This is a genomic window from Marinobacter sp. (genome assembly GCF_040904845.1).
Classification (GTDB): Bacteria; Pseudomonadota; Gammaproteobacteria; order Pseudomonadales; family Oleiphilaceae; genus Marinobacter.
On sequence record NZ_JBBDSR010000044.1, the window covers coordinates 1 to 41174 of the forward strand.

A 41174-nucleotide genomic window follows, 5' to 3' on the forward strand; every position below is an offset into this window, starting at 1 on the left:
GGCAGCAACCAGAAACTCCAGTTGTTCATCCGCGGCAGAGCCATGTCCGGTGCGCCAACCATCAGCGGCAGCATCCAGTTGGCCAGCCCCACAAAGGCTGGCATGACCGCGCCGAAGACCATGATCAGGCCGTGCATGGTGGTCATCTGGTTAAAGAATTCCGGCTCAACAATCTGCAAACCGGGCTGGAACAGCTCCGCTCGGATGACCATGGCCATGGTCCCCCCGAGCAGGAACATGGCAAAACTAAAGATCAGGTACATGGACCCGATGTCTTTATGGTTGGTCGTCAGCAACCACCGGCTAAAGCCTTTGGCCGGGCCGTGGTGATGATGATCCTGGGCGTGGGTATCTGCAACCGCACTCATGAAAAAACCCCCGTTACCGCCTTGTTATTCTGGCTGGTGATGTCGTTTGGCGAATCATTCCTGATTCTTGTACTCGAAGACTTCTTTCGGTGTAATCATTTCGCCGGTGTCATTACCCCAGGCGTTACGCTCATAGGTAATCACCGCGGCCAGGTCCACCTCGTTCAACTGGTCACCGAATGCCTGCATGGCGGTACCCGAGACACCGTTTACGACAACATCCAGGTGAGCATCGATATCCTCAAGCACCATCTGACTGCCTTTCAGAGCCGGGAACGCCGGGGGCGCACCGCTGCCGTCGGCCTGGTGACAGGCCGCACAAGCGCTGGCATAGGCTTTTTCACCACGCACCATCAGCTCGTCCAAAGTCCAGTCTTTCTGAGTCAACTCGCGCTCACGCTCGGCGGCTTCACGTTGCTCAGCCACCCATTCATCGTATTCTTCCTGGGGTACGGCCTTGACCACCACCGGCATGAAGCCGTGATCCTTGCCGCATAACTCGGTGCACTGACCACGGTAAATACCGGGCTCATCCACGCGGGTCCAGGTTTCGTTGATAAAACCAGGAATGGCGTCTTTCTTGACGCCGAACGCCGGCACCCACCAGGAGTGGATGACATCGTTGGCGGTCACCAGCAGGCGCACTTTCTTATCCACCGGAATCACCAGCGGGTTGTCGACATCCAACAGGTAATTTTCGGTCTTGGCAGTACGATTGTAAATTTCATCCTGACTGGTGGTCATATTGGAGAAGAAGCCAAAATCCTCCTCAATATAGTCATACTTCCACCGCCACTGGTAACCGGTCACCTTGATGTCGATGTCCGCCTCCGTAGTGTCGTACATATCGACAAGTGTTGCGGTGGCGGGAATCGCCATCACTATCAGGATGACAAACGGTATGATGGTCCAGAGGATCTCGACCAGGGTGTTCTCATGAAAATTCGCAGGCTTGGCACCCTGGGATTTTCGATGAGCGAAGATAGACCAGAACATAATCCCGAATACGACGATGCCAATGACAACGCATATCCACAGGATAGTCATGTGAAGGTCAAATATTTCGTTACTGGTGCCGGTTACCCCCGGGGCCATGTTCAACGTCCAGTCCGCCATGGACCAGGTGGGGAACAGAAGACCGCCCAAAAGGGCACCTGTCCGCTTTGCGTGCACGCGCATACTGTGTCTCCACAGAGTGTAATTCTTGTCGGATTTTGCGTCCAAACCCTTCAAACTGACTGCGGTCGCACACGCTGCCAGCCCAAAGTGGAAGTCGGCTATGGATAATTCACTGAATAGTATAAACATACATGGGCCAAATTAGAAACATTCGCCAAATCTAAAAGTGATAAATAGAGGTTATCAATAATCAGATTGAATAAGACATTCCATCTCCCAATCACCGACCGACGGCTCTGGGCGCTGGCCTGGCCGCTCATGCTGACCAACCTGACCGTACCCCTTCTCGGCCTGGTGGATACCGCGGTGCTCGGCCACCTGGAAAGCCCGGAGTATCTGGGCGCAGTGGCAGTTGGTGCCAACCTGTTCAGCATCCTGTACTGGACCTTTGGCTTCATGCGCATGGGCACCACCGGCCTGGCGGCCCAGGCCTGGGGCCAGCGTGACGAATTTGCACAAGTGGCGCTGCTGCTGCGCTCGCTGCTGCTTGCCGTGGCTATTGGCCTGTTGCTTATTCTCTTTCATCAGCCCCTGGTGCACCTCGGCCTGACCCTGATGAACCCCAGCGAACGGGTCACCGAACTGGCGGCAGGCTACGCCGCCATCAGGATCTGGAGTGCCCCTGCGGTGTTGTGCCAATACACGCTGGTGGGCTGGCTGATTGGCACCCAGTTTGCGCGTGCACCGATGATCATGCTGATTGTCGCCAATGGCCTGAACATTGTGCTCGATGTGCTGTTCGTCCATTATTTCGGCTGGAACAGCCGGGGCGTCGCGCTCGCCACCGTGATTGCGGAATACTCAGCGGTCGCCATCGGGTTTCGGCTGGTGCTGTTGCGCATGCCGGCAGGGCAGGCTTTCAGCCGCGCACTGCTGGGCCAGCTTTCGGACTATCTGCGCATCCTGCAAGTTAACCGCTACATCATGGTCCGAACCATCGCACTGTTACTGGTTCTGGCATTTTTCACCGCACAGGGCGCACGGCAAGGCGACACCATCCTGGCCGCCAATGCGGTTCTGATTACTTTTCTGCTGGTGATTTCCAATGGCCTGGACGGATTTGCCAATGCCGCCGAGGCCCTGATCGGCGAAGCCGTCGGCCGCGGCAACCGACGGCGGTTCTATGCCGTTTTCCGCTCGGCACTGCGCTGGTCGCTGTATGGCTCTCTGATCCTCACCGTGGCGTTCGTAGTGGGCGGGCGCTGGCTGATCGCCCTGTTGACCGGCATCGACGAAGTCCGGCTAACCGCCTGGCAATATCTGCCCTGGCTGTGGGCCCTGCCGCTCGCGGCGGTGTGGGGTTTTCTGCTCGACGGCGTATTTATTGGTGCCACCCGCACCCGAGACATGCAGAACACCATGTTGTTCTCAGCGCTGGGGGTTTTTCTGCCGGTCTGGTGGCTGACCACCGCCTGGGGCAATCACGGGCTCTGGTTCTCACTGATTTGCCTGATGCTGGCGCGAGCATTGACTATGGGCTGGCTGTTCCGCTCCCACACCCGGCACAACCGCTGGCTTACGCCACAATAAGCAGGCTGAAAAATCTGGACTACAATTGATCTGTAACGGCAGGCTTGTTGTGGTAGCCAGCCCCTGCTTACCTGCCCCAAGTGACCCACTAGTGAACAGCGGGAGGCGCCTTGCGACCTCATTTCGTTCAGACACCGGCATCCCCTGAAATGACACCACAGGCAGTCCTAGACATTATTAACAAGGCAAGGCGGCAGGAGGCCCGCTCAGGCGCATTTCTTCGTCAATTGAGAGAAAAAGCCGCCAGCTTGCCGGGCACCATCACCATCGAGGGCTATCAGCCCGCGACCTGCCTGTTCCAGTTTGCCGTGGAATACATTGAGATGGCACCACGGCTGATAGAATACGTGTCAGCCTGTGCCCGCGAAGCCGACAAGGCTGCGCTTTTCGCCCCGTTCATCCAGGCTGCGACACGCTACTTCACCCAGCCTTCCGTTCTTCTGGTACGCTACGACGGACTCGATGGCCTGCTGATTCGCGCCTACCTCTGCCACCGACTGATGGAAGAGATGTATGAAAACAACCGCTCTATTCGCTCCAGCGACCTGGTCGACATCGAAGCAACACAGGCCAACCTGTTAGTCCATGAGATCATCGGCGAGCCATTTGCCAATGAACTGGACGATTCGATTACGCTAACGGTATTGCAGATAGCGGGCACACCGGATTATTACGAACTGAACCTGGACCCGTTCGTCGAACATGCAAAAAATGCCGCGTGGGACTGGATGCGGCATTACTGGGAAAACCTGCTGGTAAGGAATCACATTCGTTTCGCTCTGGGAAATCAACTGGACTGACATAAACCAGAACAATACTCCGGACGAGAACAGGTCGTCGCCCAGGCTCAATTGAGTCGAGCTCGACTTTGAGCGCACACCAAAAACGGGTAAGCTTCCTGCCCTTAACCATCCGCCATCACTGAATTCCGGAGGCTCCCCTTGCTGGACAACGCAGACCTTGGAAAACTGATTATCCGCCTGACCCTCGGCGGCCTCATGCTGTTTCACGGCATTGCCAAGCTGTTCCATGGCGTCGGGTTCATAGAGGGCCAGTTGGTCAGCCTTGGCATTCCTGCGTTCTTTGCCTACGGCGTGTTCATCGGTGAGCTGCTGGCACCGCTGATGGTCATACTGGGGTATCAGACCCGCATCGGTGCATTGCTGATCGCGTTCAACATGCTGGTGGCGATTGCCCTGGTGCATGGCCATGAGTTGATGGCACTGGGCAACAGTGGTGGCTGGGCGCTGGAATTGCAGGGTTTCTTCCTGTTTACCGCGATTGCCCTGATCTTCCTTGGTCCGGGCCGTTATAAGCTGAAGAACTGAGCCACTGCCTGACCCGGTTACGGCCGGCGGATTTGGCACCATAGAGCGCTTCATCCGCCCGCCGGATCAACTCAGCGGGCTCGCTGTCCTGCTCCGGGATCATGGTGGCGACACCAATGCTTACCGTCAGCCTGACCGGCTGAGCCCCGCCGTTGGGATACACGGGCGCGCGGGCGATGGCCTGGCGCAGCCGTTCCGCCACACGGTCGGCACCCTGCTCGTCGGTGGCCGGTAACAGCACACTGAACTCTTCGCCGCCATAGCGGGCCAGCAGGTCGCCCGAACGTTGGATTTCGTCAGCACACTGGCGGGCGATGCTAACCAAACAGTCGTCTCCCACCAGGTGGCCCAGCTCATCGTTGACCTGTTTGAAATGATCAACATCCAGCAGTAGCAGTGACAAGGGCGTATTCTGCCGGTGCGCCCGCTGCCACTCGACGCCCAGCTTCTCATCAAAGCGACGGCGATTGGCAACCTGAGTCAGCCCGTCGGTGAGCGCAATGGCCTTGAGCCGGTCGTTCGCCCGTTCCAGTTCCTCGGTCCGCTCCTGCACTCTGGTTTCCAGCGTCTGGGTGGCCTGGCGCTGCACATCCAACGCATGTTCCTGGGCCTGGACCCGGCCTCGACGTTCCAGACTGATGCGATACGCCAGCGCAAAAGACAGCAGGATCACCTCCAGTGCAACGCCCAGCTGCGGCGCAAGCTCGGTCATAAAGCTGCGCGGCAGATACCCCAGCTTGCTGAGCGCAAGCACCAGATGGCCCAGCAGCAGGGGCGTCCAGGCCAGGGTATAGAACCCGGCCAGCACCTGGCCACGCCACCACACCAGCAAACCGGTCGCCCAGACCAGCAGGGTGATAATCGCCCCGAAGGTGCCAACCACCATGATTCCAGTCTGATAGTCACCCAAAAAACCATAGAAAAACGTCAGCGCTGCCAGCGCGACCACCACTCGAAACAGTCGGTAAATCGCCGGAGCGTACCGCTTCAGGCTCAGGAAACTCATGGCAAACAGGGTGGCAAAGGCAATATTGAGCGCAATCACCGAGGTGGTAAAAAAGCGATTCACCTGCGGAACATCCGGCCACAGCCACTGAAACAACAACCCGTTGAGGTTCAGTTGGAGCAGGGCGGAGGCCACCACAGTCAGCACATACCAGAGGTAGGTGGGGTGACGGACAATGACATACACAAACAGGTTGTACAGCGCCATCGCCAGCATGATGCCGAGGAACACGGCCTGCCAGCCGTAAGACACCTGCTCTTCGGCCAGGAAGTCCCCGGAATAGACGACGCGCACCGGGATCTGCACCGACCCCTGGGTCTGAACCCGGACAAACGCGGTGACCGGCTCGGTGTTCGAGGGCACCAGGAACACAAAATTGCGGTGCACAATCGGTCGGCTATCAAAGGGCCGATGATCACCGGTGTGGTGCTCCTCCACCAGGCGGTCCTGGCGCTCCCAGAAAACAGCTACGTCGTCGAGCATTGGGTAACGGATGTCCAGCACCCGGTTCACCGGGTCCGGTGGCACCTCGACTTTCAGCCAGAAGGTGCCACTGCTGAGCCCCAGGTTCAGTACGTTCTGCGGATCAAACGCCTGCCATTGCGCCTCCGGCAGCGTTCGGACCTCATCAACCGACAGCGATGAGCCGGCACCCTCCAGCCACGCAAACTCTGCGGTGGCAGCCTTCACACCGGTGCCGCCCCATAGCATCAGCAGGGCAATCATAAACTGGCTGCAGCGCAGCGCAAGATGGGTCATAAGTGGGTATCCGGCACCCGATATTATTGGTTTTGGTGGTCGAGAAAGTGCACAACGCACTCATGCATCCCTGCCAGAATGGTGTTAAGTTTAAACCCATACCGGTTCAACTTCTCGTGCCGGTAACAATAACCGCACAAAAACGCCGGAGACACCGATGACCGACAAAAAACCGGAGTTGCGCCCGGGACGTTACCGCCATTACAAAGGCAAGGATTATCAGGTTATTGGAGTGGCCCGCCACAGCGAAACCGAGGAAAAACTAGTGGTGTACCGGTGCCTCTACGGGGACTACAGCCTCTGGGTTCGCCCACTTTCCATGTTCCAGGAAATCGTCGAGGTGGCCGGAGAACAGATTCCCCGCTTTTGCTGGGTCAGTGACGACTGATGACCCCCGTTTTTGACTGAAACGATGATTTCCTGCACATTATCGCGCTTTTCATGATCCGGCCTTCATAAGGGGCTGGATAAACCTGTCATTCCTACCCGGAGTTTTGCCATGAATGCCGTTGTCGCTGCGGTCGCCATCATGCTCGTGCTGAGTTTGTGCCGCATCCACGTTGTTGTTGCCCTGATCATCGGTGCCGTTGCCGGCGGCCTGATCGCCGGGCTGCCCCTGGACGCCACCATCGAAGCCTTCAATAACGGCCTGGGCGGCGGAGCCACGGTCGCACTGTCCTACGCGACACTGGGTGCGTTTGCCGTCGCCATCGGCAAATCCGGCCTCGCTCACGCCTTGGCCGACAGAGCCCTGGCGCTGGTGGGCAAGCAGGATCAGGGCAGAGCCATCGGCGGCATCCGCTTCCTCATTGTGGGCCTGCTGCTGGCCATTGCCATCTCCTCCCAGAACATCCTGCCGATCCACATTGCGTTCATCCCGCTGGTGGTTCCGCCGCTGCTGTATGTGATGGCCAAACTGAACATGGACCGCCGCCTGGTTGCCTGCGTGCTGACCTTCGGCCTGATCACTCCGTATATGTTCCTGCCGGTGGGTTTTGGCGGCATTTACCTGAACGAAATCCTGCTGGCCAACGTAGGTGACAACGGCGTCGATGCCACCGACCTGAACGTCATGTCGGCGATGGCGCTGCCGGCCCTGGGAATGCTCTGCGGCCTGTTGGTGGCGGTGTTCTTCAGCTATCGGGGAGATCGCCAGTACAACATGGAGGCCATCGAAAAAACCGAGCGGGTGAACGTCGAGTACAACGGCCGCACCCTGGTCATGGCGCTGGTCGCCATCCTCACGGCGTTCGTGGTGCAACTCTGGCTAGGCTCGATGATCCTCGGCGCTTTGGCGGGCTTCGTGCTGTTTAACGTGTCCGGGGTGGTCAAATGGAAGGAAGCCGACGACTTGTTCACCGAGGGCATGAAGATGCTGGCGATGATCGGTTTCATCATGATCGCGGCGTCGGGCTTTGCCGAGGTGATGCGGGAGACCGGCGAGATCAGGACTCTGGTGGAAAGCTCGGTGGCCACCATCGGTGACAACAAGGCGATGGCGGCATTCCTGATGCTGGTGGTCGGCCTGCTGATTACCATGGGTATTGGCTCATCTTTCTCCACCATCCCCATCATCGCCGCGTTGTACGTGCCCCTGGCTCTGCAAATGGGCTTTAGTCCCCTGGCCATCGTGGCCCTGGTCGGCACGGCCGGTGCCCTGGGCGACGCCGGTTCTCCGGCTTCCGATTCCACCCTTGGCCCCACCGCAGGTCTCAATGTCGATGGGCAGCACAATCACATCTGGGACACGGTGGTGCCTACGTTCCTGCACTATAACTTGCCGTTGCTTGGGTTTGGATGGTTGGCGGCTATGGTGCTTTGATTTGGTTCTTTGGCTTTGGTGATTGTTTTCTTTTTGTAGCCTGCCTGGCTGGGGGGGGGGGTATGAGGATGGGGGACAAAGGGGCAAAACATTCAAAGAAGCCACGCTTCTCCGTTTTGGAACGTTTCCCCAGACCCTCTAGCCCCAAAGCCCAAAGGCTACAAGGCCAACCACCAGACAAACGTCAGTCCTCAGACCCAGCCTTAAAGAACACCACCTGCTTAACCGTATGATCGTCCTCATTGCTGCGCGTGTTCACCCGCGTTTCAAGTTCGGGGTTGGCGGGTTGTTCGGCATCGGATACCGCGTCCGTGAAACCGCAGGCCACGCATTCCCGCACCTGATCGTCATCGTCGGTGGTGAACATCATGATTTTGTCCATCTCCGCGCAGCGGGGGCAGACGGCACCGGCGATAAAGCGTTTGGGGCTCGCCATAAATTTTCTCCAGGATATTCGGGTACTGGCTGTCGGGTTACGGCCTTTGGCCTAACCCGACCTACGGTTTCGTAGGATCATGCCAATACTGTAGGTCGGATTAGGCCACAGGCCGTAACCCGATACCGTTTCTCATCAGGCCGCTTCGCCGGTGATGCCGTTCTGCTTCAGCAGCGCATCCACTTGCGGTTCGCGGCCCCGGAAGGCCTTGAACAGTTCCATGGGCTCCTGGGAGCCGCCTTTTTCCAGGATGTTGTGCAGGAACGCGTTGCCGGTTTCCGGGTCGAAGATGCCTTTTTCCTCGAACAGTGAGAAGGCATCCGCCGCCAGCACTTCCGCCCACTTGTAGCTGTAGTAGCCCGCCGCGTAGCCGCCGGCGAAGATGTGGGAGAAACTGTTGGGGAAGCGGTTGAAGGCCGGTGCCTGCACCACAGCGATTTCTTCCCGCACTTTGCGGTGCATGTCGAGAGGGTTGGTGGGGGCCTCGCTGGTGCATTCCGCGTGCAGACGGAAGTCGAACAGAGAGAACTCCAGTTGCCGCACCATGGCCATGCCGGACTGGAAGTTTTTCGCCGCCAGCAGTTTCTGCAGCAGATCCTCAGGCAGTGGCTCGCCAGTTTCGTGGTGCGAGGCGATGAGCGCCAGGGAGTCCGGGTTCCAGCACCAGTTTTCCAGGAACTGGCTGGGCAACTCCACCGCGTCCCAGGCCACGCCGTTGATGCCGGATACGTCGATGACGTCCACTTGGGTCAGCATGTGATGCAGACCGTGGCCGAATTCGTGGAACAGGGTGGTGACCTCGTCGTGGGTCAACAGCGACGGCTTGCCGTTCACCGGCGGGGTGAAGTTGCAGGTCAGGAACGCCACCGGCAGTTGCAGCTGCCCACGCAGGTTACGCCAGCGTACCCGGCAGTCCGCCATCCAGGCACCGCCACGTTTGCCCTGGCGGGAAAACAGATCGAGATAGAACCACGCCAGTGGTTCACCGTTGCGGCTGATGCAGTAGGCGGTGGCGTCTTCGTGCCAGGTTTCCACTTCGGGTTTGGCTTCGATCTGTACATCGAACAGTTTTTCAGCCACCGCAAACAGGCCCGGTATCACCTTATTCACCGGGAACCAGGGGCGCAGGGTTTCGGGGGAAATGTCGTAGCGTTCCTGGCGCAGCTTTTCGCTGTAATAACCGATGTCCCAGGCTTCCAGTTCTTCCACGCCGTGGCTTTCCTGCGCGAAGGCTGTCAGTTCGGCAAATTCTTTCTCGGCCACCGGCTTGGACTTGGCCGCCAGCTGGTTCAGGAAATCCAGCACTTCGTCGGTGCTGCGGGCCATTTTGGTGGCCAAGGAGCGCTCGGCGTAGTTGTCAAAGCCCAGCAGTTGGGCAAGGGCATGGCGACGTTTGAGGATTTCCGCCATCACCTGAGTGTTATCCCAGGTGCCGGCATCCGGCCCCATGTCTGACGCTCGCGTTACAAAGGCTTCGTAGACTTCGCGGCGCAGTTCGCGATTATCGCCATAGGTCATCACCGGAAAGAAACTGGGGAAGTCGAGGGTGATCAAGTAGCCGTCGAGGTCTTTCTGCTTCGCCGCCTGTTTGGCACCGTCGATGGCGCTTTCCGGCAACCCGGCCAGCTCGTCCACGTCGGTGATGTGCTTGTACCAGTGCTGAGTCGCGTCCAGCACGTTTTCGCTGAAGCGGTTGGAGAGCTCGGCAAGCTCGCGGGACAGGTCGGCATACTGCTTCTTCTGGTCCGCTGGCAGGTCAACGCCTCCAAGGTGGAAATCCCGCAGGGTGTTGTCCACGGACTTGCGTTGGGCTTCGCTCAGCTCACTGAAATCGTCACGCGCCGCCAGCATTTTGTAGGCGTTGCACAGGGCTTCGTTCTGACTCAGCTCGGTGCTGTATTCCGTCAACTTTTCCAGGCAGTTCTTGTAGACTTTGCGCAGATCGTCGTTGTTCATCACCCCGTTGAGGTGTGAAATCACCGACCAGGCATTACTTAGCTGATCTTCCAGCGCTTGCATGGGCTGCGCCAGGGTATCCCAGGTGGGCTCTTCGTTCTGGGCCAGGCTCGCAATTTTCACGCGGTTTTCGCTGAGAATCTGGTCAATCGCCGTTTCCATGTGTTCGGTGCGGACATGGTCAAATTTCGGCAACAGGTCGTCGGTCAGTAATGGGTTATTCATAGGTCCCCTTCTCAGCTGTCAATTTGTAGGGTAGCTTCGGTGTATCAGATCTCGGGGAAAGGTATCTGTGGGAGGGGCTGTTCCAAAACACGCTCCTTGCGGCACATCCATGTGGCGCTTGGGCTCCGCCATCCATGGCTCCGCACAGTTTTGGAACAGCCCCTCCCACAGATACCCCGAGCCTCCGGGTCAACGCTACACAGGTATTATGTAATGACGAATGTACGTTCCTACAAGGGTACCACGCCACAATTTGGTGAGCGCGCATGGATTGACCCCAGCGCCGTGGTCATCGGCGACGTCGAAACCGGCGATGATGTTTCTATCTGGCCGATGACCGTGGTGCGCGGCGATATGCACAAAATCCGCATCGGCGTGCGCTGCAGCATTCAGGACGGCTCGGTGCTGCACATTACGCACGCCAGTGACTATAACCCCGGTGGTTACCCGTTGACCCTCGGTGACGACGTCACTGTCGGCCACAAGGCGCTGCTGCATGGCTGCACCATCGGTAGCCGGGTGCTGGTGGGCATGGGTTGTATTATAATGGATGGAGCGGTCGTTGAAGATGACGTCATCGTGGCGGCGGGGTGTCTGGTACCACCGGGTAAGACACTGGAGTCGGGGTATTTGTATGTGGGCTCGCCCTGCAAACAGGCGCGGCCATTGACCGACAAGGAACGGACTTTTTTCCGCTACACCGCTGCAAACTACGTCAAGTTGAAAGACGAGTACCTGAATGATCGGTAACCCGGCGGTCTGAATTCCCGGCTTTCGCCGTATGTTCCCCTGCGATGACAATGTTGCAGGGTGGTGCTGTTGTCGTCGCTTTCCAGTTCGCGAACAAGGACCTTTCGGAAGGAAGCGAGGCGGCTCGCTATTACGGAGAACGGCCATGGATAGACGCACACTGATTAAAGTCGGCCTGATGCTCGGCGCGTCACTGCCGTTTGTCGGCATAAGAGCCGCCACAACAGCCAGCCGCACAGCAGAGCAGGGCCGCCAGGAAAACCAGGGGAAACCGTTCAGTTACGATTGGCTGTGCCACCATGCTCGCGCCCTGGCGGCGCGCGCCTATCAGCCTGGGCCATCCGGTCATGCCACACTGCCGGAGGCGCTGGAAAACCTGACCTGGGACGATTACCAGTCCATACGCTTCAGGCCGGAACAGGCCCTGTGGCGCGACACACCAAGCCCGTTTCAGGTTCAGTTTTTTCACCTCGGCCTGTACTTCCGCAAACCGGTTCGATTTTTTGAGGTGTCCGACGGCGTTGCCACCCCCCTTTTGTACCACGCCGATCAATTCGAACATGGGGAATCGGTTCAGACCGACAACCTGCCAGAGGACCTGGGGTACGCCGGGTTCCGGCTTCATGCCCATCACGATTTCAGCCGCGATCTGGCCGCGTTTCTGGGGGCCAGTTATTTCCGCGCAGTGGGAGAATCCCGGCAGTACGGGTTGTCCGCCAGAGGCCTAGCCATTGATACCGGATTGCCGCGGGACGAAGAATTTCCGGATTTCACCGCGTTCTGGCTGGAAGCCCCGGGCCCAGATGCCACTGAGGTAATGGTGTATGCCCTGCTGGATTCTCCCAGCGTGGCCGGTGCCTACCGTTTTCGACTACAGCCCGGAAAGAACATGGTGATGGACATAAGTGCCACACTGTACCCCCGCAAAACGATCGAACGCATTGGGATTGCACCACTGACCAGTATGTACCAGACCGGCGAAAATGACCGCCGCAAAGCCAACGACTGGCGACCGGAAATCCACGATTCCGACGGCCTGGCACTCTGGACCGGTACCGGTGAACGGCTCTGGCGGCCGCTGGTCAATCCGCGCGCGTTGCAGGTCAGCCACTTCCGGGATGAGAACCCCCGTGGCTTCGGGCTGATGCAGCGCGACCGTGACTTCGACCATTACCAGGACGACGGCGTGTTCTACGAGCGTCGCCCGAGCCTGTGGGTGGAACCCCTGGACCCGTGGGGGGCGGGGGAGGTGATGCTGGTGGAAATTCCCACTGAAGATGAAACCTTCGACAACATCGTCGCTTTCTGGCATCCGGATCAGCCCCTGAAACCCGGCAATGAGCACCGCCTGGACTATCGCCTGACGTGGGGCGAAAACCATCCGCAACCCGTAACCGAGCTGGCCACCACCCGCGCCACCCGCACCGGGATTGGCGGCGTCGTTGGCCAGCCACGGACCCGGTTTTCACGCCGCTTTGCCGTCGATTTTGCCGGCGGCCAGCTCACCATGCTGGCGGCTGATGCCGACGTGGAAGCGGTGGTGAGCGCCAGCCGAGGCTCGCTTGAACTCGTCTCTGCCCGCCCGTTGCATGCCATCAACGGCTACCGGGCACTGTTTGATCTGGTGCCGGACGACACCACGGATCCTGTCGAGCTGCGGCTGTTCCTGCGCCTGGGCGATCAGGCGCTCACGGAAACCTGGCTGTACCAGTATTCGCCGCCGCCACCGGCAGACCGCACTTTCTGACAGGACCATGCCCATGATGAAGTCGTCGCTGTTCCTGGCGCTAGCCCTAAACCTGATGCTGGTGGCTCTTACGTTACCCGGCACCGCCTACACACCCTGGCTGGCGCTGGAAACGCTGTTTCTCTGGGGGATTTTTACAGCGCTGCCACCCGGCACCGGGCAACGCAAACTGGTCCTGGCGGCGGGCGTAACCTACGCCTTGCTAGCGGCACTGACGGCGGTGGATATTCTGGTTCAACAAAGCCTTGGCCGGCCCCTCAATCTGTACCTGGAGCTGGGGGTTGCGGGCGCGGCGTACCATTTGCTGGAAACCAACCTGGGCGTGGTGCTCGCTGTGGCTGTGCTGGTATTACTGCTGACGACACTGATGGCTATGGGGACGTTGTTCGCTTTTCTGCTGCAACGGTTGGCCCGTCACTCAACCAGCCATGCCCCTAAAGTACTGTTATCGGCGGCCATTGTAGTCACCGGGGTCACCCTTGCATTACCCACGCCCATCGCTGCCACTGGCGCTGCCATGCTGGGCAGGCAGGTCGCCCTGGCGGCCGATACCCACACCGCCACCCGAGCGTTTCAGGCGGCCATAAAGAACGACCAAAGCGCGGGCACAACGGCCCTCAAAGGGCTCACCGGAAAAGATGTGATTCTGGGGTTTGTGGAGTCCTACGGCATCTCTTCCATTACCGACCCCCGCTACAGCCAGCTGATTCGTTCGTGCCTCAATGAGATGGAAAACACATTGGCTGAACGCGGCCTGCACCTGGTGAGCGGCCGGCTGACATCACCGGTGCAAGGTGGGCAATCCTGGCTCGCGCACATGACCCTGCTCAGCGGGCAGTGGGTGGACAGCCAGCTGGACTACGACATCCTGCTCAGCAGTCGCCACACCACGCTGATTGACGACATGAAACAGACCGGCCATAAAACCGTGGCGGTGATGCCCGCCATTACCCGGGCCTGGCCGGAAGGCCGACGCTTCGGTTATGACCGCATCTACGACGCCAGCACCATGGGCTATCAAGGCCCGCCCTTCAATTGGGTAACCATGCCGGACCAGTACACCTGGTCCTGGTTCGAGCAGGAGCTCAGGGCAAACGCCCAGCAGCCGCTGTTTGCGGAAATGGCGCTGATCAGCAGCCATGCACCCTGGGTACCGATTTTGCCAGTGCTGTCAGACTGGGACCAGATTGGCAACGGCGAGGTATTCAAGGCCTGGAGTGACAGCGGCGAAGCCCCCGCCAGCCTGTGGCGTGATCCAGACCGTGTGCGCGAGCATTATGGCCGGGCGATAAACTACGCCCTGGAAGTGATCACCGGCTATGCCGCCCGACATGTTGACTCCAACACGCTGCTGATCATTGTCGGCGACCACCAACCTGCGCCCCTGATTACCGGTGATAACGCCAGCCGCGACGCAATCGTTCACATCATCAGCGCTGACCGATCGCTGATATCGCCGTTCCTCGACGCCGAGTTGCCTGGCTTTCAGGCGGGGGCCATCCCAGACCTGACCGCAAACGGCCTGCCAATGGACCGGTTTCGCAGCACACTTCAGAGCCTCTTCTCTCGAGGCTGAGTTTACGCCGGACCACTCAGTTCCCGGCGTCTGCTGCCGTTTTCGCTCCTGCCGCTTTCAGGGCATCGGCATAAGCCGTGCTGCGGCGATGGCTCAGAATATGGTCCAGAATGGTTTCTCCCGATTTTCCCGCCGCATTGAGATCACGGCCAGCGTCGACAAAAAACCCAATGAAGCGCTCGAAATCTTCAGCACGCATTGCCTGATAGGCTTTCTGCAGCACCAGATAGTCGGCGTTGGTGCCTGCCTCTACCGGTTCAATGGCGAGAAAACCCTTCACTCGCTCATCGCTCCACTCTTCGCCAATGACTTTTGGTTTGTCTGGTCCGCTCATAGTCTCTCCCGGTGTTTGTCCGGTTGTTGGTTCATACTGGGGGGCACAGTATAAGGATCTGAATGCAAAGAAGTTAGTTGAATTGACTATGAGGAGCTATCCCACAGGCATAAGGCCTGTCAGGGCAGGATATCCACCGGCTGTGCTTGGTCGGTGTCCTGGCCAACACACTCGGGATCGCGGATGGCTATTTCCACACGGCGGTTTCTGGCGCGGTTTTCGTCGCTGTCGTTCGGTGCCAGCGGGTTGGTTTCGGCCCGTCCGGCTGCCACCACCCGTTCTGCTGGCACTTGGCGGTTCATAACCAGCTCATGGACCACCGACACCGCCCGTGCTGCCGACAAATCCCAGTTGGAGCGGTAGCGATTGCTGGCAATCGGTCGGTCATCGGTATAGCCGGACACCAGCACATCGCCCTTGCAGTCCGCCAGCACCCCGACCACCCGTTCGATGATGGGGATCATCTCTGACTTGATCGCGGCATCACCGGAACGGAACGTCGCTTCTTCGGAAAAGCGGATCACCACCTGGCTTCCGTCGTAATTGATACTGAGCGCGCCTGACGCCACCTCGTTCTCCAGTTCACGGATCATACGGGAAGCCAGGTCAACAATACCGGCGGAAATGCCGGTTTCGCCGCTACTCTGGGCCTGCTCATCAATGAACTCCGGCTGATCGGCCATGGTGTCAGCCGGCTCCGGCAATGACACGCTATCGGCTTCGATCAGGGTCAGGGGAGAGCCACCGACGTCTTCGCCAACGACATTGTCGCTGCCAAACGCCACCGCCATCGAATTCGCCATCGCACGGTATTTATCAACGTCCATCTCAGCAAAGGACAACAGCAGTATAAAGAACGTCAGCAACAGGGTGGCCAGGTCGGCAAAGGTGACGATCCAGGCTGGCGAGGGACTTCTCAGCCGCAGCTTGTTTTTCTTCCGCACCAGCTCCAAACCGTCAGGCCTCCCGCTCCGGCGCAAGCCCACTACGTTGCTCGGGTGCGACAAACGACGACAACAGCTCCGTCATCACCCGAGGGTTTTCGCCCCGCATGATGTTCTTGATGGACGTGATAATCAGCAGGTGGTTGCGGCTTTCGTCGTCGGCCTTGAGCTGCAGTTTGTCCGCCAGCGGCAGAGCGATGAGCTGGGCGAGGAACGCGCCATACAGCGTGGTCAGCAAGGCGATGGCCATCGCCGGACCAATGGAGGAGGGGTCATCAAGGGTATTGAGCATCTGCACCAGACCAACGAGTGTACCCAGCATCCCGATCGCCGGAGCCGACTCGCCAATGCCCCGGAACACGCGCTCCGCCCCTTCATAGCGTTCAGCAATCTGCTGGGTCTCCTGGGCCAGCGCTTCTTCAACCAGCTCTGGCGGGTGGCCATCCACACACAGGTTAATGGCCTTTTGCAGAAACGCGTTGTCAGTCTGATGGTTCTCCAGACCGAGTATGCCTTCCTTGCGCACCACCTGGGCCAGCACGCCGACTTCACGGATCAGCTCCGCCGGGCTTGGCACCCGGTCCGTGAATGCGGCAGAAAATGCCAGGCGGAAGGCCGCCACCACCGAGGCCATACGGAACTTGACCAGGGTTACCGCGAAGGTGCCACCGAGCACAATCGCAAGACCGGGCAAGTTCAGGAATGTCAGCAGGGAAGCGTTGGCCAGCATGGCGGCTACAACGATCAGCACGCCCGCGACCAGACCTACGAGGGTAAGAATATCCATCCGCGACCTTTCGAGTAGTTTGACCCCGAGCATAGCCCATCTCCGGCTGCCCGGCTCAGTCGTTACGAAGTATGTCCATGACCGCCGCCGTTTCCGGCCGAACCCCGCGCCAGATACAGAAGGACTCGGCGGCCTGCTCCACCAGCATCCCCAGACCATCGAATACCCGGGTGGCACCAAGATCCAGCGCCCACTGATTGAAGGTAGTGGTCGTTGGAGAGTACATCATGTCGTACACCACGGTGTCTGCACCGATCACAGTCGCGGAGATTGGGGGCAAATCGCCCTGAAGGCTGGCGCTGGTGCCGTTAATAATCACGTCAAAAGCGCTGTCCACTTCCTCGAAGCCGTGCGCCGACAGCGTTGTCTGGCCCGCACCGGCACGGAACAGGTCCACCAGCGCCCGCGCTTTCGACACCGTCCGGTTGGTCAGTGTGATCGCAGCTGGTTGCGCGGCAATCAGCGGTCCCAGCACGCCCCTTACGGCACCTCCAGCCCCCAGCACCAATATCCGCTTGTCGCGGAGATCAACGCGGTGGTTACGGATCAGGTCGGTCACCAACCCCTTGCCATCGGTGTTGTCTGCCATCAGCCGGCCTTCGCTGTCGATCCACAACGTGTTGGCGGCCCCGGCTTTCTCTGCCTCCGGCGTGCGCCGCTGAGCCAACGACCAGGCCTGCTCCTTGAACGGCACGGTGACGTTCAGACCCATTCCACCGTGATCAAAAAAGTTCCGCACGGTCCCGGCGAAGTCATCCAGCGGCGCCTGAATGGCGGTGTATTCCACCGCCTCCCCGGCGTGTTGCGCAAACAGGCTGTGAATGCGGGGAGACTTGCTGTGGCTGATCGGGTTGCCCACCACAGCGTACAGATCATTGGTCATGGTTGGGCTCCAGCCAGTCACGATCGGTGAGGAAGTAATCGGTCAGACGTGCCTCCTCGGAGCCGGGTTCGGCACGGCGGTTGTAGTCCCAGCGCACCAGCGGCGGCAGTGACATCAGAATGGATTCGGTGCGGCCGCCGGACTGCAGGCCGAACAGCGTGCCACGGTCGTAAACCAGATTGAATTCCACGTAACGGCCCCGCCGGTAAAGCTGGAATTCCCGCTGCTGTTCGGTGTAGGGCAGGTCCTTGCGGCGCTGCACAATGGGCTCATAGGCCTCGATGTAACTGCTGCCCACCGCCTGCATCAGCCCGAAATCCCGGGCGAAATCGCCGGTGTTGTGGTCGTCGAAAAACAGACCGCCGATGCCCCGTGGCTCGTCCCGGTGCTTGAGGTAGAAGTAATCATCGCACCAGTGTTTGAATCGCGGATAGACGTCATTACCATAGGGCTGACAGGCGGCGCGGGCGGTGCGGTGCCAGTGCACACAGTCGTCTTCGAAACCGTAATAGGGCGTGAGGTCGTAACCGCCGCCAAACCAGTACACGGGCTCGGCGTCTTTCGGCGTGGCGATGAAAAACCGTACGTTGGCGTGAGACGTTGGCACCATGGGGTTGTGGGGATGCATCACCAGCGACACCCCCATGGCCTGCCAGGGCGCACCAGCCAAGTGCGGGCGATGGGCGGTGGCAGACGGCGGCATGGTGTCACCCATAACATGGGAAAAATTCACACCGCCTTTTTCAAACACCGCACCCTCGGTGATCACCCGGCTGACCCCGCCGCCGCCTTCGGGTCTGTCCCAGGTATCGGTGACGAAGCCGGCTTTGCCATCCACGGCTGCCAGTCGGTCAGCGATGCTTTCCTGCAGTGCCAGCAGATACTGCTTAACGGCATTGCTGTCGGGTTGTTGCGACATCTGAATCTCCTAACGCAATTGGCGACCACTGACGATATCCAGAATCCGGCTGGGTTGTCGGTTGCCGCCCAGCTCCCCGGGCACGATCCAGTCCAGGTCACCACCAAAGTACCGGCGTACCTGCCAGATGGCGCGAGCGGGCTGACGCCCCGCCGGATTGCACGAGGTGGATACCAGCGGCATGCCCGCGGCGTCGCAGAGCGCGCGGATCACCGGATGGCGGCTGACCCGCACCGCAATGGAACTGTGACGCCCGCGCACCCACTCGGGAACCTGCCGCTCTACATCCGGTAACAGGCAGGTGACCGGGCCCGGCCAGTGTGTTTCCGCTTCCCGCTGCACCTCGGCCGGTAGCGGGTCCAGCAGAAAACGCACCTGTTCAACGGACGACGCTACCAGAATCATGCCCTTGTCCATCGGGCGCCGCTTCAGGTCCAGGATTCGGTCGACAGCTTGCGCATCCCAGGGGTCACACCCCAGCCCCCATACCGCTTCGGTGGGGTAGGCAATCACACCTCCCTGCGCAAGGGTGCGGCGGGCACAGTGCAATTGCCAGTCAGAAAGGGGGTTCGGCGAATGTGGCATGACTCAGGCTATCCTCTGGAAACCACCCGGCACCGAGCTGACCAGCCCCTGAAGCTCAAGCAGCAGCAGTGACTGCATCAACTGGTCGGCGGGTAATCCGGTTTCTGAACACAGTTGATCGGTTGACTGCGGATCATACCCTAAAGCCTCCAGCACCGCGATTTCCCGAGGGTCCAGATCCCCGGCCAGGGCCGGTTGAGACGTCGTGGGGCTAGCTTCGGCCGTAGGCGACCACCAGGCTCCAAGCTCCTCGAGCACATCGTCCACGGTTTCCACCAGGCGCGCGCCCTGTTTGATCAGGTGGTGGCAACCCCGGGCCACCGGGCTGTGGACTGAGCCGGGAATGGCGAACACCTCCCGGCCCTGCTCCAGGGCCAGCCGGGCGGTAATCAGCGACCCGCTTTTAAGGCCCGCCTCCACCACCAGAACGCCCCGGCTCATGCCGCTGATGATGCGATTGCGCTGGGGAAAGTGCGCGGCCCGGGCTTGCACGCCCGGGGCATATTCCGACATCAACAACCCGTGCTCGATGACCCGGTCCGCCAGTTTTCGGTGCTGGCTGGGGTACAGTTGATCAAAGCCACTGCCGATCACCGCCAGGGTGTCGTGGCCGGCATCCAGCGCACCGGCATGAGCCGCACCATCAATGCCCAGCGCCAGGCCGCTGGTTATCACAAAGCCTTCCTGGGCAAGGGCCGCGGCAAATTTGCGGGCGTGGTCCAGGCCCGCACGGGTGGCATTGCGGCTGCCCACAATGCCGATCTGGTCGCGCTGCAAAAGCGCCCGGTTACCCAGACAGTAGAGTACCAGCGGCGCATCGTGAATGTGGTGCAACGGCTCTGGAAAATCGCTATCGCCCTGGGTCAACAACCAGATACCGCCAGCGTGGCAGGCATCCCAGATTCTCAGCACGTTCGCGACCACCGGATGGCGCTCATCCTGGCGTTGCCAGGCCAATACCGGCTCAATGGTCTCGGCGGTCACGCCCATGGCTTTAAGGGTGGCCGGGCTGGCGCTGAGAATAGCCGTGAGACTGGGCATGGCCGAAAGTACGGCCTGCCGCCGGCGCACGCCAAATTTTGGCAAACACGACAACATCAGCCAGGGGCCGTCTGCGCTGTGAAAAAGATCGGACGCTGATTCCTGGGGATTCAGAACTGGGGATACGTCATGCATGGGCCATCCTTCCCTGGCTGGTTAAAACTGCTGCCCTGAGTGGCGTCAGGTGGGTGCCGTCCCGGCACTGCGGTAAAGATTGTCTCATGAAAAACGGGAGCCGGTCTGCGGCTCCCGTTTCGGGGTCAGTCAGCGGTGGCCCGCCGCGCTCAGGGATTGGTGACCTTGTCGCCGACCGACAGCGGGCGTGTCGCCTGCAACACCAGCCCATAGCTGAGTTTTTCGTAGGTCTGGAAGACCATCAGCAGGCCGGCACGTTCCGACGGCAACTCAATGGTTTCATCGGTGACCGGGTCGCGCACCAGGTTGCCACTCTTCAGTACCGCCATCACGTTACCCGGTACCAGGCCCTCGCGCTCACCACGGTTGATAGTCACCACATCGAACTGGCCGATCTGGTTGACACCGCCTTCGACGGAAATCATTTCACCTTCCAGCTCTTTGTCCGGTGAGCTGGGCACGAAGTTGGCCGTCAGCCTGCGGTCCTCGCCGACCATCAGGCGGTCACCTTTGCGCACTTCTTCCGTGGACTGGGTCAGCCTCAGCGTCAGCACGTCGCCGTTTTCGGCGTTGACCTCACCCTTGGCGATGCTGCGCGCCTCCAGGCCCAGGAACTCACCGGTGTCCGGATCACGGAACTCTTTGCTGCGGCGGAAAATGCCGACCTTGTCCGCCGGCTTGTCGCCACGGGCATAAACACGGTCACCCGCGCCAGTAATAATGCGGCCATCCTCGCCTTCAAGCACATAGGGTGCGCCGTTGATGTCGTCCGCGGAGACAATGCGGGTCTCAGACAGGAAGCTGCTGATCGCGTCCAGCGGAATCGCCGGGATCGGGGTATCGATCGCCTCGGAACGCACCTTGGGTGACAGTTTCACCACATCATTGCTGGATACCTTGGTGACTCGTGGCTTGCCATCAATGTATACCAGCGCCAGACGGTCACCCGGATAGATCAGATGAGGGTTCTGTACCTGTGGGTTCACGTGCCATATTTCAGGCCAGTACCACGGGTTATCCAGAAAACGGCCGGAAATGTCCCACAGGGTGTCACCTTTCACGACCGTGTAACGCTCGGGATGATCGGACCGGAGCTCCGGTTGAGCATAAGCCCAGGAGGTTACCAGCAGCATGCTTGCTGCCAGGGCGTACAGCAGTTTCCTCATTGTCTAAGTCCTTGCTCGCGTGCCTTGAATCAACGGATTCTGTTCTTGATATGCAGCCTGTCAGGTGCAGCTTATTGTGTTGCTGTTTCCGATACTATAGAAGAACTCACGCAAATTGTGATGTTATCTTTTGTTCTTCCAGTAAATTCTACCGCGCCATCGAGAGGTTTTGACTATTGCCTGATCAGTTTGTACTCAATCGTCAAGATGGGGGATAATAGAGACTGCACGGTCATAATAGACCGGGTAAAGGAATTTGCGCAGTACGCTGTCGCATTTCGGAGAGAGCAGTCACACCGTTACAAATCATAACGGTGACGTTCAGGTTCACAGGCCAAAAGTACGAGCACCATGATACTAGAGATTCTCGAATACCCGGACCCCCGTCTGCGCACGATCGCCAAGCCGGTGGAAGAGGTGACAGACGCCGACCGCAAGCTCATCGACGACATGTTCGAGACCATGTACGATGCGCCCGGCATTGGCCTGGCCGCAACCCAGGTGAATGTCCACAAACAGATTATTGTGATGGACCTGTCCGAGGACAAAAGCGAGCCACGGGTGTTCATCAACCCGACGGTGGACGTACTGGACGGCGAGCTGGAAGAGATGCAGGAAGGCTGCCTGTCGGTACCCGGCTTCTACGAGGATGTCTCGCGAATTGAGCATTGCCTCATCCGTGCCCGGGATCGCAACGGGGAGCCTTATGAAATAGAGGCCCGTGGCCTGCTCGCAGTCTGTATCCAGCACGAGATGGATCATCTCAACGGCAAACTGTTCGTGGATTACCTGAGCACTCTCAAGCGCAACCGGATTCGCAAGAAACTGGACAAGCTTCACAAGAAAAGCGCCTGATCACCGGGAGGCCACGCCCAGCGCCGAAAGACAGCATCAACGGACCGGGTCGATACCCGGTCTTTTCGTATTCAACGGAACAGAGACACCACCACCGTGCGAATTGTGTTTGCCGGCACCCCGGATTTTGCAGCCATTGCCCTCAAGGCCTTATTGGCCGCCCATCACGACGTGGTGGCGGTCTACTCCCAGCCTGATCGTCCTGCCGGCCGTGGCCGCAAGCTGACACCCAGCCCGGTAAAACAGGTCGCGCTGGACGCCGGGATACCGGTGTTTCAGCCAGAAAGCCTGAAAACGGCGGAAGCCCAGAACGCATTGCGCGCCCTTGAGGCGGATGTGATGATCGTCGCCGCCTATGGCCTGATCCTCCCGAAAGCGGTTCTGGACACGCCTACCCACGGCTGCCTCAACATCCACGCCTCACTATTGCCACGCTGGCGCGGAGCCGCACCGATTCATCGCGCCCTTGCCGCCGGTGATCCGGAAACCGGCATCACCATCATGCAGATGGACGAAGGCCTCGACACCGGCGCGATGCTACTGAAAACGGTGGCCGCGATTGAACCCGGCGATACCGGCGGCAGCCTTCATGACCGTCTTGCCGAACTGGGCGGACAGGCCATCGTCAAGGCGCTGGCGCTGCTCAAAAAAGGCGAACTGCAGGGCGAAGCACAGAACGATCATCAGGCCTGCTACGCACACAAGCTGGCCAAAGCAGAAGGCCACATCGACTGGCACTGCGAGGCAGGCGTCATTGAGCGCCTGGTGCGAGCCTTCAACCCCTGGCCCGGCACCTTTACCGATGGCCATCAACAACGGATTCGCGTCCACCGCGCCGAGGTTCTGAACGAGGCACCCGACGCGCCCCCAGGCACCGTGCTCCGCCGGGAACGTGACGGCATTGATGTGGCCTGCGGCACAGGCGTGCTGCGAATCACCAGTCTGCAGCTTCCCGGTGCCCGACCCCAGACCGCCAGCGACCTGATCAACGGCGGCAAGGATGTGCTGCTGCCTGGTCAGGAGCTCAACTGAATGAACGACCACAGCCAGCCCATGCGAGCCCTGGCGGCCCGCGTGCTGCAGTCGGTGGAAAATGGCCAGTCTCTGACCCAGTGCCTGCCACCGGCGTTGAGCCAACTTCCCCCCAACGAGCGCCCCGAGTTGCAGGCCCTCTGTTACGGCACCTGCCGCTGGTTTCATCGGCTTGAAGACGAACTGAGCCAGCGCCTCAACAAGCCCCTGCGCAAACAGGACCGCATGGTTCACCACCTGATGTTGGTGGCGCTGTTTCAACTGCGCTACAGCCAGCAGGCCACTTACGCGGTGCTCAATGAAACCGTCGAAGCCTGCCGCGCTCTGGGCAAGCCCAACCTGACGGGGCTGGTCAACGGCGTATTGCGCAGTGCCGAACGCGAGGGCGCACCAGAGCCCGAAACCGATGCCGCCCGCTTCAGCCACCCTCTGTGGATGGTGGAAAAGCTGCGCCACAACTGGCCCGATGACTGGCAGGCCATTCTCGAGGCCAACAACGCCCAGGCCCCGATGACCCTGCGAGTCAACGCCCTGCGGTTTTCCCGCCAGGACTATCTGGGGCAGCTGGCAGACGCCGGCATCCAGGCCACAGCCACGGCCTTCGCCCCCCATGGCATTCAGTTGGCAACGCCGGTACCGGTGGATCGCCTGCCTTGGTTTGCGGATGGTGCGGTCAGCGTTCAGGACGAAGCCGCCCAACTGTGCACTACCCTGCTGGACCTGGCACCCGGCCAGCGGGTGCTGGACGCCTGCGCCGCGCCGGGCGGAAAAACCTGTGCCATTCTGGAAGCCTGTGGCGAACTCGGTGACGTGGTCGCCATCGACGAATCCGCCGAACGCCTGCCACGGGTTCAGGAAAACCTGGACCGGCTTGACCTGCACGCTACTCTGCAGGAGGCGGATGCTGCTGCGGTCGATCAGTGGTGGGATGGCCAGCCGTTTGACCGCATCCTGCTGGACGTTCCCTGCAGCGCCAGTGGTGTGATTCGTCGCCACCCGGACATCAAACTGCTGCGCCGGGAGTCCGACATTGTACCGCTGGCGTCGATCCAGCTCGGCCTGCTGGACGCCATGTGGTCTATCCTCAAACCCGGAGGCCGGCTGGTGTACGCCACCTGTTCCGTGTTCCCCCAGGAGAACCATCGTATAATCCAGCGATTCCTCAAACATCAGACAGCGGCAACGCTGGTTGCACCGGAAGTGCCCTGGGGCCACGACATGACCGCAGGCAGGCAACTGTTACCGAACCCAGACAGCCACGACGGCTTTTTCTACGCCGTGCTGGAGAAACCTGAACCATGAAAATCCTGATTCTCGGTGCCGGCCAAGTGGGCGGCACACTGGCGGAAAATCTGGCCAACGAAGCCAACGACATCACCATAATCGACAGCGACAGTACCCGCCTGCGGGAACTTCAGGATCGCCTGGACATCCGCACGGTACAGGGCAAGGCGTCTTTTCCCACGGTATTACGGCAGGCCGGTGCCGAAGACGCGGACATGTTGATTGCCGTGACCAGTAGCGATGAAACCAATATGGTCGCCTGCCAGGTCACCAAACTGCTGCACAAAACACCCACCACCATCTGCCGGGTACGGGCCAATGCCTACCTGGCGAAGGCCGAACTGTTTTACCAGCGGGATCAGCAAAAAGACCTGGACAGCCTGCGTGGTTTCCCCATTGATGTGCTGATCAGCCCGGAACAGCTGGTCACCAAACACATCACCCGGCTGATCGAATACCCCGGCACCCTGCAGGTACTGGAATTCTCCAAAGGCCTGACCCGGCTGGTCGCAATCCGCGCCACCAAGGGCGGGCCGCTGGTCGGGCATGAGCTGTCTTATCTGCGGGAGCACATGCCCAAGATCGACACCCGGGTAGCCGCCATCTTCCGCAAGGACCGGGCCATCATGCCGCAGGGCAACACGGTGATCGAAGACGGCGACGAAGTCTTCTTTATTGCCGCCTCCGACCATATCCGCTCGGTGATGAGCGAACTGCAACCGTTGGAAAAACCCTACAAGCGCATCTTCATCTGCGGTGGCGGCAACATCGGCCAGCGCCTGGCCCACACCCTGGAGAACCGCTATCAGGTCAAGCTGCTGGAGCGTGATCGGGAACGCTGCGTGATGCTCTCGGAAAACCTGCGCAAGACCGTGGTTCTGGAAGGCAATGCCGCCAACAAAGACATCCTGCTGGAAGAGAACATCGAGAATACCGACGTGTTCTGTGCGGTGACCAACGACGACGAAGCCAACATCATGGCCTCCTTGCTGGCCAAACGCCTCGGTGCCCGCAAGGTACTGACACTGATCAACAACCCGGACTACGTCGATCTGATCCAGGGCGGCGACATTGATGTCGCCATTTCCCCTCAACAGACCACCATTGGCAGCCTGCTCACCCACGTTCGGCGCGGCGATGTGGTCAATGTCCACTCACTGCGCCGGGGCGCGGCCGAGGCCATCGAAGCGATTGCCCACGGCGATCACCGCTCCTCCCGCGTGGTCGGCAAGCGCCTGGACGAAATCGCCCTGCCGGAAGGCACCACCATCGGTGCCATTGTCCGGCGCAACGAGGTCTTGATCGCCCACGACCATCTCCGGGTGCAGCCGGACGATCACGTCATCCTGTTCCTGGTGGATAAATCCCGCATCCGGGAGGTGGAAAAGCTGTTTCAGGTGGGCCTCACGTTCTTCTAGGGAAACAGAGCAAAAACAAGGCTGTGAACGCCACTTAGAAATACACGTCTGGCGAGCGTATAATGCGCCTTTTTTCAGCGTGCCCCGACCCACAGGCGGGGTACCACACACAGACCGAGCAGCAGGCAATCGTCGTGACAGACAAGGCAACTTCCCACAACACCCCGGACGTCAAAACCTTCCAGGGTCTGATTCTGGCTCTGCAGAACTTCTGGGCGCAGCACGGCTGCGTGGTCCTCCAGCCACTGGATATGGAAGTGGGTGCCGGCACCTTTCACCCGGCCACCTTTTTACGCTCCATCGGGCCTGAAACCTGGAATGCCGCCTACGTCCAGCCCAGCCGCCGCCCCACAGACGGCCGCTATGGCGAGAACCCGAACCGTCTGCAGCATTATTATCAGTTCCAGGTGGTGCTGAAGCCATCCCCCGATAATATCCAGGAGTTGTACCTGGACTCGCTGAAGGCCCTGGGGCTCGACCCCCTGGTTCACGACATCCGCTTCGTGGAAGACAACTGGGAATCGCCCACCCTGGGTGCCTGGGGCCTGGGATGGGAAATCTGGCTCAACGGCATGGAAGTGACCCAGTTCACCTACTTCCAGCAAGTCGGCGGCCTGGAGTGCTACCCGGTGACCGGCGAGCTGACCTACGGCCTGGAACGAATCGCCATGTACCTGCAGGGCGTCGACAGCGTGTACGACCTGGTGTGGACCGAGGGCCCGGATGGTGTGGTGACCTACGGCGATGTGTTCCACCAGCAGGAAGTGGAGATGTCCACTTACAACTTTGAGCACGCCGACACCGAATTCCTGTTCCACAGTTTCGATGTTCACGAACGTGAAAGCGCGCGTCTGATCGACGCCGGTCTGGCGCTGCCTGCCTATGAGCAGGTGCTCAAGGCCTCCCATACTTTCAACCTGCTGGATGCCCGTCACGCCATTTCAGTGACCGAGCGTCAGCGCTTTATCCTGCGTGTTCGCACCCTCGCCCGTGCTGTTGCCCAGGCTTACTTCGACAGCCGCCGCAAGCTCGGCTTCCCGCTGGCTCCGGCTGCGCTGCGCAAGGAAGTCCTTGCCGCGAGCGCCGCCGCCGACGAGAAAGCCAACGGTAAGAAGGGCAAGAAAGCGAAAAAGGCTCCGCAGGAACAGGGGAACGCATAATCATGGCAACACAGGATTTTCTGGTCGAACTGGGCACTGAAGAGCTGCCCCCCAAGGCCCTCAAACCGCTTTCCGACGCCTTTACCAACGGCATTGTCAAAGGTCTGGAAGAAGCCGGCATTGCCTTTGGCAAAGCCGAGAGTTTTGCCGCACCGCGCCGGCTGGCCGTGCGCATCCGTGATCTGGCCGATGCCCAGCCCGACAAGTCCGTGGAGAAACGGGGCCCCGCCGTAAAAGCGGCATTCGACGACGCCGGTAACCCGACCCGGGCACTGACCGGCTTCGCCACCTCACTGGGAGTCACCCCGGACCAACTGGACACCCTGGAAACCGACAAGGGTGCCTGGGTGGTGTTCCGGACAGTTGAGAAGGGCCGCCCCACCGTCGAGCTGATGCCGGAACTGGTGGAGCAATCCCTCGCCGCGCTGCCCATTCCCAAACGCATGCGCTGGGGTGCCCATCGCACCGAATTTGTTCGCCCGGTGCACTGGGCCATTATGCTGTTTGGCAACAAGGTGATTGATACGGCCATTATGGGGCTGACACCCGGCAACAAGACCCGGGGCCACCGCTTCCACTGCCCGAAATCCCTGATTGTGCCGACGCCGGGCGACTACGAAGTGGTATTAAAGCAGGAAGGCTATGTGATTGCCGACTTCGCCCAACGCCGCGAACAGATCCGCTCCGGCGTGACCGCCCTGGCGGAGAAAGAAGCCGGCGGCCAGGCCGTGATTGATAACGATCTGCTGGATGAAGTCACCGGCCTCAATGAATGGCCGGTCCCGCTGATGGGACGGTTCGAGGAGCGCTTCCTCGATGTGCCGGCGGAAGCTCTGATTTCCTCCATGAAAGAACATCAGAAATACTTCCACGTGGTGACCGCCAAGGGTGACATGCTGCCGCTGTTTATCACCGTCGCCAACCTGGACAGCAAAGACCCCAACCAGGTCATCTCCGGCAACGAAAAAGTGATCCGTCCGCGGCTGTCGGATGCGGCGTTCTTCTATGAGACCGACCGCAAAGCCCGCCTTGAGGACCGCATTGATCAGCTCAAGCCGATCGTGTTCCAGGACAAGCTGGGCAGCCTTTATGACAAATCCGTGCGCGTGGCGGCGCTGGCAAAGAAAATTGCCGACGCCATCGGCAGCGATCCCGCCCTGGCCGAGCGCGCAGCCATGCTGGCCAAGACCGACCTGGTCACCGAAATGGTGCTGGAGTTCACCGATCTTCAGGGCATCATGGGCCAGTACTATGCCAAGCACGACGGCGAGCCGGAAGACGTCGCCCAGGCGCTGAACGAGCAATACATGCCGCGCTTCGCCGGTGACGACCTGCCCACCTCGCTGACCGGCTGCGCCATCGCCATCGCCGACCGCCTGGATTCCCTGGTAGGCCTGTTCGGCATTAACCAGCCGCCGTCCGGCACCCGGGACCCATTCGCGCTGCGCCGCGCCTCCCTGGGGGTGCTGCGCATCATCATCGAACGGGAACTGCCGTTGGACCTGCAGACCTGTTGCCAGTGGGCGGAAGAAAACTTCACCGGGCTGGACGGCGAAAACACCGCGGCCACCGTGGTGGACTACATGCTCGACCGCTTCCGCGCCCATTACGAAGAGCAGGGCATTGGTGCCGAAGTCTACCTGGCCGTGCACGCACGCCGCCCCACCAAACCGCTGGACTTTGACCGCCGCGTGAAAGCCGTCGAAAGCTTCCGCCAGTTGCCGGAAGCCCAGGCGCTGGCGGGTGCCAACAAGCGGGTGTCCAACATTCTCACCAAGCAGGGTGGCAGCACCGTTGGCGAACAGGTAAACCGGGCGCTGCTGCAGGATCAGGCCGAACAGGCTCTGGCGGAGCACATTGGCCAGCAGTCAGACCGGGTACTGCCGCTGTTCGAGCAGGGCGACTACGCCGCAGCACTGAGCTCCCTGGCCAGCCTGCGCGAGCCGGTGGACAAGTTCTTTGACGAAGTGATGGTGATGGCGGAGGATGAAGCCATCCGTAACAACCGGCTGGCCATGCTCAACCAGCTCCGTAACCTGTTCCTGCGGGTAGCCGATATCTCTCTGCTGCCAACAGCGAGCTGAGACAGAGGCAACCGTAAAGGCACAATGCTGATCATTCTCGACCGGGATGGGGTCATCAACCGATACGATGGCAATTACATCTGCTCTGCGGAGGAGTGGGAGCCCATTCCCGGTAGCATGGAAGCGATAGCCCGGCTCTGCAACGCCGGGCACCGCATCGCCATCGCCACCAACCAGTCCGGCATTGCCCGGGGGTTTTACGATGCCGATGAACTGGACGCCATGCACGCCAAGCTCGAGCAGTTACTCGAAGCGCAAGGCGGGTGCATCGATTATATCGCTTACTGCCCCCACCACCCGGATGACCACTGCCCGTGCCGAAAACCGCTGACGGGCCTGCTGGAACAGATCCGCAGCCATTTTCACCTCGACAGCCTGCAAGACGCGATCATGGTCGGCGACAGTCGCAAAGACCTGGAAGCCGGACACAAAGCCGGGTGCCACCCCGTGCTGGTCAGAACCGGCAATGGCCTGGACACAGAACGGCATTTGGACACGCGCCCGATCCCCGGTGCGCGGGTCAGTATTTACGACAGTCTCAGCACGTTTGCGACCGCGCTTTTATCCGCTGAGGGCTGGTAAAAACAGAGCGAATCCGTATAATACCGGCCGTTGATCGGCGTGTGGCGCAGCTTGGTAGCGCACTTCGTTCGGGACGAAGGGGTCGCAGGTTCGAATCCTGCCACGCCGACCATTTTCCCGCTCTATCCTGTCTGTAAAACCGTCTCTCAAAACGTAAAACTTCGCACCTGTGAATCCAGCATCTGCTTCGATACTTCGGGCGGCAGGGCTATGCCCACACCCTCGAACAATTCATCGCGATCACGCCCGCTGTTCGGCAGATACAGGCCACACACGTTGACACTGGCTCCCTGGGACAACAAACCGCGAAGCAGCTGACCGGGCGTGGCTTCCTTCGGTTTCAGCGCCTCCCCATCGTAGGATTTCAGCGCCAGTTCTCCGGCCTGATCGCAGAGCAGTACATTCACCCGGGCTCCCCGTTCCAGCATGGCAGTGGACAGCATCATGGCCATGCCTTGGGTTAGCGGCGATGCACTGGACAGCACCACCAGCACTTCTTCCACCATTTCGACCTCCCTCTCAGCGCTCAAGCTCAACGGAGCCACAGCCAGCAGCGCCAGTACGGCGATGGTTCTGGGTAACGTGATCATCAGAAACACTCCCTTTTCAATTGATCGGTTACAACTTTGCCACTAGTAGGTATAGGCCGATACGAGTTATTTTGCGTACTGGTAACATTAACCCCCGCAAGATCAACAACGACAGGAGAGCACAAAGATGATTGGATACGTCACCCTCGGCGTCAGTGATATGGCAAAAGCCAAGCAATTCTATTCAGAGCTTCTAGGGGAGCTGGGCGCAAAGGTGCTCCTGGATATGGAACGCATTGCGTTCATTGGCAAGAGCATGAGTGCTCCCATGCTGGCGGTGTGCACGCCTTACAACGGTGAGCCAAACCACCCCGGCAACGGCAATATGCTGGCGGTTCAGCCAGGCTCCAAGGAGTCGGTGGATGCCCATTACCAAAAGGCCATTGACCTGGGGGCCACCTGCGACGGAGAACCCGGGCAACGCATTCCCGATCAGTTCTACGGGGCCTACGTGAAGGACCCGGATGGCAATAAGCTGGCGTTTTTTCACTTCGGTTAATCAGTCTTAAACCACCAAGCTGGCAAGAATCGATGGACCGCCGGTTGTAAAAAGCGGTCATCAATCAGCCAGATCACACCCCGGTCTTCCGGGGTGCGGATAACCCGCCCGGCTGCCTGGGCGACTTTCTGCAATCCCGGGATCAAGTAGGTGTAGTCATAGCCCGCACCGAACCGGTGCTCAAGCCGCTGTTTCAGGATCTCATGCCAGGCATCAAACGGCGGCAGGCCGAGCGTGGCCACAAACGCGCCGATCAACTGATCCCCGGGCAGGTCGATGCCCTCACTGAACACGCCGCCCAGAACCGCAAACGCCACGCTGCCGTCCGGCTGCTGAAACCCCGCCAGAAATTCACTGCGCTGGTTTGACGACATGCCGGGTTGCTGGGAACGCTGGGGGACATCCGGGGCCGCTCTGGCAAGCGCCGCGCTGACCGCCTGGGCGTATTTGAAACTGCTGAAGAACGCCAGATAGTGACCCGGCCGTTCACGGAACTGGCGGGCGATGAGGTCGGCGATGGATTCAAGTGACGCTTCCCGGTGGGCCTGGCGGGTGCTGATGCGCGGCGTGAAGTGTACCTGCAACTGCTCCGCACTGAACGGGCTGGGCAGGGAAGTGAACCGGGAATCCTCTGGCAGGCCGAGCAGATCGCGGTAGTAGACGCCGGGGCTCAGGGTAGCGGAGAACAGCAACACCGAATCCGCTGCCCCGAACCGCGCCCGCAGGAAATCGGCCGGGATCAGATTTTGCAGGGTCAGGCTGGCACGGCCCCGCCCGGCGCGCTGGAATTCACACAGGGAATGATCGCCGAAGGTATCCGCCAGTTTCATAAAGGACACGCTTTCAAACAGCAGTTCCTGTAAGGCAAGGTCCGGCGGATAGTCGGCCAGATAATCGGTGAGGCTCGACACCATGGCTTGCAGGGCTCCGAGCAACTGCGCCGGCAGGGTTGCCAGAAACACCGGGGCATTGTCGACCGCCTGATGGTCCCGGATCAGGCTTTGCCAGGCCCGCGCGGTGCGGTCGATGGCCGCCTTCAATGGCTTGGGCGCGGCCTTTTTTATCGTCAGCAAACGCTGTTGGTCCAGCCGCACCGAATACATGCCCCGGCCCCGGTCCACCAGGTTGTGGGCTTCGTCCACCAATACACTGGCCTTCCAGTTGTTCTGTCGAATCAGGCCGTGGAGCAGGGCGGACTGATCAAACAGCCGGCTCACATCACCGATGACCAGATCGCACCAGCGGGCCATTTCCTGGGCAAGAAAATAGGGGCAAATGTCATGGCCTGCTGCGATCTTCGCCAAACTTTGCTGATCAAGCACGCCTTCTGTCTGAGCGGCTTCGGCCCGGGCATCCGGTAGCCGGTCGAAAAAACCTTGGGCCAACGGGCAGGAATCGCCGTGGCAGGCTTTGTCCGGGTGTTCACAGGCATCGTCTTTCGACACCAGTTCCAGGGTTCTCAGTGGCCAGGTTGGTAAACCTTGCGCCAGTCGCAGGTGTGCCACCCCATCCATGGCAATCTGGCGGGCGGTATTGCGGCAGGTGAGGTAGTACAACCGGTCTTGCCCCGCCGCTGGCATCGCTTTCAACGCCGGGAACAGGGTGCCGAGGGTCTTGCCCAGGCCGGTGGGGGCTTCCAGCAACAAGGTGCCTGACTGAACGGCATTTTTGTAGACGGTCTCCGCCAACTGGCGCTGCCGGGGGCGAAAAGCCGGAAAGGGAAAGGTCAGTTGCGCAAGCAGGGCATTCCGTTGCTCCCGATGGTGTTCCTCCTGCTCGGCCCACAGCCTGTATTGACGGCACAGGTCTTCCAGCTCCTGCCAAAGCTGCTCCGCGCTGGCGGTTTCCACCACCGGTGTTTCCTTGTCCTTGCCGGTGTCGTAATAGACCAGCGCCAGTTCCAGCTTTTTAAGCCCTTCCTGTTGGCACAGCAGGGCACCGTAGGCTCTTAACTGAGCGCGATGGAGCGCGCGCTGGTGCTCACGGATGCGGGACAGGTCACCCCGATGAGTCTTGATTTCTTCCAGCCGGCCACGGTGGGGATTGTAGATATCGGCTCGCCCCGAAAGCTTTAACCCCAGGCACTCCCCGGTCAGTAAATGCTCGCTTTTGTATCCGTAACCACGGCGGCCCTGGATGGCCTGGTGGCCGGCTATGCCTTCTTCGGCACTGGGTGCCGGCGTGTAGCGAAAATCCAGATCGCCCTGGCGGGCGGAAAATTCACACAGGGTACGGATCGCAACCTTCATCCGCCGCCCTCATCCGCCTGCCAGCGCACGTAACAGACGCTGGCGGGCATGTTCTCCCGGCCAAAGAACGCCAGCCAGCGGCGCTGATGGTCCTGAAGACGATCACCCGGCCCCTTTACTTCGATCATCTCGTAACGTGGCTCCGGGCTGTCGGGATCGGGGTCGGAGCGAGAGTCGGGGTAAAACCGGATCAGGTCCGGAAACCCGCTACGATGTTCCTTCAGGTTGTTCAGCAGGCGCTCAAACAACCGCTCCAGGTGACGCGGGGGAATGCAGTCCATGGCGGTTATCAGTAGCGCCTCGGACAACGCTGGCCAGACCACGAAGGGGTTGGCGAGCCGCTGTTTCTGCTGCCAGGTATCAAGAATACGCTGCCGGTAGCGGCCATCCCGCAACAAGGCGAAGCAGTCGTCGAACGCCTGCCGTCGCCGTTCTACAAAGTCCTCCCGTAGCAAATCCGCAGGGCCCACATGGAAGGGGTGAAAGAACGCACCGGGAATGGCCTCGAAAATGGTCCGCCAGCACAGCAACCCGAACAAGCCGTTGATCAGCGTGTTTTCCACATAGAACACCGGAGCATCGGCGGCCTCCAGGTGCTGCTGAGCCGCCAGCTCCACGGAGCCAACAGCGGGTTTGGGCAAGCTCAGGGTGAACGCCCGGATCTCCGGCGGGGCCTCCACCGGCGGCGGCACCTCGCCCATTTTCGGGGCCAGCCGTTTGAGAACGCGCGCCAGCCCCTGGGCCTCGGCATCGCTCAGTTCCTGATGCTGCCAGCGCCGGGCAATGTCCCAGGCCTCGTCAAAGCGTTTCAGGCGTTCCAGCAAGCGCAGCTGCTTCAGCCGCGCCTCCCGGTGATGGCTGGCCGCCAAGGCTTCCAGGGCCAGCGCCTGCTCCCCCTGACGTTCCGCCTGTCGACCCAGCTCCAGCAATAGCCGATCCCGCCGGCTGGCCAGCCACGGATTATCCGACGGCTCTGGTACCTGCGGCCATACTTCGGATACCGGCACCCCGTCATCCAGCCCTTGCCGACACTGGTGCATCAACAGGTAGGCGTCCACGTCCGCCCGCCGATGAAAGGCGCGGGAATCGCTGGACAAGTCCACCCGCTCGTATTGCTGATACCCCAGCTCCACCAGCACAAAATCGGTCCAGCTCTGGCGCAGGTTGCCGAAGAACATGAGGCGTACGCGGTCAAACAGGGGCATATCCTGCAGCCGGACCACCGGTGGCGCATCCCCGCTCCACCATTCCTGCAAGCGTTGTGGTTCTGGAAAGTGTTCGGCCGCGACTTCGCGCAGCCGCGCTTTGGGCAGGGTCTTTGGTAAATCCAGCTCACTCAGCCTGTCGGCAAATGCGGGTCGGAGCTCAGCCAGTGTGGCAAGCCGGAAGAGGTCATCAATGCCAAGTACAGGAGAGGCTTCAAGCCAATGTCTAGCGACCAGTTCGGCCAACGCCTCCGTCACGGTGCCCGGCAGTTCCGGATAATGCAGCTTGTCTGTCCGAAACAGCTCCCCGGTGCGCATCACCATGCGTGTCAGCAGTCCCCGTGCGGAAGTGGGCAGGTCAACAAAGTCCGCCAGCCTGGCCCGTTCATCAAGGGTCAGCAGGTCCCCGTGGTGATCGGCCACCCACGACACCACAGTGTCCATATTCTTCAGGTAATATAGGGGGTCTTCCAGGTCTGCTGTTTGTGGGCGCTGACCTTGTGGTTCGGTGATCATGCTGTTTCAGGAAACCTTCTCGGAGAGCGTCAACGGGTGGTGTCAACGCACTGTACGATGGCCGCTCTCAGGTCTCAAATAGCTATTTTCCCGGCGATGACTTACCGGAGGACTGCGGCGTCGGCACCCGGTGAGCCGCCGACGGCTGATGTGCCGAGTTGAGGCACTCTTTTTTAAGCGCGAGCCAGGCCCCAAAGATGCCGCGGGTCGAGCCTGCCAGCTGCGTGGCGTGATTACTCATGATGGTTCCTCCTACCTTGCCGGGGTAGGCACCTGGTCGCTGAATGACCGGGAGCCGATTCGGTGGCTGTCCTTCCTTTAGGGCGGCCGACAAATTCAGCCTAGCAAGATTTTTACTTAATGCAAACGATTCCCATTTCTTTTTCGCTGTCATAGGAGCCACCCCCTGATTGACCGCGGCGCTGAGGGTCGGTTTCGTGCAATCGGACCTGTCAGGCGGTCCGCTTCTGTGGTCACATGCGTTAACCTGTAGCATCAGGATTGAACCGAAAAGCAGACAAGGAATCCCATGGCCGCCATCGAGCCCGGCTTTCACGCCATCCACGCCAACCACCTGGAAGACCTGCGCCGGGCGGTGGTGTACATCTGCCGCCACAACCCCATGCCGCCACTGGAAAGCGAAACCTTTCTGGTGCAGAGCAACGGCATTGCCCAATGGTTGAAGCTGGCGCTGGCGGAGAAGCGCTCGGAGGAAGGGGCCGAAGGCGGGCTGGGGATTGCTGCCGGCATGGACTTCCTGTTTCCGGCCAGGTTTATCTGGCAGGCCTACCGGGCGGTACTGCCAGACGGAGACGTGCCAGAACAGTCGCCCTTCGACAAACGCCGGCTGGTGTGGCGGCTTTACCGGCTGCTGCCGGAACTGGTGGGGCAGGATGAGGCGTTCACACCGCTGGCGCGTTTTCTGGACGGCACCGATACCGACCTGCGGAATTTTCAGCTGGCGGAGAAGGTAGCGGATCTGTTCGACCAGTATCAGGTGTTCCGGGCGGACTGGCTGGCGGCCTGGGAACAGGGCAAAGACGTCATCATCACCGCCAGGGGGGAGGAAAAATCTCTCGACCCTGAAACCCGCTGGCAACCGTTGCTCTGGCGCAAGCTGGTGGACGATGTCGGCGAAGCCGCTCATACCAGCCGGTCGCAAATCCATACCCGGTTTATGGCAGAGGGCCAGCGCACCCGCACTCCGGCCAACCCCGCGCGGCTGCCCAAGCGCATTGTGGTGTTCGGGGTCTCTTCGCTGCCGCGGCAGGCCCTGGAAGCCCTGTATGTGTTGAGCCGCTTCAGCCAGGTGGTGCTCTGTGTTCACAATCCCTGCCAGTTCTACTGGGCGGATATCATCAGTGACCGCGAACTGCTGAAGGCCGAACGCAAGCGCGGCAAAGCTCACCCGGTGCTGTCGCAGATTGACGATCCGGACCAGCTGCACCAGCACGCCAACCCGCTGCTGGCGGCCTGGGGCAAGCAGGGCCGGGACTACATCCGCCTGCTGGACGAGTTCGACAACCCGGACGACTACCGCGACAGCTTCCAGACCCCGGACCAGAAGATCGATATTTTCTCGGAACACGGTACCGGTGACGCACCCGGTCTGTTGCACCAGTTGCAGAACGACATTCACAACCTGACGCCGCTGCAGGAAATCCGCCAGCAGCGGCGTCAGCTGGATCTGACCCACGATCATTCCCTGGTGTTCCACGATGCCCATGGTCCCCAGCGCGAGGTCGAGATCCTGCACGACCAGCTGCTGGCGGCATTCAATGCCGATCCGGCGTTGCGGCCGCGGGATGTGATCGTCATGGTGCCGGATATCAACGTATACGCGCCTCATATCCAGGCGGTGTTTGGCCGCTACCAGCCTGGGCGCAAACGGCATATACCCTTCACCATTTCCGATCAGGGCCAGCGCCACCACGAACCGGTGTTGATTGCCCTGGAAACCCTGATGTCGCTGCCCCGCAGCCGGTTTGGCGTGAGCGAGATCATCAGCCTGCTGGAAGTACCCGGCATCCGCGACCGCTTTGCGATCAGCGAAGAAGAAATCCCCCTGGCCCGGCGCTGGGTGGAAGGCGCGAACATCCGTTGGGGCCTGCACGGCAAGCACCGGGAAAGCCTGGAGTTGCCGGCAGAGCTGGAGCGCAATACCTGGCAATCCGGGCTTCGATCCATGCTGCTGGGTTACGGCATGGGCGATGACGAGCCCTGGGGCGGGGTAGAGCCCTACGGCGAAATCGGCGGCCTGCAGGCCAGCCTGGCCGGGCGGCTGAGTGAATTTGTGCACCAGCTCGAATCCCTGTGGCAGGCACTGCAGGCCACCCGCAACCCGGGCGAATGGGAAACCCTGTTCTCCGCCATGCTCGGGCAGTTTTTCCACAAGGTCGAGGGCAGCGATCTGTTGCTGCTCAACCGTTTCCGTCGCCACCTGGAACAGTGGCTGGACGATGCACTGGCCGCAGGCCTGGACCAGCAGCAACTGCCCCTGAACATCGTCAAAGACGTACTGCTCGAGGGCCTGGACGAAGGCGGTCTGAACCAGCGCTTCCTGGCCGGCAAGGTCAACTTCGCCACGCTGATGCCAATGCGGGCCATTCCCTTCCGCAAGGTATGCCTGCTGGGCATGAACGATGGCGACTACCCGCGCTCCCGGCCGCCGGTGGACTTCGACCTGATGGCCCAGGATTATCGCCCGGGGGACCGCTCCCGGCGGGAGGACGACCGCTACCTGTTCCTGGAAGCTCTGCTGTCAGCGCGAGAACAGCTGTACATCAGTTGGGTGGGAAGAAGCATCCGGGACGATTCCGAACGGCCACCGTCGGTGTTGGTGGGCCAGTTGCAGGACCATCTCGACGGCCTGTGGACGGTGTCCGGCAACGCCGATGCAGCCGTCACCGACGCCCTGACCACCCAACACCCGCTGCAGCCCTTCAGCCGGGCCTATTTTCCGAAGGCCAATAACCTCGGAGGCGGCGATGACAGCACCCCCAAACCACTGGCGGAAGTGCTTCAGGCCCGCCAGCTGTTCACCTACGAACGGGAATGGCGCACAGCCCATGGCATTGACGCCACAGAACAGCGACAGGAAGCGCTGCCTTACCAGGCCCCGGAAGAACCCATCACCCTGAGTGACCTGGCCGGCTTCCTGAAAAAACCCATCGACACCTTCTATCAGCGCCGGCTGCAAGTGCGGTTTGAAGAGGTGGAAGACGACGACACCGACAACGAAAACTTCGACCTCAACGGCCTGGACCGCTGGCGGCTGGATCATGAGCTGATACAGCAAGGCCTGATGAAAGCCGGCTCCGAAACCGAACTGCATGAACGGCTGGAAACCACCCTGGACCGCATGGCCCGGCGGGGTGATCTGGGCATGGGGGTCACCGAACACCGGCTGCGCTCGGAACTGTCCGGGCGCTTGCCGGATCTGTTCGAACGCTACCAGAGTGCCCTGGCTGACTGGCCGGAAGCCGTGGCCGAGCCCCGGCCTTTCGACGCCCGGTTTGAAAATTCGATGGGTGCGGTGGAAGTGGTGGACCTGATCGACAGCTTGCGCAGTAACCGCGAAGGCCAACTGTGCCGCCTGGTGGTGGCCAGCTCCGGGCTGCTGACCGGGGCCGGTTACAGCAAGAAGGTGCGCTACGGCAACCTGATGCGAGACTGGGTGATTCACCTGGCGGGCCAGCTCAGCGGCCAGCCTTTTGAAACCCTGATTCTCGGCAAGGAAGAGGGCCGCAAATTCCGCTTCGCGCCACTGGCTCCGGATCAGGCCCAACGGCATTTCGACGCCCTCCTCAGCCGGTGGATGGACGCCACCACCCGGGCCTTGCCCGTTCACTGTGAGGCCGGCTTTGCCTGGGTTTACAGCTTCTACCAGAGCAAAAAATGCCTCGGCGACCACGAGCGCGCCATCAGCGATGCCGCAGAGACCTATGACACCGCCCTGCAGCGAGACACCGGCTACCTGCGGGGGGCCTTTGAAACAGCGGAATTACTCATGGCCAGCGGCGAATTCGAAGCCCTGTTGCACGAACTCTACGTGCCGCTGTGGGAAGCCGAACAGGATAAATCAGCGGCAGAACAGATCGGGAGCGTGGAATGACGAATTTTAACCCCAACCTGGACCCGTTAGCGCTGCCGCTGAACGGCAGCGCGCTGATTGAAGCCAGTGCCGGCACCGGCAAGACCTTCACCATTGCCATTCTCTATGTGCGCTTGGTGCTGGGGCACGGCCAGCCCGAAGACAGCCCGCTGCAAAACCTGCTGCCCCCCAACCTGCTGGTTGTGACCTTTACCGACGCCGCCACCAAAGAGCTGCGGGATCGCATTCGCACCCGGCTGACCCAGGCCGCCGAGGTGTTTTCCGATGCCCCGGACGAAGCCAACCCGCCAGCGGAAACCGCGCTGATCTATCAGCTCCGCAACGACAGCTACCCGGACCCGGCGACCTGGCCCGAGTGCCGCAGGAAACTGCTGCTGGCCGCCGAATGGATGGATGAGGCGGCGGTGTCCACCATCCACAGTTTCTGCAACCGCATGCTCAGCGAACACGCCTTCGACAGCGGCAGCCTGTTCAAACTGACACTGGAAACCGACCAGAGCGAACTGCTGAACGAGGTCGCCCGGGATTACTGGCGCACCTTTGTCTACCCACTGCCGCCGGCGCTGATGGACGAAGCCCTGAGCCATTGGAAAACCCCGGCGGATCTGCGCCAGGCCGTGCGCAACCTGATTGACGACCCGAACAGCCTGGGCACGCCGCCAGCCGATGTGTATAACGCCATCAACCAGGTGGTCGGCCAGCGGCTGGAACGCTCCCGGGCGCTGAAAGCCCACCCCTGGGGGCCATGGCAGGCGGAAGTGCTGGATCTGCTGAATGACCTGAACCAGCGCAAGCGGCTACACGGTGGCAGCAAAAACGCCATGCTCAAGGTCTGGGACGCCCTGGTGGCCTGGTCTGAATCCGACGAGCTGTTGCCGGAAAAACTCGACAGCGCCGCCGGCTTCAAAAACCAGACCCCCGAAGGTCTGGACAACATTCTCAAAGGGGACGACCCGGCCCCCCATCACCCGGCTTTCAGCGCCATCGAAGCGCTCATCGCGTTCGGCCAGCACCAGCCCACCGCCAAATCCGACATTCTGCGCCACGCCAGCCACTGGATCGCCGACCGGCTGGAATCGGAAAAACAGAAACGCTCGGAGATGGGCTTTGACGACCTGCTCAGCCGCCTGGATGACGCCCTGCACGGCCCCCGCGGTGATCAGCTTGCCGCCACCATCCGCCGCCAGTTTCCGGTGGCGCTGATTGACGAATTCCAGGACACCGACCCGGTGCAATACCGGATTTTCGACCGCATATACCAGGTAGCAGGGAGCGATGCAGCCACCTGCCTGCTGATGATCGGCGACCCCAAACAGGCCATCTACGGCTTCCGCGGTGCCGATATCCACACCTACCTGCAAGCGCGCCAGGGAGTGCAGGACCGCACCTACACCCTGGGAAAAAACTTCCGCTCCGCCAAGCCCATGGTGGCCGCCGTCAACCGGGTGTTTGAACACAGCGACCAGCACAGCACAGAGGGTGCCTTCCTGTTCGGCAAAGGCGACACCTCGCCACTGCCATTCCAGGGCGTGGACGCCAACGGCACCAAACGCCTGTGGTCGGTTAACGGCGAGCAACCGCCCAGCCTGGTGTTCTGGACCCACGAATCCGATGACCAGGGCAAAGACGGCAACCCCAAAGGCCTGGCAAAGGGAGCCGCCACGGCGGATGTCGCCGACACCTGCGCCAGCGAAATCGCCCGCCTGTTAACGCTGGGCCAGGCGGGCCTGGCCGGTTTTGCGGCAGCGGATAACCTGGCGGATCTGAACCCCGTCGCGCCCAAAGACATTGCCATACTGGTCAACAACCGCAACGAAGCCAGCGCGGTGCGGGATGCCCTTGGCCGCCGGCGCATCAAGAGCGTGTACCTGTCCGACCGCGACTCGGTGCTGACGTCGCAGGAGGCGAAGGAAATACTGTGCTGGCTGCGAGCCTGCGCCGAACCCCGGCAACTGGCTTACATTCGCGCCGCTCTGGCCACGCCCACCCTGGGCCAGCCTCCGCTGGCGCTGAATCAGTTGCTCACCGATGAGCTCATTCTCGAGCGGGAAATTGAACGCTTCATGGGTTATCAGCAGCAATGGCAGGCGCAGGGCGTACTGCCCATGCT

General features: G+C 60.6%; 35 protein-coding genes and 1 tRNA gene. 19 read left to right on the forward strand and 17 right to left on the reverse strand.

Features of this window, described 5'->3' with window-relative positions; translation table 11 throughout:
- Together WD429_RS04825 and coxB are read right to left on the reverse strand one after the other, a co-directional pair.
- The coding region (locus WD429_RS04825) for a cbb3-type cytochrome c oxidase subunit I (protein WP_368421042.1) at positions 1–368 on the reverse strand (368 nt) is incomplete at its 3' end.
- A 54-nt stretch (positions 369–422) separates the two neighbouring features.
- Positions 423–1547 carry a cytochrome c oxidase subunit II gene (coxB, locus tag WD429_RS04830; protein WP_368421043.1) on the reverse strand — a complete coding sequence of 375 codons (1125 nt, stop codon included), beginning with the start codon at positions 1545–1547 and terminating at the stop codon, positions 423–425.
- A gap of 258 nt (positions 1548–1805) precedes the next feature.
- Between coxB and WD429_RS04835 the strand changes: the two genes are divergently transcribed.
- The 3 genes from WD429_RS04835 (at position 1806) to WD429_RS04845 (ending at position 4405) form a co-directional block, all read left to right on the forward strand.
- On the forward strand, positions 1806–3077 hold the full coding sequence (locus tag WD429_RS04835; protein WP_368421073.1) for an MATE family efflux transporter: 1272 nt from the start codon (positions 1806–1808) through the stop codon (positions 3075–3077).
- 149 nt (positions 3078–3226) lie between these two features.
- Positions 3227–3877, forward strand: coding sequence for a hypothetical protein (locus WD429_RS04840; RefSeq protein ID WP_368421044.1), 651 nt, complete (start codon positions 3227–3229; stop codon positions 3875–3877).
- A 141-nt stretch (positions 3878–4018) separates the two neighbouring features.
- A complete protein-coding gene (locus WD429_RS04845; protein WP_368421045.1) occupies positions 4019–4405 on the forward strand; it encodes a DoxX family protein in 387 nt (128 codons plus the stop codon).
- On the opposite strand, the gene WD429_RS04850 is transcribed toward WD429_RS04845, so the two are convergent.
- On the reverse strand, positions 4350–6170 hold the full coding sequence (locus WD429_RS04850) for a diguanylate cyclase (protein WP_368421046.1): 1821 nt from the start codon (positions 6168–6170) through the stop codon (positions 4350–4352). The genes WD429_RS04845 and WD429_RS04850 overlap by 56 nt on opposite strands.
- 157 nt (positions 6171–6327) lie before the next feature.
- On the opposite strand from WD429_RS04850, the gene WD429_RS04855 reads away from it, so the two are divergent.
- Both WD429_RS04855 and WD429_RS04860 read left to right on the forward strand, forming a co-directional pair.
- Positions 6328–6558: a DUF1653 domain-containing protein gene (locus WD429_RS04855; protein WP_368421047.1), complete on the forward strand. Its 231-nt coding sequence runs from the start codon at positions 6328–6330 to the stop codon at positions 6556–6558.
- Between the two features lie 111 nt (positions 6559–6669).
- Positions 6670–7992 carry a Na+/H+ antiporter family protein gene (locus tag WD429_RS04860; RefSeq protein ID WP_368421048.1) on the forward strand — a complete coding sequence of 441 codons (1323 nt, stop codon included), beginning with the start codon at positions 6670–6672 and terminating at the stop codon, positions 7990–7992.
- A gap of 184 nt (positions 7993–8176) precedes the next feature.
- Here WD429_RS04860 and WD429_RS04865 read toward each other — a convergent pair whose 3' ends face one another.
- Positions 8177–8428 carry a YheV family putative zinc ribbon protein gene (locus tag WD429_RS04865; protein ID WP_368421049.1) on the reverse strand — a complete coding sequence of 84 codons (252 nt, stop codon included), beginning with the start codon at positions 8426–8428 and terminating at the stop codon, positions 8177–8179.
- 135 nt (positions 8429–8563) lie between these two features.
- Positions 8564–10609 carry an oligopeptidase A gene (prlC, locus tag WD429_RS04870; RefSeq protein ID WP_368421050.1) on the reverse strand — a complete coding sequence of 682 codons (2046 nt, stop codon included), beginning with the start codon at positions 10607–10609 and terminating at the stop codon, positions 8564–8566.
- Between the two features lie 213 nt (positions 10610–10822).
- Here prlC and WD429_RS04875 point away from each other — a divergent pair, with 213 nt between their 5' ends.
- The 3 genes from WD429_RS04875 to WD429_RS04885 all read left to right on the forward strand — a co-directional run bounded on the left by WD429_RS04875 (position 10823) and on the right by WD429_RS04885 (position 14682).
- Positions 10823–11359, forward strand: coding sequence for a gamma carbonic anhydrase family protein (locus tag WD429_RS04875; protein ID WP_368421051.1), 537 nt, complete (start codon positions 10823–10825; stop codon positions 11357–11359).
- Between the two features lie 145 nt (positions 11360–11504).
- Positions 11505–13106: a glucan biosynthesis protein gene (locus WD429_RS04880; RefSeq protein ID WP_368421052.1), complete on the forward strand. Its 1602-nt coding sequence runs from the start codon at positions 11505–11507 to the stop codon at positions 13104–13106.
- 13 nt (positions 13107–13119) lie between these two features.
- The gene (locus WD429_RS04885; protein WP_368421053.1) at positions 13120–14682 is read left to right on the forward strand and encodes a sulfatase-like hydrolase/transferase; all 1563 of its coding nucleotides are present in this window, start codon (positions 13120–13122) and stop codon (positions 14680–14682) included.
- A 16-nt stretch (positions 14683–14698) separates the two neighbouring features.
- Here the strand turns inward: WD429_RS04885 and WD429_RS04890 are convergent, their stop codons facing one another.
- From WD429_RS04890 to WD429_RS04925, 8 genes are all read right to left on the reverse strand, one after another.
- Complete coding sequence (locus tag WD429_RS04890) at positions 14699–15016, reverse strand: PA4642 family protein (protein WP_368421054.1); 318 nt, start codon at positions 15014–15016, stop codon at positions 14699–14701.
- Positions 15017–15135: 119 nt separating this feature from the next.
- A complete protein-coding gene (locus WD429_RS04895) occupies positions 15136–15969 on the reverse strand; it encodes a flagellar motor protein MotB (protein ID WP_368421055.1) in 834 nt (277 codons plus the stop codon).
- A 4-nt stretch (positions 15970–15973) separates the two neighbouring features.
- Positions 15974–16747, reverse strand: coding sequence for a motility protein A (locus WD429_RS04900; protein ID WP_368421074.1), 774 nt, complete (start codon positions 16745–16747; stop codon positions 15974–15976).
- Between the two features lie 55 nt (positions 16748–16802).
- Positions 16803–17630, reverse strand: a complete 828-nt coding sequence (aroE, locus tag WD429_RS04905) for a shikimate dehydrogenase (RefSeq protein WP_368421056.1) — start codon at positions 17628–17630, stop codon at positions 16803–16805.
- A complete protein-coding gene (gene hemF / locus WD429_RS04910) occupies positions 17620–18549 on the reverse strand; it encodes an oxygen-dependent coproporphyrinogen oxidase (RefSeq protein ID WP_368421057.1) in 930 nt (309 codons plus the stop codon). Before hemF ends, aroE begins: the two co-directional genes overlap by 11 nt.
- A 9-nt stretch (positions 18550–18558) precedes the next feature.
- Positions 18559–19134 carry an L-threonylcarbamoyladenylate synthase gene (locus WD429_RS04915; RefSeq protein WP_368421058.1) on the reverse strand — a complete coding sequence of 192 codons (576 nt, stop codon included), beginning with the start codon at positions 19132–19134 and terminating at the stop codon, positions 18559–18561.
- Positions 19135–19137: 3 nt separating this feature from the next.
- Complete coding sequence (gene dprA, locus WD429_RS04920; protein ID WP_368421075.1) at positions 19138–20232, reverse strand: DNA-processing protein DprA; 1095 nt, start codon at positions 20230–20232, stop codon at positions 19138–19140.
- A 227-nt stretch (positions 20233–20459) separates the two neighbouring features.
- Complete coding sequence (locus WD429_RS04925) at positions 20460–21476, reverse strand: LysM peptidoglycan-binding domain-containing protein (protein WP_368421059.1); 1017 nt, start codon at positions 21474–21476, stop codon at positions 20460–20462.
- A gap of 351 nt (positions 21477–21827) precedes the next feature.
- On the opposite strand from WD429_RS04925, the gene def reads away from it, so the two are divergent.
- From def to WD429_RS04965, 8 genes are all read left to right on the forward strand, one after another.
- Complete coding sequence (gene def / locus WD429_RS04930) at positions 21828–22331, forward strand: peptide deformylase (protein ID WP_368421060.1); 504 nt, start codon at positions 21828–21830, stop codon at positions 22329–22331.
- 96 nt (positions 22332–22427) lie between these two features.
- Positions 22428–23363 carry a methionyl-tRNA formyltransferase gene (fmt, locus tag WD429_RS04935; protein ID WP_368421061.1) on the forward strand — a complete coding sequence of 312 codons (936 nt, stop codon included), beginning with the start codon at positions 22428–22430 and terminating at the stop codon, positions 23361–23363.
- Positions 23364–24665, forward strand: coding sequence for a 16S rRNA (cytosine(967)-C(5))-methyltransferase RsmB (gene rsmB / locus WD429_RS04940; RefSeq protein WP_368421062.1), 1302 nt, complete (start codon positions 23364–23366; stop codon positions 24663–24665). It begins immediately after the preceding gene.
- Positions 24662–26065: a Trk system potassium transporter TrkA gene (gene trkA / locus WD429_RS04945; protein WP_368421063.1), complete on the forward strand. Its 1404-nt coding sequence runs from the start codon at positions 24662–24664 to the stop codon at positions 26063–26065. The genes rsmB and trkA overlap by 4 nt, the downstream gene beginning before the upstream one ends.
- Positions 26066–26199: 134 nt before the next feature.
- Positions 26200–27225, forward strand: coding sequence for a glycine--tRNA ligase subunit alpha (glyQ, locus tag WD429_RS04950; protein ID WP_368421076.1), 1026 nt, complete (start codon positions 26200–26202; stop codon positions 27223–27225).
- 2 nt (positions 27226–27227) lie between these two features.
- The gene (gene glyS / locus WD429_RS04955) at positions 27228–29309 is read left to right on the forward strand and encodes a glycine--tRNA ligase subunit beta (RefSeq protein WP_368421064.1); all 2082 of its coding nucleotides are present in this window, start codon (positions 27228–27230) and stop codon (positions 29307–29309) included.
- Positions 29310–29333: 24 nt separating this feature from the next.
- Complete coding sequence (gmhB, locus tag WD429_RS04960; RefSeq protein WP_368421065.1) at positions 29334–29891, forward strand: D-glycero-beta-D-manno-heptose 1,7-bisphosphate 7-phosphatase; 558 nt, start codon at positions 29334–29336, stop codon at positions 29889–29891.
- Between the two features lie 35 nt (positions 29892–29926).
- Positions 29927–30003: transfer RNA gene (locus WD429_RS04965), tRNA-Pro, on the forward strand.
- A gap of 34 nt (positions 30004–30037) precedes the next feature.
- Here the strand turns inward: WD429_RS04965 and WD429_RS04970 are convergent.
- Positions 30038–30481 (reverse strand): hypothetical protein, encoded by a 444-nt coding sequence (locus WD429_RS04970; RefSeq protein ID WP_368421066.1) that lies wholly within the window; start codon positions 30479–30481, stop codon positions 30038–30040.
- A 127-nt stretch (positions 30482–30608) separates the two neighbouring features.
- Here WD429_RS04970 and WD429_RS04975 point away from each other — a divergent pair, with 127 nt between their 5' ends.
- Positions 30609–30980 carry a VOC family protein gene (locus WD429_RS04975; protein ID WP_368421067.1) on the forward strand — a complete coding sequence of 124 codons (372 nt, stop codon included), beginning with the start codon at positions 30609–30611 and terminating at the stop codon, positions 30978–30980.
- Here WD429_RS04975 and WD429_RS04980 read toward each other — a convergent pair.
- The 3 genes from WD429_RS04980 to WD429_RS04990 form a co-directional block, all read right to left on the reverse strand.
- Positions 30977–33229 (reverse strand): helicase C-terminal domain-containing protein, encoded by a 2253-nt coding sequence (locus WD429_RS04980; RefSeq protein ID WP_368421068.1) that lies wholly within the window; start codon positions 33227–33229, stop codon positions 30977–30979. The two genes, WD429_RS04975 and WD429_RS04980, sit on opposite strands and share 4 nt — an antisense overlap.
- Positions 33226–34950, reverse strand: a complete 1725-nt coding sequence (locus WD429_RS04985) for a VRR-NUC domain-containing protein (RefSeq protein ID WP_368421069.1) — start codon at positions 34948–34950, stop codon at positions 33226–33228. Before WD429_RS04985 ends, WD429_RS04980 begins: the two co-directional genes overlap by 4 nt.
- Before the next feature lie 82 nt (positions 34951–35032).
- Positions 35033–35344 carry a hypothetical protein gene (locus tag WD429_RS04990; protein ID WP_368421070.1) on the reverse strand — a complete coding sequence of 104 codons (312 nt, stop codon included), beginning with the start codon at positions 35342–35344 and terminating at the stop codon, positions 35033–35035.
- Positions 35345–35479: 135 nt separating this feature from the next.
- Between WD429_RS04990 and recC the strand changes: the two genes are divergently transcribed.
- Positions 35480–39064, forward strand: a complete 3585-nt coding sequence (gene recC / locus WD429_RS04995; RefSeq protein ID WP_368421071.1) for an exodeoxyribonuclease V subunit gamma — start codon at positions 35480–35482, stop codon at positions 39062–39064.
- Positions 39061–41174 (forward strand): UvrD-helicase domain-containing protein (locus WD429_RS05000; RefSeq protein ID WP_368421072.1); only part of this gene is annotated, 2114 nt, incomplete at its 3' end. The genes recC and WD429_RS05000, both read left to right, overlap by 4 nt.

What these genes read in the sequence shown, in the direction of transcription:
- WD429_RS04900 (WP_368421074.1), bottom strand. Translation starts at nt 16,747, where the DNA reads ATGGATATTCTTACCCTCGTAGGTCTGGTCGCGGGCGTGCTGATCGTT.
- rsmB (WP_368421062.1), top strand. Translation starts at nt 23,364, where the DNA reads ATGAACGACCACAGCCAGCCCATGCGAGCCCTGGCGGCCCGCGTGCTG.
- WD429_RS04875 (WP_368421051.1), top strand. Translation starts at nt 10,823, where the DNA reads ATGACGAATGTACGTTCCTACAAGGGTACCACGCCACAATTTGGTGAG.
- hemF (WP_368421057.1), bottom strand. Translation starts at nt 18,549, where the DNA reads ATGTCGCAACAACCCGACAGCAATGCCGTTAAGCAGTATCTGCTGGCA.
- aroE (WP_368421056.1), bottom strand. Translation starts at nt 17,630, where the DNA reads ATGACCAATGATCTGTACGCTGTGGTGGGCAACCCGATCAGCCACAGC.
- WD429_RS04855 (WP_368421047.1), top strand. Translation starts at nt 6,328, where the DNA reads ATGACCGACAAAAAACCGGAGTTGCGCCCGGGACGTTACCGCCATTAC.
- WD429_RS04890 (WP_368421054.1), bottom strand. Translation starts at nt 15,016, where the DNA reads ATGAGCGGACCAGACAAACCAAAAGTCATTGGCGAAGAGTGGAGCGAT.
- gmhB (WP_368421065.1), top strand. Translation starts at nt 29,334, where the DNA reads ATGCTGATCATTCTCGACCGGGATGGGGTCATCAACCGATACGATGGC.
- WD429_RS04915 (WP_368421058.1), bottom strand. Translation starts at nt 19,134, where the DNA reads ATGCCACATTCGCCGAACCCCCTTTCTGACTGGCAATTGCACTGTGCC.
- WD429_RS04840 (WP_368421044.1), top strand. Translation starts at nt 3,227, where the DNA reads ATGACACCACAGGCAGTCCTAGACATTATTAACAAGGCAAGGCGGCAG.
- WD429_RS04835 (WP_368421073.1), top strand. Translation starts at nt 1,806, where the DNA reads ATGCTGACCAACCTGACCGTACCCCTTCTCGGCCTGGTGGATACCGCG.
- WD429_RS04885 (WP_368421053.1), top strand. Translation starts at nt 13,120, where the DNA reads ATGATGAAGTCGTCGCTGTTCCTGGCGCTAGCCCTAAACCTGATGCTG.
- trkA (WP_368421063.1), top strand. Translation starts at nt 24,662, where the DNA reads ATGAAAATCCTGATTCTCGGTGCCGGCCAAGTGGGCGGCACACTGGCG.
- dprA (WP_368421075.1), bottom strand. Translation starts at nt 20,232, where the DNA reads ATGTTGTCGTGTTTGCCAAAATTTGGCGTGCGCCGGCGGCAGGCCGTA.
- WD429_RS04865 (WP_368421049.1), bottom strand. Translation starts at nt 8,428, where the DNA reads ATGGCGAGCCCCAAACGCTTTATCGCCGGTGCCGTCTGCCCCCGCTGC.
- WD429_RS04860 (WP_368421048.1), top strand. Translation starts at nt 6,670, where the DNA reads ATGAATGCCGTTGTCGCTGCGGTCGCCATCATGCTCGTGCTGAGTTTG.
- WD429_RS04980 (WP_368421068.1), bottom strand. Translation starts at nt 33,229, where the DNA reads ATGAAGGTTGCGATCCGTACCCTGTGTGAATTTTCCGCCCGCCAGGGC.
- WD429_RS04975 (WP_368421067.1), top strand. Translation starts at nt 30,609, where the DNA reads ATGATTGGATACGTCACCCTCGGCGTCAGTGATATGGCAAAAGCCAAG.
- WD429_RS04990 (WP_368421070.1), bottom strand. Translation starts at nt 35,344, where the DNA reads ATGACAGCGAAAAAGAAATGGGAATCGTTTGCATTAAGTAAAAATCTT.
- coxB (WP_368421043.1), bottom strand. Translation starts at nt 1,547, where the DNA reads ATGCGCGTGCACGCAAAGCGGACAGGTGCCCTTTTGGGCGGTCTTCTG.
- WD429_RS04985 (WP_368421069.1), bottom strand. Translation starts at nt 34,950, where the DNA reads ATGATCACCGAACCACAAGGTCAGCGCCCACAAACAGCAGACCTGGAA.
- prlC (WP_368421050.1), bottom strand. Translation starts at nt 10,609, where the DNA reads ATGAATAACCCATTACTGACCGACGACCTGTTGCCGAAATTTGACCAT.
- glyS (WP_368421064.1), top strand. Translation starts at nt 27,228, where the DNA reads ATGGCAACACAGGATTTTCTGGTCGAACTGGGCACTGAAGAGCTGCCC.
- def (WP_368421060.1), top strand. Translation starts at nt 21,828, where the DNA reads ATGATACTAGAGATTCTCGAATACCCGGACCCCCGTCTGCGCACGATC.
- WD429_RS04925 (WP_368421059.1), bottom strand. Translation starts at nt 21,476, where the DNA reads ATGAGGAAACTGCTGTACGCCCTGGCAGCAAGCATGCTGCTGGTAACC.
- WD429_RS04970 (WP_368421066.1), bottom strand. Translation starts at nt 30,481, where the DNA reads ATGATCACGTTACCCAGAACCATCGCCGTACTGGCGCTGCTGGCTGTG.
- recC (WP_368421071.1), top strand. Translation starts at nt 35,480, where the DNA reads ATGGCCGCCATCGAGCCCGGCTTTCACGCCATCCACGCCAACCACCTG.
- WD429_RS04880 (WP_368421052.1), top strand. Translation starts at nt 11,505, where the DNA reads ATGGATAGACGCACACTGATTAAAGTCGGCCTGATGCTCGGCGCGTCA.
- WD429_RS04850 (WP_368421046.1), bottom strand. Translation starts at nt 6,170, where the DNA reads ATGACCCATCTTGCGCTGCGCTGCAGCCAGTTTATGATTGCCCTGCTG.